The sequence below is a fragment of the Roseibium sp. genome, from assembly GCF_965229775.1.
Lineage (GTDB): Bacteria > Pseudomonadota > Alphaproteobacteria > Rhizobiales > Stappiaceae > Roseibium.
Map to the genome: position 1 here is coordinate 691,092 of NZ_OZ245929.1, position 57,671 is coordinate 748,762.

A 57,671-nucleotide genomic window follows, 5' to 3' on the forward strand; every position below is an offset into this window, starting at 1 on the left:
GGTTATCCCATCGGCTGGATGTTCATTTTCGCACCGCTGTGGCAGCGCGTGGTCGGCAACACCCACTGGTTCATCCCGTCCGCGATCTACGGCTTCGGTCTCTGGGTCTTTGCCATCGGCGGCATCACCTCCCTCGCAGGCCTGCCCTTCTTCCTGAACTTCACCGGCATCGTCTGGGTCGCCCTGATCGGCCACGTCCTTTACGGCATCGTCATGGTCGCCATGCTGCACGTGATCGAAAAACAAAAGAACGCCTGAATAACAAGAAGAGGAAGTCCAAGTATAAGGGCGGCCTACGCCCACCTGAAAAGAACGCGCCACCTCGTGGCGCGCTTTTTCGTTGAGGGCCATGATCCGGGATCGTTCAACGATTGCCGCCATCCTTCGAGACAGCGCTTGCGCGCTTCCTCAGGATGAGGTCAAGGCAAGGCTTGGCGCCCCGTCAGGTGAGCAACGCCAGGAGCAAGCGTATCTCCGTCCTCGATCGTCACCCCGGGCGAACAACGTGAGACCCGGGGCCGGAGAGCCCTATTCCGATAGCAGGGACAAAGCGCAAACCGTCAGACCTCTGCCTCCCCGATCCCGGCTCGCGCGATGCTTGGCCGGGATGACCGGTGTTGCCAGACCCGTGCAGTGAAATCTCCACGTTTCAAACCAGCTTCTGATCTTCATTTGTCATCCCAGCGAAGGCTGGGATCCAGTAACCTCCAGCCTCGCCGACGATGTCCTTTGCCAGCCACACGGAATACTGGGTCCCGGTCTTGCCGCTTGTGCGGCAAACCGGGACGACAATCTCGGAATACCCGCAAAAACTGCACCGCACCTTCACGACCCGAACAAGCCTGCGAGGGCAATTCCCGGCCTTTCAGAAGCCAGCATCTGATCTTTTTTCCTTGTCATCCCTGCGAAAGCAGGGATCCAGTAACCACCACCTAGCCGACAATGTCCTTTGCCAGCCACATTGAATACTGGATCCCGGTCTTGCCGCTTATGCGGCAAACCGGGACGACAATCTCGGAATACCTATTAAACTGCACCGTTCCAAGCACACTCGAAAAACCACCAAACGTCCTCCCCTTCTCTGACGTCACCTCACCACTCACGCCGGCCAGTCGTCCTGGATCAGACAGACGCCCTTGCGCCCGGCGTCCAGCATGGTCTCCGCCGCCGCGTCGTTGTCTGCAAGGCGCGCCAGCGTGACGGTGCCGAGCATCAGGGCAAGCGTCGCAAGTCCCTGGGCCGGGTCGTTCCCGGACGTGAGCTGCGCTGATGTCCTCTGAAGGGCGTCAAATCCTTCTCGGCGGGCATCCGGTGCCCCTCTGTTGAGCTCTCCGGCAAGCGCCGCCAGGGGACATCCGTCTCCCCGGCTGCCCACATGGCAGAGCGACAGGTAGGTGTCGATGTAGTCACGCCGCGCTGCCGCCTTCGCGTCGCTACCGTCGGCGGCCTCCATGTCGGCTAGGACCCCATCCACGGCCGTCCTGAACGCGGCGGCAACGAGTTCGTCCTTCGATTTGAAGTGCCGGTAAAAGCCCCCATGGGTCAGGCCGGCGGCCTGCATGACGTCGGAGACACTGGTCGTCTCGACACCGCGTTCGCGGAAAATCTCGCCGGCTTTCTCCAATATCCTGTTGTGTGACTTACGCTTTTCGGCTTCCGACATTCGCGGCATGGGCGCGGCTCTCCCCGGGGCTTGACATTATAGATTTCATCTATCATCTATATTTTTAGATTACAATTATCATCTATAAAGGACGCCTGATCGTGAAACCCAAGATCCTCGTGACCAGCGCAGCCGGAAAGACCGGCCTGCCAACCGTTCTGCAACTGCGCGAAAGAGGCTATCCGGTGAGGGCGTTTGTCAGGCGGCGCGATAGCCGCTCGGCACAGCTTGAGCGCGCCGGAGCAGACATCTTCGTCGGCAATCAATACGCCCTGACGGATATGCGCGCGGCAATGGACGGTGTGAAGCGTGCCTATCAGTGTGCGCCGACGGCCCCCAACGGTCTGCACTTCAACGCGGTCTTCACGGTCGCCGCGAACGAGGCGAACCTGGAACACGTGGTGACACTCGGGCAATGGCTCAGCTCTGCCGATCACCCGTCGCTCTTCACCAGGGAAGTCTATCTCTCCGACGCGATGATCCGCCTGTCTCCGGCCATGAGCGTGACCTCGGTCGACCCGGGATGGTTTGCCGACAACTACCTGATGGTCATCGGCATGGCCGCGCATCTGGGACTTTTCACCATGCCGCTCGGACCGGGGGACGAAAAGAAAAACGCGCCGCCATCGAACGAGGATATCGCCGGTGTCGCCGTTGCGGCGCTGACCGATCCGGAGACGCACGCGGGCAGAAGCTACCGCCCGACCGGCCCGGAACTGCTGTCGCCGAACGACATTGCCGCAGCCATGGGACGCGCGCTCGGCCGCCGCGTCCGCTATATGGACATCTCCGAGAAGATGATGACCAAGGCCCTGCGCGCCCTGCCCCCGTCAAACTATTCGGAAGCCGCCGTCTCTCAGCTCGCCATTTATGCAGAAGAATACCGGCGCGGCAGTTTTGCGGTCAACGCACCGACCGGCGACGTCCTGCGTCTTACAGGCCGGACTCCCGAGACCTTCGAGACCATCGTGCACCGGACGGTGGCCGCACAGCCGGACCTGAAGCGGAGCCTGCCGGCCTCGGCGCGTGCGCTGGCCGGGTTCGTGAAGATCCTGCTGACCCCTGCCCTTGATCTCGACCGCATCCAGTCGCAGCGCGACTACGTCCGGATTGCAGCCCCGAAATACAGCCAGGATGCGCCGGAGTGGACCGAAACCCATACGCCGGTGGCACCGCTTTCAACACCCGCAAAAGTCGCCTGATTTTCTGAAACCGGAGGAATACGGAACCATGACTGACACCACAGCCTTGCTCACACGGAACGGCCGCTTCGCGGACACGTTTGCAGCCGCAGATCTTCCCGTATTGCCGAAACTCGGCACGCTGATCCTCACCTGCATCGACGCCAGGGTCGATCCGGCCCATGTTCTCGGTCTCGAGCTGGGGGACGCCGTTGTCCTGCGCAACAATGGCGGACGGGTCACGCCGACCGTCATCGATGAAATCGCGACCCTCGCCTTCATGGTGGGCAAAATGACCGGGAACCCCGAGCCTGAATTCAATGTGGTCCTGATGCAGCACACGCAATGCGGCGCCCAGAACTTTGCCAATCCCGGTTTTCAAGAAGCGCTTCGCGGCACATTGGGGATCGACGTCTCCCAGTCCGCGATCCTGGATCAGGAGACGGACCTGAAGCGTGACATCGACCGGTTGAGCGACGCGCCGGTTATACCCGGCGGACTCACGGTCTCCGCACTGCTTTACGACGTAAAGACCGGCCGCGCCCGCGAGATCAGCGCTCCACGAAGGCTTGAAGATCTCCGCGACTGATCCCTGGCGGGATATGCAGTGAACGGACGCTCCTTCGACAGTCGGAAAAGCCTTCATGCTGTTCGATAGCCCCCTTGAAACAGCATCTGCCGAAACACGTGCAGCCACCCCGGCTCATTTAACACCAAGCCGGGGGTGACTTTTGAGAGTGTGTTCCGTGGCACGCAGGCAGCGTCACTCGATCTGCTCGATCGGTTGCCATTCCATTCCGAAGAGATCGCGCACGGCCTCCACTTTCTTGTCGCTTGCCGATGCTCTTTTCAAGACCTCCATGAGACCGTCACGCACGGGGTTGCCATCCAGAGCCCCGAAAGCCACGGCCTGGAGCTTTGGATCGATTTGCTGTTTGGCGCGCATGGCAAAGTCCTTACGCGGCAAGTGCCCGTACTCACTTACAAACTTCTCGATGTCACCCGCCCACCGAATGACGCCGTCAAGCACCTTGTCCTGATACGCTTGAACGAACGCACCGGCTTCAGGCGACAAAAGCGGCAGAACGTCGTCGGTCGCACCTGTCGCGATCCATGCCAGAAGGTTCTTTTCATGCGACAGGCCGGCAAGTGCCTTGTGCCGCAGCGCATAGGCGTCGGTTTTGACCTTTACGCGATGACCGTCTTCAAAAGCTATGACATAGCCCTCGACATCCTCTTCAGCACGCGTTCGCGACCAGAAGGACGCGTAGTCCGTGACACTCTCGAAGGTATTGACGAGCGGAACATGGCACTCCCGTGCAAGTTTCTCCAACTCGGGATGCGGCATGTAGGTTCCCGACCGCATGTCCCGCACGGCAAGGAGCGTCAGTTCCGGCTTTTCGTAAGCAAGAACGACACGGTTTTCCGGCGAGGTATACTCGAATATCGGCGTAAACCCGGCTGCGATCATGTCCCGGCAAAAGTCACGCAATTCCGAAGACGCCTCCTTCCAGGCCTGCTTCGACTGCGCCGACATCCCCATCCGGGTCATAAACACGATTTCACCACCCACGAGCGCCGGATGGACCATGGAACCATCGAGCTTGTCCATAACGACATGGTCCGCATCCCAGGGCTCTTCCTGAGCAAGCCGTTTTTCGCCGAGATTGAAAAACTTATGGAACGGTCGCGCGATCAGTTTTCCATTTCGATCAAATTTCAGGCCGCGGCACTCCCGGGCAATGGCCGTTTCGAATGTGGTGTCGATCGTAAAAACGTAGTTGATGACCGAATAGCCATCGTGAATGGAATGAATGATTCCGCTATCGGGTGCGATAAACGGAAGAACATCGTCCAGCGTGTCGATAACCAGTTCCATTTCAGGCTCCAAAAACAAAAAAAGCCGCCTCAATCGAGACGGCTCGCGCTCACATCTTAAGGTTGCTTAGATCAAATCGATCCGACCTCCGGAGCACAGCCGCCAACGGTCCCACCTTCTCGGTGTGACACGTTCACTGTTTCGCTGAAATTTGACTGACCAAAATTCATGACTGTTCTCCTGCACGCACACAACACCAACCACAACCCAAAGTCAACACATGGGCCTTGCGGTCAAACGCGTTCATATGCCTGAATACGAACAGGGGATGCGAGAAAAAGAAGCCCGCGAAAACGCTCTATTGGCATCCGCCTTCGGCCCAGATCCGGAGCAGCTGCTTGAAGACGCCGCCGAAGGGATGTTCCTTCGTCAGGGCCCGGGTCTGGTCGTTCATGTAGGTCTGGGCCTGGGTGCAAAGATTCGCCTGTTCCCACTGATGGCAGGACGCACATGTCTTGTCTTTCCAGGCCGCCTCGGGCAGTCCTTCGATCGGTGGAAAGCGCGGGCTCGCGGAAATCAGGTCAGAAATGCTGCGCGTCGCGATTTCCGGATCACCGGCCCCGAGCGGCGTGTTGAAGGCGACGACATCCGGGAGCCCGCCATCGGTCTCTCCCGCCGTCACCTCGGGTTCCGGCGCGACCGGAACAACCGGGTCCGAAATCGGATCCGTCCGTGGCTCGTTCTGCTCGATCGTCTGCAGTTCCAGGCGTGCCAGTTCGGAAAAATGTCCGTCCGGAAAGGTATCCAGGTAATTCTTGTAGGCCTCGGCTGTGCCGGCCTGCCGCGCCGCCTCGATAAGCTCACGCTCCGCGTCGCTGGGGTCGACCGAAACCGGCGCCTGTGCGGGCACCTCGGGCTCGCTGGTGGCCGCGGTTTCCTTCATCTCGCTGGAAACGAGGTCCTGCAGCAGCGAACGGGCCTCGCCGGCGAACCGGCTGTCCGGATTGGCGCGCAGGTAGAGCATGACCTGGATCGGGTCCTTGCTCAGTTTCACCGTTTCCCAGAGCTGACGCTCCTGGATCTCCGCAGGTGATGGCATGACGGCCGGCACGAACTGGAAGTTCGCGGTCATCGAGGACGTGTCCCAGGGGGTCTGAACCCCGTTGGTTGCTTCCAGAACATCGAGACGCACATTCTTGAACAGCGTTTCGATGGGAATACCGGGGGTCGACATCCGGCGCGCAAGCGATCCGGTGAAAGGGCTGTTTGCCCCCACTCCGTCAAGGGCGACTTCTCCCGGCCCCGTCGAGTAGGCCAGGAACGTGCCGCGCGGCGCCTTCATCTCCGCAAGGCCGTTCTCGTTGAGATCGGGAATGGCTTCAAAGGGATTGTCGCGGCAGGCATCGAGGATCACGATGTTCGTCTGGTTCCTTGCGGAGAACATCTGCCGCAGCAGTGCCTGTGCCGGAACGGCAACCAGGCTGAGATCGGCGGCATCGGACAGATTGACATCGACCGGGAGCAGAAAGTTTGCACCAAAGGACTGGACGCCGTGCCCTGCGTAGTAGAAGAGGCCCGTTGCGTCGTCGTCCGCATCGCGCAGTTTTCGTCCGAAATCGGCAATCGCGCGCGTCAGCTCGTCACGGGTTGCGTCCGTCACCAGCATGACGTCGAAACCGACCGCCTCCAGGGATTCCGCCATCAGTGCGGCATCGTTCTTCGGGTTGTCGAGCGGCGTCACATGCGTATAGGCCGAATTGCCGACGACCAGCGCCAGCCGCGGATCATCGGTGTCATCATCGTCTGCCCATGCCTGCTGAGCCTGCGAAAACAGGAACAGGACAGGCAGAAGAAACAGCAGGGCCCGGTGCAATCTGGTCTTATTCGACAACGGTAAACTCGATACGGCGGTTGCGGCGCTTGCCGTCAGGTGTGTCGTTGGAGGCAACCGGTCTGGTCTCGCCATATCCGACACTGGAGATGCGCAGTGCGGACACGTTCTTCGCAGAGATATAATCTTCAACCGCCGCGGCACGCCGTTCGGACAAACGTTGGTTTCCGGCAGCACTGCCGTCGCTGTCCGTGTGGCCGCCGACCTCGATCCTGAGATCCGGGCAGCGCTGAATAATGTCAACCAGGCTGTCGAGCAGCGGAGCGCTCCTGGCATCGAGCCGGGCGCTGCCGCTGGCAAAATAGATATTGTCCGTGCGGGAAAGGATTTCGAAACGTCCCTTGCAGGCTTCCTCGTCCAGGTTTCCTTCCGGCTCGATTGCCGTGGCCGCTGCCTCGGTCACCTCGGGCTTCGCTTCCGCAACGACCTGCTCGCCGGCATTCTTGGAGAACAGGAAATCGAAGGTCACGGTCGCCGACGGAACGATGGCGACATTCGCAGCTTCTTCAAGCTTCTTGATGCCGCCGTCCAGATTGAAGTCGCTGGTCGCGATAGAAATCGGTGCCGTGGAGGAAACCGCGACGATGTCCTCACCGACAAGCGTGACTGCGACTTCGGTTTCAAGCGACTTGTTTACACCGTGCAGCTTGAGATCGAAGGTGAGCGGAATGATCTTCCGCCTCAGCTTGGAAAGATCGGCAAGCGCAGCCGGATCAATCTTCGTGGAGATCACGGCTTCCGGAAACTCGAAGGTTTCGAAGAACAGGAAACGCATGCGCACGTTTCTGAGATCGATCTTGGTGTCGACGGAATCAAGGAAGATCCGGATTTCGGCAGCCCCGTCCGGATCGATCTTTCCCTCGAACTGGACGAAGCCGCTGCTCTCGACCTTTGTCAGGTTCTTCACGGACTGGAAGCGAACGGTCGACGCGTCCGGCTGCAATGTCCAGCCCGGTTCAAAAATGCTGCCCTGTGCTGTCACCGCCTGCGAAGAGAACACAAGACAGGCGACACACAGGAATGACAGAACAACCCGCGCAACCGTCATGATCAGGTCCCCTCACTTCAATCTGGCGTCGGCGCTACCCTAATGGCGTATTCGTTACGTTAGTCTTACAGCGGCGTAGGCTCAATGCAATGTTCCGCACAAGTGATCGGCGATCTTATGTGCGGAATCGCGCCAAGGAAGGGGACTTTTCCACTTGCTCACATCAAGCGGTCAGACAGTGCCGCTCTGAGCCTTGTCAAAGATCTCAAGTGCACCGTCTTTCGTGAGGGCGACCGGATTGCCGCCCGCCGTGGGATCGACAATGGCCATCTCCGCGATCAGGTCGCGCTTGCTGTCGTCGACATTGAGACCGGACAGTGTGTGCGGTACGTCAAGGTCGCCGCGCAACTTGAGCACGGCATCGAGCACCCCCTGATAGCCGCCCGGGATCCCGAGGAACCCGGAAAGCCGCTCGAATTTCTGTTCGATCGCCGGCCTGTTGAACTGCAACACGTAGGGCATGAAAACGGCATTGGTCATGCCGTGGTGGGTGTCATAGAGCGCACCGACCGGATGGGACAGAGAATGGATCGCGCCGAGGCCCTTCTGGAACGCGACGGCCCCCATGGCGGCGGCGCTCATCAGATGGCCGCGCGCCTCCAGGTCCGTGCCGTCGGCAGCGACCTTCGGCAGGTTCTCGAACACCAGGCGCATGCCTTCCAGCGCAATGCCTTCCGACATCGGATGGTACATCGGCGCCGAATAGGCTTCCAGGCAATGCGCCAGGGCGTCCATGCCGGTTCCGATCGTGATGAAGCGCGGCATGCCGACCGTGAGCTCCGGATCGCAGATCACGATTTCCGGCAGCATCTTCGGATGGAAAATCACCTTCTTGGTATGAGTTGCCTCGTTGGTGACGACGCCTGCCCGTCCGACTTCGGATCCGGTTCCGGCGGTCGTCGGCACCGCGATGATCGGAGCGATTCCGTCGGCATCCGCCCGGGTCCACCAGTCGCCGACATCCTCGAAATCCCAGATCGGCCGCGTCTGGCCGGACATGAAGGCAATCAGCTTTCCGGCATCGAGACCCGAGCCGCCGCCGAAGGCAATGACCCCGTCATGCCCGCCGGCCTTGAAGGCCGCGACACCGGCGGAGATGTTGCTGTCGACCGGGTTCGGCTTGACGTCGGAGAAGACCGCAGCCGACAGTCCGGCAGCCTTGAGGCTTGCAATGGCGTCGGCGACCATCGGCAGACCGGCAAGGCCCGGGTCGGTCACCAAGAGGGGATTGGTCATGCCGACCGCCTTCACGGCATCCGGCAGTTCCTTGATGCGGCCGGCGCCGAAACGGACGGACGTTGGATAGGACCAGTTGACGTTGGGAAGTGTGCTCATGGCGATCTCGTGTGTTCAAATTGAATGTCGTTCGTCGAAACGGGTGTTCGCGCGCGTGCGCGGGGCGGCTAACGATCCTCCGGTTTATCCTCCCGGCGCAGGCAGGGATCCAGTGCACCTCGGTGCAAGCGTTCACCGGTTCCGGAAACTGGATCCCGGCTGCCCGATGTGGCGCGGCCGGGATGGCAATTCAGAAGGCCGGCAGCGTGTCTGTGCCTTTTCTCCTGGCTCAATGGTCCACGCGGAAGTGGAACGATTTCGGCCGGGTCAGGTTGTGGAAGCCGATCTCGGAAAGCGCGGCACCCTTGCCGGTTTCCTTGACGCCGGTCCAGACAAGCGCCGGATCGAGATAATCGCAGCGGTTCATGAAGACCGTGCCCGTTTCGATCCTGTCGCCGATCTGCGCCGCGGCCTCGACGTCTTCGGTCCAGATCGACGCGGTCAGGCCGTACGGGCTGTCGTTCATGAACTGCAGCGCTTCCTCGTCGTCCTTCACCTTCATGATGCCGACAACCGGTCCGAAACTCTCCTCCCGCATCACCGACATCTGGTGGTTCACGTCGGTCAGGACCTGCGGTGCCAGATACGGCGTGCCGTCCTTGTTCTCCGAAAACGCCGACATGTCGATATGCGCCTTCGCGCCCTTGCGCAGCGCTTCGTCTGTCTGCTCGCGCACCCAGGCCGCGAACCGGGCCTGCGCCATCGGGCCAAGCGTGGTTGCCTCATCCAGCGGGTTGCCCAGCTGATACTGCTTCGTCAGATCGACAAAGCCGTCCACGAACCTGTCGAACTGGCTCTCATGCACGTAGACGCGTTCGATGCCGCAACAGCACTGACCGGCATTGTAGAATGCGCCGTCGACGAGATTGCCGATGGCATAATCCAGATCGGCATCGGCGCGCACATAGGCCGGATCCTTGCCGCCGAGTTCAAGACCGAGCGTTGCGAACGTGCCGGCCAGCGCCTTTTCGATGGCACGGCCACCGGCGACGGATCCGGTGAAATTGACATGATCGATCAGGCCGGAGCCGAGCAGCTTCTCGGTGCCCGAATGCGTCAGCACGATGTTCTGGAATACGCCCTTCGGCAAACCCGCCGTTTCAAAGGCCTGCGCAAGTCGCTCACCCACAAGCAGCGTCTGCGCAGCATGCTTGAGCACCACGGCGTTCCCCGCCATCAGGGCGGGCATAATCGTGTTGATCGCCGTCATGAACGGGTAGTTCCAGGGTGCGATCACCATGACGATGCCGAGCGGCACCCGCCGGAGGTAGCGCTTGAAGCCCGGCTTGTCAGTGCGCTCGATATCGGCCAGCGCATCCGCGGCGATGGAGGCGCAATATTCGGTGCGTTCGACCGTGCCGCCTAGCTCACCGCCATAGCGCACGGGACGGCCCATTTGCCACGCAAGTTCCGGCACGACATCGTCGTTCATCGCCTTCAGTGCTTCCAGCGCCTTCATGCACAAGGCAACGCGCTCGGCAATCGGGGTGGCCGCCCACCCGGCCTGCGCGCTCCTGGCAGCCGACACGATCTTTTCGACCGCAGCCTCGTCCAGCGCAGGACGCTCCGCATAAACCGACCCGTCAACGGGCGAGACCAGTTTGATCACATCTGACATTGTTGCCTCACTACATCCTCTTTGCGAGGTTTCTTCGATTGCGTTGTTCTTGAAGGTGCCCTCATCCTGAGGAGAACCGGAAGGTTCGTCTCGAAGGATGGGCCGCTTGTCCGGAACCTGCCGCCCATCCTTCGAGACAGCGCAAACGCGCTTCCTCAGGATGAAAGGATGGCCGGGGCGCCCTTCGTTTTGCTAGGCCCGTTCGAAACCCCGGGCGATTTCGTAGTCCGTGACCGCCCGGTCGAATTCCTCGATTTCCCATTCTGCTGCACGCGCATAGTGATCGATCACCGCATCGGAAAACGCTTCGCGCAGGAACTTCGACTTGCGAAGCGTGTCGCGCGCATCGCGCAGGGTGTGCGGGATTTCCCTGGCCCTGCGGTTTTCGTAGACATCGCCGGTTGTCGGCGGATCGAGCGGCAGCTTTTCTTCCAGTCCCTTGATGCCGGCGGCAATCAGCGCGGCCAGCGCGAGATAGGGATTGAGGTCCGATCCGCCGATCCGGCATTCCACCCGCAGCGCCTTGGTGCCTTCGCCGCACAAGCGGAAGCCGGCAGTCCGGTTGTCCACCGACCAGACCGTCTTGGTCGGTGCAAAGGTGCCTTTCTGGAACCGCTTGTAGCTATTGATGTAGGGCGCCAGGAAATAGGTGTAGTCCGGCGCATATTTGATCAGGCCGGCAAGGTAATGACGCATCATGTCCGACATGCCGAGCTCCGCCTTGTCGTCGCAGAAGACGTTGTTGCCTTTCTGATCGAACAGCGAATGGTGCACATGCGATGACGAGCCGACCTTGTCGCTGCGCCACTTGGCAAGGAAGGACACCGAGCGCCCCTTCGCCCAGGCGATCTCCTTGACCGCATGTTTTGCGATCGTGTGATACTCGGCCGTATCAAGCGCCGGTGCGTACTTGATATTGAGCTCTTCCTGCCCGGTCTCCGCTTCGCCCTTGGTGTTCTCCACCGGGATGCCCGCGCCGAAGAGACCGTTGCGGACCGGACGCAAGACGTCCTCTTCCTTGGTCGTCTGCAGGATGTGATAGTCCTCGTTATAGCCGGAAATCGGCTCGAGATCGCGGAAGCCCTCCTTGCGGATCTCGTCGAAACTCTTCTCGAACAGGAAGAACTCCAGTTCGGTCGCCATGATCGGCGTCAACCCCATGTCGGCGAGCCGGGCGACCTGCGCCTTGAGCATCGCGCGCGGCGAATGGGGAACGTCCGCGTGAGTGTGATGATCCTGTACGTCGCACATCACCATGGCCGTGGCTTCGAGCCAGGGAACCCTGCGGATGCTGGAAAGGTCCGGCTTCATCACGTAGTCGCCATAGCCACCCGACCAGCTCGTCGCCGCATAGCCTTCGACCGTATACATCTCGATGTCGGTCGCCAGCAGGTAGTTGCAGCAATGGGTCTCGTCATAGGCCGTGTCGACGAAATGCTGCGCGTGGAAGCGCTTGCCCATCAACCGCCCCTGCATATCGACAATACACGCAAGCACCGTATCAATCTCGCCGGATGAGACCAGCGTCTTCAGTGCATCAAAGGTCAGGTTGCCTGGCATTTTAGGGTTTCCGCAGGTTTATGTGAACGGTTCATCGGCACGAAAAGGTACGGCCCCGGAGAAACAGGTCTCCGGAGCCGGATTGGCGAGACTCAACCGAAGTTGTAGGGAGGTCCTGCCTGGTTGATTACCGAGTTGTATTCCTCGAAGATCGAGATGATCTTGGCCTGCAACTCGCCTTCTGCAGCAATCTCTTTCCAGAAATCCTTCGCCGCGTTTTCAACCTCGGCCCATTCGGCAGCCGGAACCGTGCGAAGCTGCAGCTTGTCGCCTGTTGCGCGCAGCCGTGCCTCACCGCCCCAGTACCACTGGTTACGATAGGTGTGACCGGCTTCAGTGGCAGCCATCACGAGTTGTTTCAGGTGATCCGGCAGGTCTGCCCAGCGCTTCTGGTTGACAAACCAGGAACCGATCCAGGCACCCGAAATGTTGTTGGTCAGGAAGTAGTCGGTCACGTCCGCCCAACCGACCGTGTAGTCTTCCGTGATGCCGGACCATGCCATCCCGTCGAGTTCGCCGGTCTGCACCGCAACTTCGGCATCTTCGTAAGGAATGGAGACCGGAACAACACCGAACTTGGACAGGAAACGGCCAGCCGTCGGGAACGTGTAGAGCTTCAGCCCTTCCAGATCCGCGACAGACTTGATTTCCTTCTTGGTGTTGAAGTTGCACGGGTCCTGACCTGCGGCGGAAATCCAGGACACGCCGACCTTTTCGTATTCCGACCGCCAAATGTCCGCAAGACCGTACTGGTTGAACAGCACGGGCACGTCCAGAATGTGCTTGGTCGCGAACGGGAAGTACCCGCCGAACTGACGCAGCGGCGTGGGCGACGCCATGGAATCGTCGTCTGAGTGAACAGCGTCGATGGTGCCGCGCTGGAGAGCCTGGAACAGTTCGCCTGTCGGAACGATCTGGTCAGCATAGAACAGTTCGATCTGCAGCTCGCCGTTGGAGGCGTTGTTGACGTAGTCCACCATCGGCTTCGTCACATGTTCGCCAAGCGCACCGCCGGCATAGGTCTGCAGCCGCCATTTGATCGGCTCCTGCGCCAGCACGGCAGGTGCCGCCAGCGTCGTGGCTCCGGCAGCAGCTGCTGTTCCCAAACCTGCGTTTTTCAGAAAATCACGTCTGTTAGTCATCACATGTTCCCCTTATTAAGTTCACGATCCATGCGGCCGGACCTTTTTCAGGTCCGCTAGAGTCCGCTGCTAAAAATCCGTTTCTTCCGGATCTTATCTTTATTGTCCCGTTTCTCGTTGTCATTTGCCATAGACCAGATTTGGCAGCCAAAGCGCGATTTGCGGGAAAAGCATGACCAGTGCCAGCGCCAGAACCATCACCAGGACGAAAGGTGTGATCGAGCCGTAGATGTCGCGAAGGGTGATGTCCTTTGGCGCCATCGCCCGCATGAGAAAGAGATTGTAGCCGAAGGGCGGCGTCATGTAGGCGATCTGGGTCGTGATCGTGTAGAGCACACCATACCAGATAAGGATGTCTCCGCGCGGCATGCCGAGATCCAGAGATCCAACAAGCGGAACATAGAGCGGCGCCACGATCACCAGCATCGCCGTGTCGTCCAAAAAGGTTCCCATGACAAGGAACGACAACTGCATCAGGATCAGGATCATCCAGGGCGACAGGCCGAGCTGTTCGGTAAAGAGGTTCTCGATCGCCTTGACCGCACCTAGCCCGTCGAAGACAGCGCCGAAACCGAGAGCCGCCAGGATGATCCACATGAACATGCAGGAAATGCCGAGCGTGTTCCTGAGACACAGGATCAGGATGTCCCACGTCATCCGCCGCTTGACGATCGAAGCGAGCAAGGCCGTCAGCGCGCCGACCGCCGAGGCTTCCACAAGGCTGGTTTTACCCATCACGAATGGCACCATCATGACCGCAAAGATGAAGAGCGGCAGCAGACCGGCGAGCAGAAGGACGTACTTGTTTTCCTGTGATGCATCGCGATCTTCGTCCGAAATCGCAGGCCCGAGCTCGGGCTGGATCCGGCATCTGATTGCGATGTAGACAACGAACAGCGCGGCCATCATCAGGCCCGGAACCGCACCTGCAAGCCAGAGCTGGCCGACAGGCGCCCGCGCGATCATGGCGTAAAGCACCAGGACGACTGACGGTGGCACAAGGATCCCGAGCGATGACCCGGCCTGGATCACGCCCGTGACCATGCGCTTGTCGTATTTCCGTTTGAGCAGTTCCGGCAGCGCGATCGTCGCGCCGATGGCCATCCCGGCAACGGAGAGGCCGTTCATGGCCGAGATCAGCACCATCAGCAGGATCGTTCCGATCGCCAGCCCCCCGTTGATCGGCCCCATCCAGACATGGAACATCTTGTAGAGATCGTCCGCGATCTTTGTTTCCGACAGGACATACCCCATGAAGATGAACATCGGCAGGGTCAGCAGCGGATACCACTTCATCAGCTTCATCGCCGCGGAAAAGGGAATGTCGCCGCCGCCGGTGCCCCAGAGCAGAATTGCAGCAATGGACGCGATCCCGCCGATCGCACCGAACACCCGCTGACCTGTCAACAGCATCAGCATCATCGACGAGAACATCAGAAGGGCGATCATCTCATACGACATCAGATCGTCTCCCCCTTGATGCGGGCAATATCCTTGAGGAATTCCGCAAATACCTGGAGTAGCATCAGGAAGAACCCGAGGATCATGATCAGCTTGACCGGCCAAATGTAAGGCCGCCACGCGGTCGGGCTCCGTTCAACGAAACCGAGCACTTCGTTTGCGGCGGACGGACCGCCCGTCAAAAAGGCCAGGATCAGATCTTTGTAGAACGTGAACGGCTCCTGGGTGAAATGTCCCAGCGAATACGCGAAGGAATTCAGCGCGCCATACATGAGGACACCGAGATAGAAGAGCAGCAGCAGCACCGTAAAGGCATCGAACCAGGCCTTTTTCTTATCGCTCCACTCGGCATACAAAAGATCCATCCGGACATTCGATCCCAGCTGGATCGAGTACGGACCGCCGAGAACGTAATAGGCGACCATCGCAAACTGGGCGACTTCAAGTGTCCAGAGCGAGGGTGAGAAGAAGGTTTTCGACATGGACGACCAGAGCAGGATGCCGGCCATGACGAAAACACCCCACATGATCACCTTGCCGAGACCGCGATTGAAGCCGTCGACGATGCGGACATAGACGCGTGCCGCCTTAAGCATCGGCACCTCCTGCAGCAAGCGGCCCGTCTGCAGGCGAGCCGGCATGCACCGCCTCGGCCAGCAGAGGCGCCAGAAGGTCTGCCCAGTGCGTTTCCTGATCCGGTGTGGTGATCTCGTCGTTCCGGATCTCGATCATCAGGCAGGGAAGCTGCCGGTCTTCGCCATGCCGGTGGATCGTGTAATAGACGCCGTCGGAAGGCGCGTAAGGCTCGTTGTCGCCCACTGTCAGGTCGCCAAGGGTTTCGAGGCCGGCAAGAACAGGTTCTGCAAGACTGCGGTCCCTGTCCGAGATCAGTCCGATTTCCCAGGGCCGGCTCCGGCCCTTGTAGACGGGCGTGAAGGAATGAACCGAGACCACGGCGGTAGCGAGCCCGCGTTCCCGCCGCGCCTCGATGACCTCGTCGATCGCCCTGTGAAACGGGCGGTGAACGAGATCGAGCCGGAAGGATTTCTCGTCTTCGGGCAGATCCCTGTTTCCGGAGATCTCCGTGGTCTCGCTCAAGCTCGGTATGAGATCGTCCCGGTCCTCGTCCCGGTTGCAATCGATGATCAGCCGAGAAATCGTGGTGTGCACCAGCGGCGAGTCGAGCCGGTCCGCAAGCCCCTTCGCGACACCCAGCGCGCCCGGATCCCACGAAATATGGGCGGATTTCTCCGTTTCGGTGACGCCGAGGCATTGATCATAGGGCGGCGGAAAATAGTTCGAGGCATGGTCGCAGACGAAAACGAACGCGCCTTCGCCGGCGGCGTTCTCGATCGCCACGGCCCCTGATGTCACGCCGTTCGCAGGGCTTTCACCCATTCCCCGTTCCCCTTGAAAATCCACGACCGTGATTTTGTAATGTTTATTACAGGATTGCCGCTTGATCCGAATTCTGTAATATTTGATACGAAGATTGGTGCCGCTGTCAAATGAAAATAACGATCCGCGGACAAAAGCAGGCCACACCTATGGAACGCCCACTCCTGGAAGACATTCGAGACCGTCTCGACGAATTCACGGCCACGGAAAAAAAGGCCGCGCACGCGCTGATGGCAAACTATCCCGTCCAGGGCCTGGGGACCGTTGCCCAGTTCGCGGAAGCCGCCGGCGTCAGTTCGCCGACCATTCTCCGTTTCATCGGCCGTCTCGGATTTCCGGGTTTCTCGGAGTTCCAGAAGAAGCTCAGAAGCGAGCTGGAAAGCCAGCTGAACTCGCCGCTCGCCCGCAGCGCCACGCTCGAGGCGGAACAGGGCGGCGACCCCCACGTCTCACAGCTGCTGGAAAATGTCAGGGAAACCTTCGAGAACCTCCCCAAGGGCGAGCTGGACGGACTGATCCGGCTCCTGTCGGACGAAAAACGCACGTTGCACCTGATCGGCGGCCGGTTTACCGACGGGCTCGCCCGTTACACGGCGGCGCATCTGAGGATCGTGCGCTCGGGCGTCAATCACATCGCCGGTCAGCAGGGCAACTGGCTGGATCAGCTGCTGGGGATGGGACCTCGGGACGTGGTCCTGATTTTCGACATCCGCCGCTACCAGACCGAGATCATCCAGTTTGCCGAGGCCGCCGCTAGGCAAGGAGCGACCGTTGCCCTGGTGACGGACAGCTGGATGTCGCCCGTCGGCCGTATCGCCAGCTTCGTGCTGCCCGCGCGGGTTGCCGTGCCCTCCCCCTGGGATTCCTCCCTTGCCCTCATGGCGATATCCGAAATCCTGATCGCTGGTGTTACCCGCGAAAACCAGCAGCGCGCACAGGAACGCATGCGGGCATTGGAAAGTTTGAGAAACGAGATCGATCCGACAACGGAAAGCCGCTCGTCCGGACCGGATATCTGACGCACCGCGCGGATGCCATAGTCGGAAAACGCTTCGTCCGGCATCGGTTTTTCACAACATTCGACAAGCCGCGGCGGCCTTTCAGGCGAGACTCATCTATACTTGGCAAGCGCCTGGCGATCGACGCCGGCCGCGACATCGAACCGCCGCTTCGACGCTCCCCGGATCTGGATGCGGCAGGAAGGGGCTGGAGCGATTTCTGTGAATGACACGCCGAATCACCCTGTCTTCAGACCGGGCATCCGGTCGACGCCCCGGGCTTTTATCCTGAGCGGGCGAAATTTATTGGTCCAGGAAAAACAGCACCCTGTGAAAGGCCGGTACTTCACGTTGCCCGGTGGAAAGCAGGAACCGGGCGAGGACCTCGTTGCCGCTCTGAAACGGGAATGCCGCGAAGAAATCGGTGCCGACATTTCCGTCTCGAAACTGGTGCATGTCGCTGAAGTCTATCGGGAAAAGTCCGGTGGTGCGGTATGCCAGCATCAACTCGATTTCATCTTCGCATGCAGTGTCCCCGACACCTACACGCCCCGGCTCGGTCCCGAACCCGATCCGCACCAGGTCGCCACATGCTGGATTACCGGTGAGGACGCCCGGCATCTGCGTCCGCTTTATGTCACAAAACTGTTTTCACTTGGCTGTAGGCGGAACGCCGAAGTCTATCTCGGATCATTCAATGACTAACATTCCAAAGACCATCCGGGAAAATCTCCATTTTCTGTGCTCGGAGATCGATGGCCAGTTGCTTCAGCTCGAAGCCTTCTTCAAAACGCCGACCATTGCGCATGCCAGGCGCATTCTGGATCGCGCCGGCTACGCCCATAATCTGAAGTCGCGCATTCATGCCGCCTGCATCCAGCATCTGGCGAACACCAATACGGGGAACCGCAAGCACCTGACGCTGCGCAGCGTGGAATTCATCGCGACCGATCTCCTCAGAATTGCCAATCTTGCCCGGTTGTCCCTTCGGCACGTCGAACGGATCGACACATTTGAAACGCTTGAGCCTGCCCGCTATCCGGCAGTGATCCGGCTCGTCCGCAGAGGCGTGTGCAAGATCGAAGAGGCATTTTTGGGCAACGACACCGAACAGGCAATCGAGATCGGCGAGCTGCAGAAGAAGATCGAGGCCGAGTACAGGAAACTGTTCAAGATCTACACGCGCGGCATGCGCGACCCGAAGCTGCGGCCCGCGGATATCGCAAACAGCCTCCTGGTGGCGAACGAGTTCCAGAGAATGGGCGAATCCCTCAAGACGATCGGCGAGGCGGTGATTTCCGCCAATATCGGGCAGGCCGTCAATCTGGAACGTTATTTTGCGCTGCAAAGCCTCATGTCGGATCTCGACACCAACGGTGCCGGGCTGAAAGTCGAAACGATAGCCGAAACCCGGTCGGGCAGTTCCATTTCCGCGATCAAGGACAGGAAAACGGAAACCGTCGCCGCCGTTTTCAAGGACGGCGAAAAAAACAAGCTCAAGGAAGAACGCGAAGGCGTGAAAAGCTGGCACGCGATCTATCCCGGTCTTGCTCCCAAGATCCTGTCCTATGAAAAACGCGACCAGTCCGCTGCTCTGTTGATCGAACATCTTCCGGGCATGACCTTCGAGCACATCGTCCTGAATGAACCCGCCGATCATTGTGAAAAGGCGCTGGCCTGCCTTTCCCGGACGCTGAAGGATGTCTGGAAACAGACCAGGACCAAAGAGCCCGCAGAACTCGGCAGCATGCAGCAATTGGCCAGACGCCTGGAAGAGGTTCGCCGGGTCCATCCGGAATTCAGGGACACGTCCATTCGCTTTGCAGGCCAGAAACTGAACTCTCTGGACAGCATTATCCGGGAAGCAACCCGGCGGGAAGCAGCGGTCTCCTCACCCTTTTCGGTCTATATCCACGGCGATTTCAATGTCGACAACATCATCTACGATCGGGACGAGAATCGCGTCCACTTCATCGACCTGCACCGGTCGCGCTACATGGACTACGTCCAGGACGTCTCGGTTTTCATGGTGTCGAATTACCGGCTTCAGGTCGTCGACCGCGAAACCCGCCAGCGCATCATGCTGGCATCGCTGACCCTCTACAAGGCGGCCAAGGCCTTCGCCCGCAAGCAGGGTGACGAGACATTCGAATTTCGCCTTTCGCTCGGGCTGTCGCGTTCCTTTGCCAGCTCCACCCGCTTCATTTTCGACAAGCAGCTCGCGCGGCGCATGTGGCTGAAAGCCCGGTATCTGATCGAACGCACCATCGCATGCCCCCCCGGTGAGGAAGCCAGGTTCCGGCTTCCCGTGAAGGAGATCTTCATTGACTGACCTGAAAATCGGCGTCATCGGAATCCCCGGCAAGTGGTCGACCGAAGTGCTCGCGGATGCACTGGAGCAACGGACCAGCTTCCGGGCCGTGATCGGCATGGCGGACGTCGCGCTTAATCTTGAGACACGGACCCTGAGAGCCGGAAACCGGAACCTCTGCGATCTTGATGGACTGGTGATCAAGAAGATCAGCGAGGAATACAGCCCGGCGACGCTCGACCGGCTCGAAATGCTCCGTGTTGCCGAAAGCGCGGGTGTCAGGATTTTCTCAAGGACGTCCGCGATCCTCGGGCTGGTCAATCGCCTGAGCTGCACGGTCACCCTGTCGAGCGCAGGCATCCCGATGCCGGCCACCTGCGTGACGGAAAACGAGGCGGAAGCGCTCGCGGCGGTAGAGCGCTACGGCAGCGCCGTGTGCAAACCGTTGTTCTCGACCAAGGCACGCGGCATGACGCTGCTCGACGCCGCGGCGGGAACGCCTGCGCTCAAGGAAGGCATTGCCGCCTTCAAGGCCGACAATCCGGTCATGTATCTCCAGCAGAAGGTGAACCTGTCCGGGCGGGACCTCGGCATGGTGTTTCTGGGCGGCCGATACCTCGGCACCTATGCCAGGGTCGCGCAGACGGACAGCTGGAACACGACCATCCATCACGGCGGAAAATACGAACCCTTCGACGCGGACAAAGACCTGATCGACCTTGCCCGGCGGGCCCAGGCACCTTTCGGCCTGGATTTCACGACCGTCGACATCGGCCTGACGGACACGGGGCCGATCGTCTTCGAAGTCTCTGCATTCGGCGGCTTCAGGGGGGCACTTGAAGGCGCATCGATCGATGCGGCGGGCCTCTATGCCGATCATATCATCGCAAAGGTGCGCGGATGAGAGAACTTTCGGTCCAGGACGTCATTGATGCGCTCGATCCGGTGCGCGCGACCAGGTCGTCCGATCCCGTGTGCCTCAGCGTCGGCGGCTATGTGATCGAAGTCCGGTGCACCTCGCCTGCACTCCTTGCCGAACTGCTCCGCTACTTTCAGCATGTCATCTCCGCGCCGGTGGAGCCGGATCTGACGGTCCATGTACTCGGCGAGGTGGAACTCCCGTTCGATATCGACTTTGCCGACTGGATGCGGGAGCCCGGAAAGACCGGCCGTAAGGACGCGATTGCCGACCTTGCCGGCGGGCGGATGGTCCTGAAAATCCGCACCGGCGTGCAGTTTCTGCAGTCGTCCGGCTGGGCCGTCGCCTTCGGACCGACCGAAGACCATCCCAACCAGGTCATCAACTTCATCAACACGCAGATCCTCAACAGGTTTCAGCGCGACGACTGGGTTGCCTGCCACGCTGCAGCCGTCCGGACGGCAGCCCGGGGCCTTGCCATTTCCGGTCTCTCAGGCGGCGGCAAGTCGACGGCAATGCTGCGCCTGATGGAAGTCGCAGGCACACGGTATGTGACCAACGACCGGCTGCTTGTGCGCAAGACGGGCACCGGCACGCAAGCCCTCGGCATCCCGAAGCTGCCGCGGATCAATCCGGGAACGATCGTCACAAATTCCCGCCTGGCCGGCCTGATCGACGAGGAGCGGGAAGAAGAGCTCAGGAACATGGAGCGGGACGAGCTCTGGCATCTTGAAGAGAAGTACGACCTCTTCATCGATGACATCTATGGTCCGGGACGCATTTCCCACGAAGCGCAGCTCACCGATTTCTGGGTCCTGAACTGGACACGTGACAGCCGCGCGCCGACCGCGGTGACAAAAGTCGATCTCCGGGAACGAACGGATCTTCTACCCGCCATCATGAAAAGCCCGGGACCGTTCTACCAGACGAAGGAAGGCCCGTTCTGGACGGACAGAACGCCCTTGGATGCAGACGCTTATCTTACCGCGCTGGAAGAGATCCAGGCGTGGGAAATAACGGGTCAGATCGATTTCGACGCGCTTTTCGACGCCGGAACGGCCCTACTGGGTGACACGCGATGAGCGCCCGGTTTGCCATCCTGCTGCGCCACGGCGCCTATCATCAAAAGCCAGGCGCTCCGAGCGCCCTGCAGCCATATGGCCTGACGGCGTCCGGGCAGGAACAGGCAAGGGCAGCCGCCGTTGACGTCCTGGATCTGGCTAAGACCGGAGGCTGGCAGATCGATCCGGAGATCGTCTGCTCGCGTCAGCAACGGGCGTGGCAGACGGCGGCAACGCTGGCAGCCGAACTGACCGCACGAAGCGGTGCACCAGTCCACGTTATCGAGGACGAAGCGCTCGCCGAGCGCAGCGTCGGTGCGTTTGCCAACCTGACAACTGCCGAAATCGAGGACATTCTTGCGCGGGACCCCAGATATGCAAGACCGCCGAAAAACTGGAAGTCCGACAGCCATTACAAGCTCCCGGCCCAGGGTGCGGAAAGCCTGATGGAGGCAGGCGCGCGTGTCGCCGATTGTCTCTCGTCCCACATGGACAGGCTGTCCGATGCCGAGGGCCCGATGGCCCGGATCTTCGTCGGCCATGGCGCCTCGCTGCGGCATGCCGCACATCACCTTGGCATCCTTGGCCTTGAAGACATCTGCCGCCTCAGCATGCATCACGCCAGGCCCGTGGTGCTGAAACGCGCACGGGACGGAACCTGGCATCACCACTGCGGCAGCTGGAAACAACGCCAGCCTCTCGAAACATCACTCGACTGACGAACCCCGGATATGACCAACAGTCCATTGATACCTCTTCTTCCGCCGATCGATCCCGCCGCTGCCGATGATCTCGGCATACCGGAAAGTTTTGTACCGTGGCCTCTGAACGCGGAGCCGGACACCATGATTGCGGAACCCCCGGCACCGGATCTCTTCACGAGCCTGTCCAGGGTGAATGCGCTTGGTCCCTGGGGCTGGCCGGACAGGCCGGTCGTCTTCATTTCGGACCTGCACGCCGACGCGGAAAGCCTGCTACGGTCCCTCGTCGCAGCGCGCGTGATCCTGCGCACAGGTCAAGGCCTGACCGACTATAAGCTGACCACCTTCGGCAAGAGCTGTCAGATCATCATTGGCGGGGACTGCCTCGACAAGGGCCCGAGCAATCTCGATTTGCTGGACTGCCTCGCGGCGCTGATGCAGGCCGGACCGGACATCGTTCTGCTTGCGGGCAATCACGATCTCCGCCTTTATCTCGGGCTGCAATCTCTGACCGTCAAACGGGGGTCGCTCAACGCACACATGTTCGTGCGCATGGGAAAGAAGGTGTTGCCGCTTCTGCGCGAGGTCTTCGACAGGCATGTCGATTGGGATCGGGAAAAGCGGGAGATGCCGGACGAGGAGACGTGTCTTCGCCTGATGATCCCGGGCAGGAAATGGACACGGACCTTCCCGAAAATGGCCGCACGGCACCTGAACGAATCGGCGGTCCGCAAGGAAATGCGCCGCCTGAAGAAAAAGACAGAGAAGTTTGCCGATCACGCGAGGGAAGCTGGCATGTCGGTCCGTCAGCTCTATGCCGCGGCACTGGCATGCCGCGACCTCTTCGTTGAACCCGCCGGTCGCTACGCGTGGTTCTTCAAGAGCATGAAGGCCGTTCACCAGAGCGGATCCCTGCTCTTCGTTCACGCCGGAGTGGACGACAGTATGGCTGCCCTGATTTCAGCAAAGGGCATCGCGCATGTGAACAGGCGCTTTCGCAAGGAAAGCAGAAAGGATCCCTTCGTTTTCTATTCCGGAACGGTCGCCAACCTGATGCGCACCAAATACCGGGATGTCGATCACCCGCTGACGGAACGGGGTGTTGAAGACCTGCATCTGGCCGGGATCAAGATGCTGGTCCACGGACACGTCAACCGGCATCGGGGCCAGGAACTCAAGACCAAGCACGGGCTGCTGCATCTGGAAGCCGACATTACACTTGACCGGCATTCCAGAAGGTCGGAAGGTCTGGACGGTATCGGAACGGGAGCGACGATCATTCATCCGGACGGCAACATCATCGGCATCAGCCGCGACTACCCGCACGCCAAGCTGTTCGATCCGCATCGGTTCCTCAAGCAACACGGACTGACCTGATGATGGAACGCAAGGGCCGGTTCCGGCATCAATCCCTGCAGGACAAGAAGTCCATTCTGAAAATGCTGGACGCGCTGAAACGCGGGATCTCCAAGGGTGAGATCGAGTTTGGCGACGATACCGGCGACATCACCCTGGAGCCGCATGGTCTGATGAATCTCAGGGTCACCGCCACCAACGAGGACGGACAGTCCCGGCTCGACATGCGCATCAGCTGGACAAATGACAGCCAGGAAAACAAGGATGTCGGCAAGCTGAAGGTGAAGGGCGGGTAGGTTCACCCGCCCGACATTTCCTACCTCAAGGGGCGCTGGCCGAAAGACGGCGTCTCTCTGTCCATGCGGTCCAGATTGATGATGGTCGACAGCATGATCCGGTCCTGGCTCCAGTCCGCCGGCTTCTGGATGGACAGGGCGGACAGGAACACGATCGCGACCATCGGCAGGACGGCAAGCCAGACAAAACCCCAATGCGGACGCATCCGATCTTTTTCCAGAAGGGCTTCGACCCGTCGGCGGAGCTTTTGCGCGGGCGACCGGCGCAGGAACCGGTCCTGCACTTCGATCAGCGCAACGGCCGCGACATTGCCGACCTTGTCCTTGGCGGCAAGGCTCTGCCGGCGTCTAAGCCCGGCCTGTGCCGCCCGCAGCAGGCACATGCAATAGGATCTCAGATCGACGTCCGACGCGTCGGTCACCTTCTGGTCGCAGGCAAGCTCGCGCAGGCGCTCGACCTCGGACTTCCAGATATAGAAGAACGGGTTCCAGAAGAAGAACGGCCGCAGGAATTCCAGACCGATTTCCCAGCTGACGTCACCCTGGCGCAGGTGCTGGAATTCGTGCTTCAGGACGAATTTCAGGTCACTCGGTTTTGCCAGCAGTTCCGACGGGATCACCACGTAGTTGCGTGTCAGCCCTCTTGCTGAAAACGGCACAAGCGCATGATCGGACAAGAGCAGGTGCAGACGCCCGGACCGTCGCCATGAGTGACATCCGGACAGCATCCGTTTGAGACGTACGACGTTGAGGCCCAGCCGCGCCGCGAAAAACGCGAAACCCGCCAGCAGGAAAACGCCGACTGCCATGCCGAAACCGGGTGCGAAGGACACGATGCCTTCCGTCACACGGCTTCGAAGACCGAGCAGCGATTGAAAGTCCTCCGCGGGAATGGCGATGCCGCCGCGCAGATATTGCGAGACGGCATAGTCGGCAAGATTGAGCGACCCCGCCACCGGGACGACCTTTGCGACCTGCATGTATTGATAAACCGCCACCGCAAGCGGCGACAGCACCATGACCGCGAAGAGGCCGTTCAGGATGGCCAGCTGATAGTTGAAGGCCAGTTTTCTTCCGAACCGGTTCAACGTCAGTTTCGCGGCGAGCCAGATGATGGCCGTGAGGGCCAGCGTAATATTCAGATCGACGTAAATGTCGAATACCTGGTTAAGTAGCGTCATCTGTCCTCCTCCTGTCCAGTAACGCTCTCATTTCCTCCAGATCGTCGTTCGAGAGTTCGTATTCGTCGACGAGCCTTGCCACGAGGGACGCAGGTGTGCCGTCGAACAGTTTTTCAGACAGATTTCTCAGGGAACGGGACTGGTAGGTGTCCTTGGTCAGCCGGGGGGTATAGATGAATGTTTTGCCTTCTTTCCGGCTGTCCACGAAGCCTTTCTCATCCAGGATCCGCATGATGGTTGCACAGGACGTGTAGGCAAGCTGTCTGTCCGACGGCAGCGATGCGAGGATATCCCGCACGGAGCCTTCGCCGAGCTTCCAGAGTTCGGTCATGAACTCCAGTTCGACTTCGGTCAGAAACTCGTTGCTTTTACGCTTTCTCATTACAGCCCTGTGCCGATTGAGGATTGGATGCGGCTCAGGCCATGCCCCAAAAGATCTTTGCGATGATTTGATTGCATGCCCGGAACCTATTCATGCACGATTGCTTCGAAATTACTATCGCTTTGGCTGTTTCCGCCCGTTTTCTTCTGCTGGCAAAGGCCGCGCCTCCGCCTGCACGTCACACCTTCCAGAAACAGAACGCCCCCCAGCCGATGCTGAGCGCGAGCGGCCACCACAGCGGATGACCCATCAGCCCGAGCCAGGCAAGGAAGATGTAGGCCGTTCCGAGCAGGGTGATGAAGAGACGGTCGCCTCGCGTTGTCGTCAGGCCAAGGACGCCGCGGCGGGCATCGCCGCCGGGGTACTTGATTTCGAGCACGGTCAAAAGACCGATTGCGGAAAATATGCCGACGAACAGCAGCGCCGTCGGCCAGGTCCACGCCATCCAGCCGAGCATCAGACCCTCCCCAGGGCAAAGCCCTTGGCTATGTAGTTGCGAACAAAGTAGATGACGATGGCGCCGGGAATGATAGTCAGGGTCCCGGCGGCCGCCAGCAGCCCGAGTTCATAGCCCGCGGAGGAAGCGGTCCGGGTCATCACGGCGGCAATGGGTTTGGCCTCGACGGCGGTCAGCGTCTTGGACAGCAGCATCTCCACCCATGAGAACATGAAGCAGAAGAAAGCCGCCACACCGACGCCCGACTTGATGGCAGGCAGGAAGATGGTCACGAAGAACCGCGGGAACGAGTACCCGTCCACATAGGCGGTTTCGTCCAGTTCCTTCGGCACGCCGCTCATGAAACCTTCGAGGATCCAGACAGCGAGCGGGATGTTGAACAGGCAGTGCGCGAGCGCAACGGCCAGGTGCGTGTCGAACAGTCCCACCGCCGAGTACAGCTGGAAGAACGGCAGCGCGAACACGGCGGCAGGTGCCATCCTGTTTGTCAGCAGCCAGAAGAAGAGCTGCTTGTCGCCGACGAACGAATACCGGGAAAAGGCATAGGCCGCCGGCAGCGCGACCATCACCGAGATCACGGTGTTCAAGGTCACGTAGATGATCGAGTTGATGTAGCCCCAGTACCAGGTCGGGTCGGTCAGGATCTCGATGTAGTTGGCAAACGTCCAGGTTTGCGGGAACAGCGAGAACCCGGCCAGGATTTCGTTGGTGGTCTTGAAGCTCATCGCGACGAGCCAGTAGATCGGCAGCATCAGGAAGAGAATGTAGAGCGCGGGAACCAGGCTTTTCAGACGCATGATCTGTCTCCTCAGTTCTTGTTATCGTTCAGTGTCATCAGCGTGTAGAACAGCCAGGAGACAAACAGCGTGATGGCAAAGTAGATGAGCGACATGGCAGCTGCCGGTCCGAGGTCGAACTGACCGAGAGCAATCTTCACCAGGTCGATGGAGAGCAACGTGGTGGAATTGCCCGGTCCGCCACCGGTCAGGACGAACGGCTCGGTGTAGATGTTGAAGCTGTCCATGAACCGCAACAGGATCGCGATGGTCAGAACCGTCTTCATCTTCGGCAGCTGGATGAACCGGAAAACCGCCCAGTTGGATGCCCCGTCGATTTCCGCGGCCTGGTAGTAGGCGTTGGGGATCGACACCAGGCCCGCATAGGCAAGCAGCACGACAAGAGACGTCCAGTGCCAGACATCCATGACGATGATGGTGACCCAGGCCGCAAAGGGATCCTGCGTCATGTCGTAGGACAGGCCCAGCGTGTGGTTCATGAAGTAGCCGAGCAGGCCGATATCGGGCAGCGTGAAGATGTTCCACATCGCGCCGACGACGTTCCACGGGATCAGCATGGGCAGAGCCATGGTCACGAGACAGAACGGCACCCATGGACCCTTTTTGGGCATGGAAAGCGCGATTGCGATACCGAGCGGCACCTCGATGATCAGGATCAGGAAGGTGAACAGGAACTGGCGCCCGAGCGCATTGTGAAAGCGCTCCGAGGTCAGCACCTGTTCGAACCAGTCCAGTCCTTGCCAGAAGAACAGGTTGTCGCCAAAGGTTTCCTGGACGGAGTAATTGACCACCGTCATCATCGGAATGAGCGCATTGAACGCGACCAGCAGGAGCACTGGCGTCACGAACCACCAGGCGCGTTGATTCTGGGTTTTCACTGGACACCCTCCCCAGGCGTGCTTGCCAGCCATCCGTCTTTGTAAAGCCGGGTCTGGGATTGCTTGAACGCGAGTTTGATGGAATCGCCGGCATTCGGCGCGTCACCTTCAAGGATCGCGTGAACACGGCTGTCACCGGCCATGGCCTCGACCACCTTGTGGCGGCCGACATCGGCGACCTTGCGCACCTTGGCATCAAGGCCAGATCCGTTGCCGGACACGGAGACGAATTCCGGGCGAATGCCGATTTCGGCCGCGCCGTTTGCGGTTCCTTCCAGCGGTCCCTCGAGGCTGATCAGTTCGTCACCGAAAAACGCCCCTCCGTCACGCACGTCGCACGGCAGCACGTTCATGCCCGGCGAACCGATGAAATGGCCGACAAACGTGTGCGCGGGACGCTCGAACAGTTCGACCGGTGTTCCGATCTGCACGATCTCGCCGTCCTGCATGACGACGACCTGATCGGCAAAGGTCAGGGCCTCGGTCTGGTCGTGGGTGACGTAGATCATGGTCGCCTTGACCCGCTGGTGGAGTTCCTTGAGCTTCGACCGCAGCTTCCACTTCAGATGCGGATCGATCACCGTAAGCGGTTCATCGAACATCACCACGTTGACGTCCTGGCGCACCAGCCCGCGGCCCATGGAGATCTTCTGCTTGTTGTCGGGCGACAGGTTCGCGGCACGCGTGGTCAGCATGTCGGTGACCTCGAGCATCTCTGCGATCGCGGTCACACGCTCCCTGACGGTTGCCTCGTCCCGGCCGCGATTGCGCAGCGGGAATGCCAGATTGTCGTAGACCGTCATCGTGTCGTAGATGACCGGGAACTGGAACACCTGCGCGATGTTGCGCTTCGCCGGCGGCAGCGACGTCACGTCCTGATCGTCGAACAGGATCTTGCCTTCGGACGGCACCAGCAGTCCGGAGATGATGTTCAGGAGCGTGGACTTGCCGCACCCGGAGGGTCCGAGCAGGGCATACGCACCGCCGTCATCCCAGGTCAGGTCGATTTTCTTCAGGGCATAGTCCGCATCACCCGACGGATTGGGGTGATAGCTATGCCGCAGGTTGGAGAGCTTTATTTGTGCCATGGCGTTCTCTCCTCAAGCCACCAGTGCGCCGTCGGGCGCAAAGAAGAAACAGTGGCTCGGGTCCAGGTAGAACGCGTGGACCTCGCCAACGAAATAGGGATGAACGCCCGGCGACAGCGACACCCAGGATTGCCCCTGGAGATCGAAGTGGGCGCTGCTTTCCGAGCCGCTCAGTTCCGTGACCTGGACGTGGCCTTCCAGGCGGACCGAATGCGCGGGGGTTTCCACCGGCATGACATGGTTCGGCCGGATCGCCAGCGTATAGGGTCCGTCCTTGAGAGCAGCGACATTCGCCGGCGCCTGCCAGCGAATGTCTTCCGTCAGCACCACCATGTCGCCCTGTTTGGTGACCGGTGCGGTGTTGATCGGCGGATTTGAAAACACCTTGGCGGCATCGAGGTCCTTTGGCTTCCGATAGATCTCGGAGGTCGGCCCGAACTGGACCACGTTCCCGTCCGTCATCAGGGCGGTCTTGCCGCCCAGCAAAAGCGCCTCTTCGGGTTCGGAGGTCGCGTAGACCACCACCGCGCCGCGGCCTGCAAAGAGATCGGGCAGCTGGTCGCGCAGTTCCTCGCGCAGCTTGTAGTCGAGGTTGGCGAGCGGTTCGTCGAGAAACACCGCGTCGCTTGTCTTGACGATGGCGCGCGCGAGCGCCGTGCGCTGCTGCTGACCACCGGAAAGCTCATGCGGCTTGCGGTTCAGATAGGGTTTCAGCCGGAGCAGATCGGCGGCTTCTTCCACCCGGCCCTGGATTTCCGATTTGGCGACACCGGCCACTTTCAGCGGCGAGGCGATGTTGTCGTAGACCGACATGTGCGGATAGTTGACGAAGAACTGGTGCACAAGGCTGATATTGCGCTTTTGCGCCGACAGCTTCGACACGTCCTTGCCGTTCAGAATGATCTGTCCCGATGCAAGGCCATCCAGTCCGGCCATGAGCTTGATGAGCGATGTTTTGCCGGCGCCGGTCTCACCAAGGAGAACGTTGAATTGGCCGGGCTGAAGCGTCAGGCTCGTGTCCTTGATATGGGTGATACCCTGGACCTGCTTGGTGACGTTTTTGAGTTCAAGAGACATGTATTCTAGCCCGCGTCCGGACAGGGCAGTCCATGGAAGCGTTGTGCTTCGTGCCCGTCACAGTCGGATCGGTGATGGACCGGGGACGAGCCCCGGCCCAGACGAGTCAAGTGTTACACTTTTGCTTATTGACCCCAGCGGGCAACAAGCTCGTCATAGTTGACGGTGACACCCTGCGGCTTCTCGTTTTCGAGCTTGGCCTTCGGGGCACCCGGCTTGGACAGCCAGACCTGCGGGTCCTGCGGCTCGTTGAGACGCGGTCCGCAACCGCCGTAGACGTTGGCGCGCTCGTCGGCCTGCTGCATGCGGGCCATGACGATGTCCATTTCCTCGGCGAGACGATCCATCGCTTCCTGCGGCGTGAAGGCGCCGGAGTTCACGTCACCGATCTGCTGCCACCAGATCTGCGCCAGTTTCGGATAATCCGGAACGTTGACGCCGGTCGGCGACCAGGCCACACGGTCGGGCGAACGGTAGAATTCGACCAGACCACCCAGCTTCGGTGCACGCTCGGTGAAGGATTCGTGGTTGATGGTGCTGTCGCGGATGAACGTCAGACCCACGTGGCTCTTTTTGGTGTCGACGGTCTTGGACACGACGAACTGTGCGTAGAGCCAGGCTGCCTTGGCACGGTCTTCCGGGGTGGACTTCAGGATGGTCCAGGAACCCACGTCCTGGTAACCGACCTTCTGGCCTTCTTCCCAGTAAGGACCATGCGGGCTCGGCGCCATGCGCCACAGCGGCGTGCCTTCATCGTCAACCGTGTTGTTGCCTTCCGACTTCGGCTTCACCATGTCGGCTGTGAACGCGGTGTACCAGAAGATCTGCTGGGCAACGTTGCCCTGGCTGAGCGCCGGCAGGGACTGGTAGAAGTCGAAGCTGGCAGCACCCGGAGGCGCATAGTTGCGCAGCCACTCGTCCCACTTGCGGATCGCGTAGACGGCCGCAGGGCCGTTGGCAGCACCACCGCGCGACACGGACGCACCGACAGGATTACAGGTGTCCGCTTCCATGCGGATACCCCATTCATCGACCGGGATACCGTTCGGCTCACCCTTGTCGCCCGCGCCGGCCATGGAAAGCCAGGCATCGGTCATGCGCCAGCCGAGGTCCGGAGCGCGCTTGCCGTAATCCATGTGACCATAGATCGTGACGCCGTCGATTTCCTTGACATCCTTGGAGAAGAACTCCGCGATGTCCTCATAGGCCGACCAGTTGACCGGCACACCGAGATCGTAGCCGTACTTGTCCTTGAAGGCCGTCTTGAGGTCTTCGCGGTCGAACCAGTCTTTGCGGAACCAGTAGAGGTTCGCGAACTGCTGGTCGGGCAGCTGGTAGAGATCGCCGTCGGGACCCGTGGTGAACTGGGTTCCCATGAAATCCTCGAGGTCGAGCCCGGGGTTGGTCACGTCCTTGCCGTCGCCGGCCATCCAGTCAGTCAGGTTATAGGCGAGCTGCAGGCGGGAGTGGGTTCCGATCAGGTCGGAATCGTTGACATAGGCGTCATAGAGGTTCCGGCCGGTCTGCATCTGGGTCTGAACGGCCTGAACGACCTCACCCTCACCAAGGATCTGGTGATTGACCTTGATGCCGGTGATTTCCTCGAATGCCTTTGCGAGAACTTCCGACTCGTAAGAGTGCGTCGGAATGCCTTCGGACAGGACGTTGATTTCCATGCCGTTGAACGGTTCGGCCGCCTTGATGAACCACTGCATCTCGGCAAGCTGCTCGTCCTTGTTCAGAACGGACGGCTGGAATTCCTGGTCGATCCACTTCTGTGCCGCTGCTTCATCGGCATAAGCAGATCCTGCTCCCGCAAGTACAGCACCGGCTGCAACTGCGGAGAGTAGATACTTGCGCATCTTCATCTCCTCCCATGTGAGTATGAAAGCCGTTTGTAACCGGCTCGTCATACTTGGTCACACCGTTGCCACGATGTCAAACTAAATATTTAGTAGGTATTTTTTTCGGGGGCGTAAAAAAATAAGATATTGAATCTAATAATTTATTTTGGACGAAATTCTTGCCCACAAAGTGCGATTCAACAGGTGTTTCAAGCCGCCGATCAACGCAGTGTGGCACAATTTTGACATTTCACATAGCGCAAATTTCGATTTCGCTTCTTTCGCTTCAGCATCGAAATAGCTTCATTCAAGCTTCATTTTGCAGTGCAAACGAAAAAAGCGAACCGGATTTCGCAACGCGGTATGCCGTTTGGATCGGCGCCTGGCGAAACCGGCGATACATTTCGATGGACACGGACGGCACAGTCGGCAGACCGGTCATCGGAGTAAAAGGTCTGCGAAGTGACGGGCCTTTCAGAGCACGGTCCTGACGTGCCAGAGCTCGGGAAAAAGTTCGACCTCGAGCATGCGTTTCAGATAGGAGACGCCGCCCGTACCACCCGTTCCGCGCTTGAAGCCGATCACCCGCTCGACGGTTGTTACGTGATTGAAACGCCAACGCCGGAAATAGTCCTCCAGGTCGACCAGCTTTTCACCGACCTCATAAAGGGCCCAGTACCGGGATGGATCCCGGTAGACGGTTTGCCAAAGCTCTTTAACCGGTTCGACGGCCGCATGCGGCGCAGACGACGGCACACTGAGGCACTCTTCCGGCAGCGTGAAGCCCTGGCGGCAGGCGAATTTCAGAACAACCTGGTAGAGGGTCGGTTTCGCAAGTTCGCTTTCCAGCAGAGCGGTCCCGTCCGGATCATGGGCATGCGGCTTGGTCATTGCGATGTTGCGGTTGCCCAGGACATATTCGATCAGCCTGTACTGGAGCGACTGAAAGCCGGAAGACTGGCCGAGCGCATCGCGGAACCGGGTGTAGTCGCTCGGCGTCATGGTCCGCAGCACGTCCCAGGCCGAATTGAGCTGTTCCATGATCCGGCTGACCCTGGCCAGCAGCTTCATCGCCTCCGGCATCCGGTCATTGTCGATTGCATCGCGCGCTGCATGAAGTTCATGCAGCATGAGCTTCATCCAGAGTTCCGAGGTCTGGTGCTGAATGATGAACAGCAGCTCGTCCGGCGCATCGGAGAGTGCCTTTTGCGCCGTCAGAATTTTTGAAAGGCCGAGATAGTCGCCATAGGACATCTTGTCGGCGAAGGCCATTTCAGCGCCGTCATCCGCCGGATTGTAGGCCGTGTTGGGTTCTTTTTTGTCGGTCATCGGGACATCTCGCTCAAGACAGCGCCGGGGATTCGCGCCAGCCGGCCAGAACGTGTCGGTCAAACGCAAACGCGGCCGGGTGGAAAACTCATAGCGGCAAGAGAGCTATCACGAAAGGGTGCACCGGTTTTCCGGCCGGAGGCAGGCCGTCGCAACCATATGTCTGTGTTGGCAAAGAAACACGTGGTGCGGTGCGTCAAAGTATGAAACGCTACACCCCGTTTTTCCAGCCCACGGTGATCACGGCCTCCAATGTCCATAAGAGCAAGTATCTATCATCTCACGCACTACCGCTACGACCGCCCGGTTACGCTCGGGCCGCAGATCATCAGGTTGAGACCGGCCCCGCACAGCCGGACACGTGTCCTTTCGCACTCACTGAAGGTTTCGCCCGGCGGCCATTTCGTCAATCATCAGCAAGACCCCTACGGCAACTGGCTCGCCCGGTTCGTCTTTCCCGAGCCGGTGCGTGAGTTCAAGATCGAGGTCGATCTCACCGCGGACATGTCCGTCTACAATCCCTTCGACTTCTTCGTCGAAGAAACTGCGGAATATTGGCCGTTCGAATATCCGGAGGAGCTCCGCGACGATCTCTTGATCTACCGGCGTGTCGAAACACCGGGACCGCATCTCCAGCAGTTCCTGGACGCCGTTCCGAGGGAAAAACAGAAGACCATCGATTTCATCGTTGCCCTCAATGCGCGCGTGTCCGGCGAAGTCGGCTATGTCATCCGCATGGAACCGGGCGTGCAGACGCCGGAAGAAACCTTCGAAAGGGGAACCGGCTCCTGCCGTGATTCGAGCTGGCTGCTCGTGCAGGCCCTCAGGCATCTCGGCTTCGCCGCGCGCTTCGTGTCCGGTTACCTGATCCAGCTGAAACCGGACCTGGAAGCCCTTGACGGACCTTCGGGCACGGATCATGATTTTACCGATCTGCATGCCTGGGCGGAAGTCTACCTTCCCGGCGCGGGCTGGATCGGGCTCGACCCGACCTCGGGGCTCCTTACCGGTGAGAGCCACATTCCGCTGGCGGCGACACCGCACTACAGCAACGCGGCCCCCATCGTGGGCATGGCGAGTGCGGCCGATGTCGACTTTTCCTTCGACATGCAGGTCTCCAGGATTGCCGAGCACCCGCGTATCACCAAGCCGTTTTCCGAAGAGGCGTGGACGGATCTCAACCGGCTCGGAGAGGAGGTCGACCGGATCCTGAAGCAGGAAGACGTTCGGCTGACCATGGGCGGCGAACCCACATTCGTTTCCATTGACGACTTCGAAGCTGCGGAGTGGAACACCGACGCCGTGGGGCCGACGAAGCGGGACCTGGCCGACAAGCTGATCCGCCGCCTCCGCTCGCGGTTCGCGCCGGGCGGCTTTCTGCATTATGGCCAGGGCAAGTGGTATCCGGGTGAAACGCTGCCGCGCTGGACGTTTTCGCTCTACTGGCGGCAGGATGAAAAACCGATCTGGTCCGATCCCGCGCTGATCGCCGCCGAAGGCACGGAGACCGGCGCCGATGCCGGTCAGGCCGAAGCTCTCCTGCAGCAAATTGCCGAGCGCCTGGAACTCGAACCGGACTACGTCGTACCAGCATACGAGGACCCGTCGGTCTGGCTGATCAAGGAAGCCAATCTTCCCGAGAATGTGACACCGGACAATTCGGCGCTGGAAGACGCCGAGGCAAGGCACCGCATTGCGCGCGTCTTTGATCGCGGCCTGACGAAACCGGCGGGCTACATTTTGCCCGTGCAGCGCTGGCAATCGAAATCGACCGGAAAAAGGTGGCGGTCCGAGCACTGGAAGCTGCGCCGCGATGCGCTGTTCCTCGTGCCCGGCGACAGCCCGGTCGGCTATCGCCTGCCTCTGGAATCCCTGCCCTATGTCCCGCCGGCCCAGTACCCTTATACGAATATCGCCGATCCGACCGTTCCCCGCGAACCGCTTCCGGAATTTTCAGCCGAGCCGCGTCCGGCAAGACGGCAGGGTGTCGCCAGTTTCACCGCCGGCGGACCGACGCAGGACAGGCGCGAGCAAGGTCAGGGCGAAGGTGAGCTCGGCGACGCGGACGTCAGGACGGCCCTGTCCGTCGAACCGCGTGACGGGCGGCTTTGCGTGTTCATGCCGCCGGTCGAGCGCCTCGAGGACTATCTGGAGCTGATCGCCGTTGCCGAAGCGGCGGCGGCGGATTTGAATCTCCCTGTGCACATCGAGGGCTATCCGCCCCCGCCCGACCCGCGCATGAACGTCATCCGTGTGGCGCCGGACCCCGGTGTCATCGAGGTCAACATCCATCCGGCCGGCAGCTGGAAAGACTGCGTCGACATCACCGAAGGCGTCTACGAGGAAGCCAGGCAAAGCCGTCTCGGCGCCGACAAGTTCATGATTGACGGCAAGCACACCGGAACTGGCGGCGGCAACCACGTCGTTATCGGGGGAGCGACACCGCTCGACAGCCCGTTCCTGAGGCGCCCGGACCTGCTCAGGAGCCTCGTGCTCCACTGGCAGCGCCATCCGAGCCTATCCTATCTCTTCTCGGGTCTCTTCATCGGCCCGACGTCCCAGGCCCCGCGCGTTGATGAAGCCCGCCACGACGGGCTTTACGAACTGGAGGTTGCCCTTTCCCAGATCCACCGTCCCGGCGAGGGTGCCGCTCCGTTCCCGTGGCTGCTCGACCGGCTGTTGCGCAATCTCCTGGTCGATGTCACCGGCAACACGCACCGGGCGGAAATCTGCATCGACAAGCTCTATTCCCCGGACGGTCCGACGGGCCGCCTCGGTCTTGTCGAGTTCAGGGGTTTTGAAATGCCGCCGGACCCGCGCATGAGCCTTGCGCAACAACTGCTTCTGCGCGCGCTCGTCGCCCGGCTCTGGCAACATCCGCTTTCGGGCAATCTCACACGCTGGGGCACGACGCTGCACGACCGTTTCATGCTGCCGCATTTCGTCTGGGCGGATTTCATGGACGTGCTCCGCGACCTGGAGCATCACGGCTTTTCTATGCGACCGGAATGGTTCGAGGCCCAATGCGAATTCCGTTTTCCCTTCTGCGGGGAAATCGAGGTCGAAGGTGTCCACCTGGAACTGCGTCAGGCCCTGGAGCCCTGGCACGTGCTTGGCGAAACCGGCGCAATCGGAGGCACTGTCCGCTACACAGACAGCTCCACAGAGCGGCTTCAGGTCAAGCTGTCGGCCGCCGATCAGGAACGCTACGCCGTGACCTGCAATCGCCGGATGATCCCGCTCAGGAAAACGGAGACCAACGGCATTGCGGTTGGCGGCGTCCGCTACAAGGCCTGGCAGCCGTCCATGGCGCTCCATCCTGTTCATCCGGTGGATGCGCCGCTGACATTCGATATTTTCGATCGTTGGAGCGGCCGTGCCATCGGCGGCTGCGTCTATCACGTGGCGCACCCGGGAGGGCGCAACTACGACACATTCCCCGTCAACGGCAACGAAGCCGAAGCCCGGCGGCTGTCGCGCTTCGAGCCGCACGGCCACACGCCCGGGCTCTACACGCCGCAGACCGAGCACCCGCACCCGGAGTTTCCATTGACCTTGGACCTCAGACGCCCTGTGGGTGTATAAGGCTCTTTCGGCTTTGAAAGACCCGGCACGGGAATCATGGAATGAGTTTGGACGAAACGGCAGAAAGCGGCGGTCAGGGATACGGTTTGTTGAAATCCTACCGGCCGTTTCCGGGCGTTTCGGACGAACTGCTCGATCCGGCCGGCAACGTCCGTCCCGTGTGGCGGCCGTTTCTGGACCACCTGTCCTCGCTCAGCATCGAAGACATCAACGACCGGTTCGCGCGCGGCAACCAGTATCTCAACGACGCCGGCGTTTACTTCCGCCAATATGGCCAGGACGGCGCCATGGAGCGGGAATGGCCGCTCAGCCACATTCCCGTCGTCATTGGCGAAGGGGACTGGCAGGCGATCGCGGACGGGCTGGTGCAGCGGGCGGAGCTCCTGGAAAAAGTGGTGGGGGACATCTACGGCGAGAACCGCCTCGTGTCCGACGGCTATCTGCCGGCCAGCCTGATCGCCGAAAGCCCCGAATGGCAGCGTCCTCTGGTCGGCGTCACACCAAGGTCTGGCTACTTCCTGCATTTCCTTGCCTTTGAAATCGGCCGGGGTCCGGACGGGACCTGGTGGGTGCTGTCCGACAGGGCGCAGGCGCCGTCCGGTGCCGGCTTCGCCCTGGAGAACCGGGTGGCGACGGGACGCATCTTCAACGAGTTCTTCGCCAGGGCCAACGTCCACCGGCTCGCCGGCTTCTTCCGCCGGTTTCGCGACCATCTTCTGGATCTGCGCGGTGAGCAGGACAGCCGCGTCTCCATCCTGACCCCGGGCCCTCTCAACGACACCTATTTCGAGCATGCCTATATCGCCCGCTATCTGGGCTTCATGTTGCTCGAAGGAGAGGATCTGACGGTCGAAAACGGTCGTTTGATGGTGCGGACGGTGGCGGGTCTGAAGCCGATCAGCGTCCTGTGGCGGCGGCTCGATTCGGCCTGGACCGACCCGGTGGAGTTGAACGAGGAGTCGCATATCGGAACACCCGGCATGGTGGAAGCGGTCCGCGAGGGGACCGTCACGATGGTCAACGCGCTCGGCACAGGCATCCTGGAAACCCGGGCGCTGCTCGCTTTCCTGCCGCGCATTTGCGAGCACTTGCTCGGAACGTCCCTGAAGCTGCCCAACGTCGCCACCTGGTGGTGCGGCGAAGAGGCGACCCGCGCCTATGTCAAGGACAACGCCGCGGCGATGATGTTCAGTCCGGCGCTGTCGACTGCGCTGCCCTTCACGTCCGGACATACCGATTTCATCGGCAAGGATTCCGACAAGTTCCACAAGGGCATTCTGGAAAACTGGATCGACACCGAAAAGGGCCGGCTCGTCGCGCAGGAAGCCGTGACCCTGTCGACCACCCCTGCCTACCACGAAGGTTCGCTTGTGCCGCGCCCGATGAGCCTGCGCGTCTTCCTCGCACGCACGCATAACGGCTGGGAAGTCATGTCCGGCGGATTCGCGCGGATCGGCAAGGAGCCGAGTGCAAGCGCGATCGCCATGCAGTCCGGAGGGTCGGCCGCCGATGTCTGGATCGTCGGCACGCGGAAGCTGGCGATGGACACCCTGCTGCATCAGAGCGAGTCACCCTTCTTCAAGTCTCAATCGGGAGCCCTGCCCTCGCGCGCCGCGGACAATCTCTTCTGGCTTGGCCGTTATGTCGAGCGCGCAGAGGGCGCCGTGCGTCTCCTGCGGGCCTATCACGCCCGGCTGCTGGAGACAGCGGACCCCGAAGCGCCGCTGGTCGCCCGCACCGCGGAATATCTCGACGACATCGGCGTCGCTCCGGAAAGTCCGATCCCCGAAGGCCTCTGTTCCATGCTGCAATCGGCCGTGAACAGCGCCGGCAAGGTCCGTGACCGTTTTTCCGTCGACGGCTGGCTGGCACTCAATGACCTTGCCCAGACGGCGAACGGAGCACGGCGTGTCATGAAGGACGATGCGGACGTTCCCCAGGCGATGAGCCTGCTGCTCCGCAAGATCACCGGCTTTTCGGGACTGGTTCACGAAAACATGTACCGCTTCACCGGCTGGCGTTTCCTCAGCATCGGCCGCGCGCTGGAGCGGGCCAACAGGATGGCGGATCTGCTTTCCGTGTTCACCGGACCGGATGCGCCCGACGGTGCGCTGGAACTTCTTCTGGAAGTCGGGGACAGCGCCATGTCCATGAGCCGGCGCTACGCGGTGTCGCTGAGCCACGCGACGGTGCTTGATCTGCTTGCCATGGACCCGAAGAACCCGCGTTCGGTGATGTATCAGCTCACCGACATGAAAGAGCACATCGATGTCTTGCCGGGAGCATCGGAAAACGGCTATTTGTCCGACCTCGCCCGCGCGGTTCTGCAGATCCACACCAGCCTTGCCGTCGCCACCCCCGAGACGCTGACCCAGGACGCCCTGGGAGAGCTCAGGGACCAGATTGCATTCCTGTCGGTCGAGCTATCAGATGCCTATATCCGCTAGGGTCCGCCGGAGCGGACAGGATCAAATGCGGGAGGAGATGCCGTGCTCTACGACGTGAACCTCGAAATCACCTATGACTATGCCAGCCCCGCGAATTCGGGCCGGCATTCGCTGCGCCTCGTGCCCGCATCGATCCCCGGTGAGCAACGACTCGTGTCGTCAAGCGTCAGGCTCTCGCCCGGACCGACGGAACGGCGCAACAGGACGGATTTTTTCGGCAATGCCGTCACCGATGTGGTCTTCCGACGCGCCCACAGCGAACTCGCCTTCAGGCTGACGGCCCGGATCGACCGCACGTCCGTGCCGCACGAACTCGACATCTCTCCTCCCCTGTCCCTTCTGAAAAGGGAACTGGCCGGCCTCCAGTCCCTCGGGCCCGACGAACCGGTTCATTTTCTGACCGCGTCGCCGCGCCTGCCTCTGGCACCGGCCTTTGCGGTCTACGCGCAGGAACACACCAGCCCGGAGATGAGCGCGGTGGCCGCGGTCGAGGCGATCGGCAGGGCCTTGAATCAGGACATGGATTTCGATGCGGATGCCACCACGGTCGACACGCCGGCGATCGATGCATTCGAGCGCCGGCACGGCGTGTGCCAGGACTTCTCGCATATCATGATCGCCTGCCTCAGAAGCATCGGCATCCCTGCCGGATATGTCAGCGGCTTCCTCAGAACGATCCCGCCGGAAGGCCAGCAGCGCCTGGAGGGCGCCGATGCCATGCATGCCTGGGTGCGCGCCTGGTGCGGCATTGAGAGCGGCTGGATCGAGTATGATCCGACCAATGCGCTGCGTGTCGGCCAGGACCACATTGTCGTGGCCCGCGGCCGGGATTACGGCGATACCGCGCCCGTGAAAGGCGTCCTGCGCACCGCCGGCACCCAGACCACGGGTCACAAGGTCGACGTCATTCCGAGGTAGCGCCGGTCAGCAAAACGAACAGCCATGAACCGGAATTTTGTCCTCCCGGTTTGCCGCGCAGGCGGCAAGACCGGGATCCAGCATTCCCTTTGGCCGGAGGTCAAAAAAGAACAAGAAGACAAATGGTTACCGGTTTCCGGCCTTCCACCGCGCTTCTGCCGGAATGACATGTTCATTGATAGTCAATCGCCTCACGAGATCGACTTTTCCGGTCATGCCATAGCTTGACCATGGCATCCATGCCGTTTCGCCTGCAATCGCACGGCCTCGTATCGCCGCGAAGCAAGGGCATGCATTGCCAGATTAAATCTGGCAATGACACAGAAGAGCGAAAGGCAAACGCCGCAATCTGAGCAGCGCGCAGAGCTGGCAGGCAAGCGCCGAAGCGAACGTCCCCTCTCCCGTTGGGAGAGGGTCAGGGTGAGGGATCAGACGCTTGCGTGTCACACCGGGGTTTGTCCCCTCACCCGGCGCAGTCGCGCCGACCTCTCCCAATGGGAGAGGTAACCACTTCCGAGGAGCGCGCAGAGCTGATGCGCACGCGCCGAAGCGAGCATCCCCTCTCCCGTTGGGAGAGGGTCAGGGTGAGGGATCAGACGCTTGCGTGTCTCACCGGGGTTTGTCCCCTCACCCGGCGCAGTCGCGCCGACCTTTCCCAGTGGGAGAGGTAACCGTCACCCGGCGATCAATGAGCCCGTTCGACCCTAGGCGCAGACCGGAGAGCACTCTGCAAGTCCGGTTACCGGATCGCCTTGTCGTCGCCGTCGAAGAAGTGCATCCGTGTCTCGTCGAACGTCAACCCGATCCGCGCGCCCTCCTCGATTGAATCGCTGCCGCTGATCCTGACGAGAATGGTTTCAAGACCGTCCAGCGCCACATAGAGGAAGATGTCGGCGCCGAGATATTCGGCGACCTCGACCGTTCCGCTGCAATGGCCTTCGCCTTCACCCACGATCGTCATGTGTTCGGGCCGGATGCCGAGCTTGTGCGGCTTCTGTGGCTGATCCGCATGCGGATAGTGGCCGCCGCCATGCCCCTGGAGCGAGAACTGGTCCCCCTCGACGGAACAGGGCAGCACGTTCATTTTCGGCGATCCGATGAACTGCGCGACGAAGAGATTGTCGGGCCGTTCGTAGAGTTCGCGCGGGGATCCGACCTGCTCGATCCGTCCGGCCTGCAGCACCACGATCTTGTCGGCAAGCGTCATCGCCTCGACCTGGTCGTGGGTCACGTAGATCATGGTGGTCCCGAGGCTCTTGTGCAGCCGCGCGACTTCGAATCGCATCTCCACGCGGAGCGCTGCGTCGAGGTTCGAAAGCGGTTCATCGAACAGGAACGCGCTCGGCTCGCGCACGATCGCGCGCCCGATGGCCACACGCTGGCGCTGGCCGCCCGACAGGGCCTTCGGCCTGCGGTCCAGGTAGTCGTCCAGCTTAAGAACTTCTGCCGCCGCGTTCACCTTACTCTCGATTTCAGGCTTGGGAACGCCCGCGGTCTTCAGTCCGAACCCGACATTCTCGCGCACGGACATGTGCGGATAGAGCGCGTAGGACTGGAACACCATCGACAGGCCGCGGCCGGAAGGCGGCAGCGCAGTTACGTCCTTGGCATCGATCTCAATCGAGCCGCGGCTTGTCTCCTCCAGCCCCGAAATCAATCGCAGCAGGGTCGATTTTCCGCATCCGGAAGGTCCGACGAAGATGACGAATTCACCGTCCTGAATATCCAGGTCGATGCCCTTGATCACCTGGAGTTCGCCGAACCATTTCTCGACTTTGTTGAGCTGTATTGCTCCCATGTCCTCAGTCCTCCGGCTTTCTACGCTGCTTGTTTCACATGTGTTGGGGATGCCCAGGTCAGCCAGATGGCTGCGGTCCACGAGAAGGTGCCGCCGCCTGCACCTGCCGCGGTCTCCGGGCTGAAATATTCGGCGAAACCGCTGGTCTCGACCAGCTGCGCCGTATCGCTTCTCAGTTTCTCGGCGCGAACGGTGTCGCCCGCCTCCGCAAAGCCCCGGGCGATCATGTAATTGACCATCGCCCAGACGGGACCGCGCCAGTAACGGAGCGGTTCGAAGCTGCGGTGGTCCGGATCATAGGACGGCATCGTGTAGCGCACCTTGGCGGCGATGCGGTCGAAGTGACCTTGCAGCGAGGTCAGCGTCTTCTCGTCCGCCAGTCCTGCATAGGGGGCCAGGAACGACATGCTCGAAATACCGTCCGTGTGTTTTCCGGATCTGCGGTCAAACGCGACATGCGCCTTCAGGTCGTCGCTCCAGAGATTTTTCGCCCCCTTTTCCATGAGCGCGATCCAGCCCCTGATCTCGTCTGCTTCCGCTGTCTTGCCGAGCTTGTCTGCGAGAACGAGAAGGTCCCGCGACGCCCGCAGGAAAATGAACGTGACCCCCGGATCGGCAACGAAGAACGGGCAGGTCCTGGCGACTTCCGCCGGATCCCATCCAACACTCCGGCATGCTGCCATGATGCTGAGATACCGGTCGTAGTCTTCCTTGTGCGGCCGCATCGCCGGGTCGACATGCGAGGTGTCCTTGCGCTCGTAAGGTTCGATATCCTTGACCTCGACGGCCCGGAGCGCGTCATCCCAGTCGGGCAGATTGTCCCGCCCCGATTCCCAGGGATGGATGATGGCCAGCACGCCGAGATTGTCCGGGTCCCTGTAGGCCAGATACCAGCGGTGCCAGTTCATCAGCTGCGGGAACAGCGCACCGGCCCGTTCGAGCGCGCGGCCGCTCGTGTCGGTGTCGACAAGATCCCGGATGACCGTCGCGGCCACGGGTGGCTGGGAATGGCCGGAGCTCGGGATCGGACCGCCATCCGTTCCCCAGACCTTCGGCCCCGGAAAATAACTCGGGTCGTCCTTTCTGAAGAGGATGTGCGGCACCATGCCGTCCCGCCACTGCCCCTCGAACAGCATTTCGATCTCCCGCCAGGCACGATCCTGGTCGAAGGTTGCAAAGCCGAGCGCGACAAACACCGAATCCCAGTTCCACTGGTAGGGATAGAGCCCTTTTGTCGGCACCGTGTACCCACCCTGATCGTTCTCGATCAGGATGGTTCTGGCTGTGTTATCCAAGTCTGCGTTTGACACAGAAGTCTCCTTGGCCGTTGTGGCCGTTTCATGCGTTGCCCTAGCCCTTGACGCTGCCGGCCGTCAGGCCCTGTACAAGGAAGCGTTCGAACCAGAGGAAAATGACGAGGACGGGCACGGTCGCAATCACCGCGCCCGCCATGAGATGCTGACGAGGCACCTCGGAGGAATTCAGGGAAACGACACCGCGCGACAGCGTGAAGATGTCCGGATTGTCGAGGAACATGAAGGCGAACAGGAACTCGTTCCAGGCGATCATGAAGACATAGAGCGACACCGATGCGAGCGCCGGAAGCGACAGGGGCAGCGTTATCTTCAGGATAACGCCGATGCGCGTCAGGCCGTCCATCAGCCCGGCTTCTTCCAGTTCGGAGGGGATGCCACGGAAATAGCCCTGCAGCATGTAGAGCGCGACCGGTATCGTTGTTGCCGGATAGACGATCAGCAGCCCCGTCAGCGTGTTGCGCAGTCCGAGCTGCGAGAACACGGCATAGAGCGGGATCACCAGCACGATCGCGGGCACCATGTAGATCAGGAGAACCGATCGCGACAGGAACGCCTGCCCCGGAAAGCGCAGCCGTGAGACCGCGTATGCCCCGGGCACGGAGAACAACAGCGTCAGGACGACGGTGGCAACACTGACATAGGCTGAAACCATCAGGTAGCGCCCGAAGTTGAACTGGGTGAACAGTTCGACATAGGAGCGGAACAGCCCGTCCAGCCCTTGCGATAGATCGATGGACAGGTCCAGCGGGTTTGCCAGGAGGGTCTGCTGGCTCTTCAGCGACGTCATCACCATGACGTAGAACGGCAGCGCCACGATGATCGTGAAGATCACGAAGCCGACACCCTTGGCGATGCGGATGTAGATCACCTCGCGCTCGTAGCGGCTCATGGCGCCGAGCCGGGCACCGTTGAGGCATACGGTGGTTGCCCAGGTGGCACCCAGAACGGTCACGATGAGTGCCAGCCCCTGCCAGACCGGCACGGTGCCGAGCGACAGGTTGAAGGGCGCCGCGAACGAGCCGATCATCAGGAGCACGAACATGGTGATCGCGGCAAGCGCCCAGGCGGGCAGACCGCCCTCGGCCCCGGAGGATTGCCGCCACACGAAGACGAGTGCGCTGACGAGCCCGGCAATGCCGGCGGCCGTTGCCTGCGGCAGGGCCACTTCGCCCGTGATCAGCGTCAGCGTTACGGCGACGACGACGATTGAGGTCACGCCCCAGACAAGGCCGGTGACGGCTGCAAGCAGGATGCTTCCCGGTCTCATAGCCCTTCCTCCTTCGGTGAGAAGCGGATGAACAGGGTGGCGAACGTGACCAGCACGACGAAGACGACCACCGCGACCGCGGCACCGGCTCCGAGATTGGAAAGCGCAAAACCCTGTTCATAGACGTCGACGGTGAGCGTCCGTGTCCCGGCATTGCCGCCGGTCAGCAGGAAGATGTCGTCGAACTTGTTGAACGTCCAGATGAACCTGAGCAGGAACAGAACCGACAGGATGCCCATGAGCTGGGGCAGCGACAGGTACCAGAACTGCTGCAGCGGTGTCGCCCCGTCCATTTCCGCGGCTTCATACATGTCCGTGTTGATGGATTGCATGCGTGCCAGGATGAACAGGAACGAGAGTGGGAAATACCGCCAGGCCTCGAACGCGATGACGGTCGTCAGCGCCAGCGGAAACTCCATCGGTATCCCGAACAGGGAGTATTCGATGGCCCGCTGCCCGAAGAAGTTGATCGGGTCGGACACGACGCCCATTTTCGTCAGGAGTGCATTGACCGTGCCCGAAAACGGATCGAACAGCACGACCCAGGTGAAGGCGACCGCAATCACCGGCGAGACATAGGGGAACAGGAACAGCCCGCGCACGATGCCGCGTCCCTTGAAGACCGTGTTGAGCAATTGCGCGGCAAAGAGGCCGAGAACCAGCGCCCCGCCCGTTCCGAAGATCGTATAGTAGAAGGTGACCCTGAGAACCGACCAGAACTCGTCCGCGCTGAAGATCCTCTGAAAGTTCTCCAGGGTGAAATCGAAACTCGTCAGGATATTGTTTGCGTCGCCCGTGATGACCGGCTCGCTGGCGCGTTCCGGCCTGTTGGCCGAAAGAAAGGCGTCGGTCACCGTGCCTTCGATCCTGAGCCGCTCGCGCCAACCCGGCTCCACCGTGCCGATGGTGCAGGTCAGTGCACTGCCGTTCAGCGCGCAGACGTCCGGCAGCGCCGTGACGTCGAAGCCTGCCGGGATGGCATCGGTCAGGACGACATCGCGGACCTCCTCTTCCTGCGAGGAGTTGCGCAGGCGGTACTCGAGCTGGGCGCTGTCACCCGCCGCCTCGGGACCTCCGCGCACACGTTCGTTGACCAGCACGGTCGGCGGACGCAGATCCGCAAGCTGCACGGGTTTCACGCTGATCCAGAAGTTGGCCAGGAGCGGCCCAGCGACGATCATCAGAATGATGGCGAATGTCGGCGCGAGCATGAGATATGCGAGCCACATCTCGCGGCGCTGCATGGGTCCGACCCCTTTGGGCGGGCCGAGGGACTCCGAATTTTGGTTTTGTGCGCTCATGGTTCCAGCTCTGTGTTTCGGCCCTTTGGCAGCGTCTCTGTCGAGGTGCGAAAGGACAAGCGGTCCCTACCCTCCCGCGGAACGTGCGGGAAGAAGCGGTTGGTGGGGACCGGGCGCTCTGCGAACCTGCGTCCGGTCCTGATGTCCTGGAGGGGTGGGTTCCACCGGTCGGCCGATGGAACCACGTGCGTCAGTCTTTACTGAACTTTGGCCAGTTCTTCGTTGAGCTTTGCAACCGTTGCCGCTGCATCGCGCTCGTCGTCGATATATTCACGCACCAGACGGTTGATCACCTGGCTGTTGATGATCTTGGAGGCAAGCGACAGCTGGCCTTCCGTCACGCCCCAGCGGCTGGCGGTATCCAGGCCGGCAACGATCGTGTTGATCGTGTCGGGGTCATAGAGATCGGTCAGCGGTGCCTTGCGGTCGACACCGACCGGCAGTTTCGACCATCCGTCAACGAAGGCGGTCGGGTTGTCGGCGTTGCCGCGGCGGATCGGGAACTTGCCTTCCGGCGCGATCGACAGGGTCGACATGTAGCCGTCGTCCATGGAGAATTCGACGAACTGCATGGCCGCTTCCGTGTCGGCGTCGTTGGTGATGCCGAAGTAGCGCACGTCACCCCAGGCAGCGCCGTCCGGGTTCGACGGACCGCTCAGGGTGGTCACGACACCGGTCTTGGACGCGAGTTCCTTGGAGGTCGGGTCGTCTGTGATCGTCGGGGGTGCACTGTCACGCAGACCTGCAAGCTCGTCCAGAATGAACGGCGACCAGATGATCATCGCTGCTTTGCCGGCAAAATAAAGTTCGCGCGACTGCTTCCAGAAGAGGTCGCCCGGAGGAGACGCCTTGGCGATGGCCTTGTAGAATTCCAGGGCCTCGATGGTTTTCTTTTCATCAAGCGCCTTGAAGCCTTCACCATCGACCGGCGTGATGCCGTTGGCCAGAAGCACGTGCTCAAGCACCTGGCTCATGAAGTTCTCATCGATCTTCGTCGCAGCGACGAATGCGAACATTTCCGGCGGATTGTGCAGCTTTTCAACAGCGGCCAGGATATTCGCGTAGCTGTCCGGCGCGGCCAGCCCGTTCTCGTCGAACAGGTCTTTCCGGTAGACGACCATCTGCGTCCAGCCATCGACCGGAACGGAAGCGATACCGCCGTCAACGGCAGCCATCGCGACAGCACCCGGCGCGAACGTGTCCTTGCCGAGATTGTCGACGACTTCCGTGGCGGCTTCCGTATCCAGGATACCGGCTTCGGCCCATGGCAGCGCGTACTGCAGCGTGTGATAGATCACGTCCGGCAGATCGCCGGCAGCAAATGCGGCGGTTGCGCGCGTGCCGAGATCCGACTCGGACACCGGAATGACCTCGACCTCGATGCCAGTCTTGTCCTTGAAGGCGGCTGCCATTTCTTCTTGTTTTGCCAGGCGCTCCGGCTGCTCTTCCGTTGTCCAGAAACGCAGCGTGTCTGCCTGTGCCGTGGTCAGACCGAGTGCGAGTACGCCCGCAATGGTCGAGGCCAGGAATTTACTCCTCCCAAGCATTTCATTCTCCCTTACTGCCGGAAAGTGGCTGTTCGTTCAGCCGGTCACGGAGCACGCCTGCCAGCGCCTCCGACGTCATGGTCGGCGCGCCGTCCGAGGCGCGCCGGATGAGTTTTGCCTTGGCCAGCGCCTGCAATTCATGCGGCGCCTTGCCGTCGAGAACATCGATGAGCATGCGGGCCACGCGTCCGCCTGCTTCCTGTGCACTCTGTGTGAAAGTCGTCAGCGGCGGGTCGACATATTCGCCCGCCGGCAGGCCGTCATACCCAATCACCGTCACGTCTGCGCCCGGCGTCAGCCCAAGCGTTCTGCAGCACTGAATGGCGCCGATCGCCAGCGCATCCGTGGCGCACAGGATGGCCGTCGGGGGTGCCTTTGCCGACAGCAGAGCCCTGGCACCCGCAATGCCGCCCTTTTCGCCGACCGGCTGCAGGGTTTCCAGTTCGCTGTCATGGGCAACGCCCAGCGCTTCGAGGCCCTGCCGGTATCCTTCCAGCCGCTGCCGTGCGAAATTCAGCTCCAGCGGCCCGCCGATGAAACCGATCCGCTCGTGGCCGAGGCTGTAAAGGTGCCGTGCACCCGTTGCAAAGGTCTCTTCGTTGTCGATGTCGAACCAGGCATAGCCGGACGGATCGCGCGTGCGCCCGTGCGCCACGAAGGGAAAGTTCTGTTCCTGAAGATAGGCGATGCGCGGATCTTCGACCTCCGTCCGCGTGACGATGAAGCCGTCGACCTTGCGCCGCGCGATCAGCCGCTTGAGCGTTGCAGTGACGTGATCGCGCGAATGGGCGGTGGTCACCAGAAGATCGAGCCCCAGTTCATCGAGCGCGCGCGCGATGCCGTCGATGAATTCCGCCAGAAACGGATCCGCACCATTGCCGTGGCCGACCGGAATGATGATACCGAGCGTGTCCTGCCGCCCGCGCTTCAGGTTCCGCGCCGTCGCCGAAGGCTGATAGCCGAGATCCTGAACCGCTTTCAGGATGCGTTTGCGGGTGTCAGCGGAAATATCGGTGTAGTTGTTGAGGACGCGCGAAACGGTTCCCTTGGCAACGCCGACATGGCGGGCCACGTCGTCAATTGTCACGGAACCACGAAGTCGCGACATCATTCCTCCCACGGGGCACCCGGCCCCAGACTTATTCGCCGCCAATTGCGAATGGCGCGATTTATTAACGGAAAGTGTTCCAAAACCGGTTTCGGAAGTCAACAAAATCGGTTTCGGAAACAGAAAAGATTTATTTCGCAATGCGGGAACACGTTGGCGTTAAAGCAAAACACCGCTCAAATTGGTTTCGGAGAAGGTACGGCCTGCCACGCAACGCCCCTGCGTAATCAGGCGTTCCAGTACACGGGAGGCCTGTTTACGGCCCCGTCATCCCGGGGAAGACCGGGCGCGTTGTGCCAGGACATAGACGGTTTCCACGGTGTCATCCCGGACCTGGTCCGGGAGCCAATCCACGGTGCCACAAGATGGACCGGCGACTGCCTGGCTTGGGAGGCCGCCGTGCGCATAGCAATCAAGCCTGTGGAAACGAATGGATCCCGGATCTCCGCTACGCTGCGTCCGGGATGGCGAACGAGCGTGCAGATGCAATCCCCCGCCGCCGTCATTGCCAGACGTGATCGGGCAATTCGTGCCCTGGTACCGCCACATGGAAAACAATTGCAAAACGGAAGCCAAACGGCATGGATGCCACGGCATAACCAGTTTATGCGCGAAATGTGTCTCATACGGCGAGCCCGCAAACATAGATTTGTCATCCCTGCTGAAGCGCAGCGGAAGGCAGGGAACCAGTAACCTCTTGTCGCTCCTCCTACTTCCAACTTCAGCCACACGGCGTACTGGCTCCCGGTCTTGCCGCTTGCGCGGCAAACCGGGACGACAAGTCCGGGAGCCAATCCACGGTGCCACAAGATGGACCGGCGACTGCCTGGCTTGGGAGGCCGCCGTGCGCATAGCAATCAAGCCTGTGGAAACGCGTGGATCCCGGATCTCCGCTCCGCTGCGTCCGGGATGACACGGAAAGAGATTGGCCGCGCCGACGCAGCGCCCACACCCTCTAGAAGCACGAGAGCGCCGTATTGACCGATCGACGTCAGAGCAGATCCGTGCGACCGCTCCTTCGAGACAGGCCTGCGGCCTTCCTCAGGATGAGGCCGGCTTTGCAAGGAGGCTATCTGGTTCAGCTTGGCGTTTGGACAGCCGCACTGACTACGTCAGTCTCTCGACCGTCACCCCGGACAAGCGTCAGCGCAGATCCGGGGTCGGTGAGGCAGAAGTCTTTATGTTTAAGTGATCTCCGCACCGCTGCGCCTTGCCTCTCCGGCCCCGGGTCTCACTTTGCTCGCCCGGGGTGACGAAGGAGAGTGTGACGGTTCCCCATCGTCATTCCGGACAAGTGCAGCGCAAGCTGCACGCCGATCCGGAAACCAGATGAATTTCGCGCCGAAGGCGCGTCATTGCTCAATCCGGGTGTCAGAGCAAACCTACTCCTCAGGCAGCTCACCTTCCGGCGGCTGCCAGAGTTCGACCCCATTGCCTTCCGGGTCGAGAAAGCGGAAGAAGCGGCCGTATTCCTCGTCGTCGTAGCCGAGTTCGGTCACGCCATCGGCACGCAGGCTCGTCATCAGGGCGTCGATATCATTGACGCGCAGATTGATCATGAACCGGTTCTCGGCGGGCCCGAAATAGGACGTGTCCTCCTTGAACGCAGCAAACACGGAGGGGCCCGCATTCTGGTGCAGCCAGGTCCCCATGTTGATGTCGAAGTGTTTCTTGTAGAACGCGGCCTGCCGGTCCGGATCTTTGCTCTTGAAGAAGACCCCTCCGATGCCGTCGATTTTCGCTGATTGAACCATCTCCGATCCTCCTTCTGTCCTCACGCCAGGGAGACCAGGGCCTCACAGAGCGGTGCCGGGTCGTAGAAGGGTGCCGATGTCTTGCTGACCAGGTCAAGTCTGAGCACCGAAATGCCCCGTGCGCGGACCTCCGCCGTTTCGCTGTCAGGTACGCTGCTGTCGACGATCACGAAATTGAGCAGCTTGTGCGCAGGGCACTCCGCACCGGCATCCCGGTGAAGATAGCTCAGAAGCGTGTGCACCTTGTCGGCGAGGGTCAGGTTAGCCGTTTCCGGGTCCCTGCCGAGGCTTGGCACATAGACTTTCGGAACCGTGCGTGACGCCACCGCCCTGCCGACACCCCTGGGCAGGAGATTGGCTACAAGGCTGGTGTAAAAGCTCCCCGGCGCGAAGCAGATCAGATCCGCGGACTGCACGAGCGTGCGGTTGCGATCCGGAAAACGGCTTTCTGCCGGTGATCTGTCGGTAAGCCCGTGGTTCAGGAACAGATCCCGGATCGGAGACGTCAGTTCCGCGTGTTCCTTGCCTGTCATCAGGTGCTGCCCGATGACGGTGTTTCCGTTGGCGAGATCAGCGCCGAGATGCAGATTGTCGTCGGTGACCGCGCGCACCGTCCCCTGCACGCCCACAAGCTTGGACACGAGGAAGATGATCGGCTCCAGGTGCTGGTTCTGGTTGAGATAACCACCCGCCAGAATGAGATTGCCGATGCTTGCCCCGCGCAGGTCGAACGTCTTCGGACAGGCGGCGCGGAACATGCCCAGCTGGTTCTGGATCAGCGTGCGCATCGGCTGTTCGATGGCCTCTACCAGCGTGTGCGTTCCACCGATCATGCTGTCCAGTTCACCCTGCAGATCGGCGTCATTGGCCGACTTGGCGAACCGGTGCGTGAACAGGCGGAAAACGTCCGGGTGACCGAGCACGGTCTCGTCGGCAAGCGCCATCATCCGGCTTCTGAGGTCGCCGATGGCCGGCATGTCGAAGGCAACGCGCAGCCCTTGCGAACTGCCGCCGGAGTCGAACGGTGTCACCAGGTGGATGGAATTGTGCGTGTAGCGTTTCAAGCATTGCGAAACGCCGTTCAGCGCGGAACCGCCACTGAAAAACAGAAGACGCGGTCCGAGCTTCGGGTTGGACAGAAACCGTTCGATACGAAACGGGTCCGGCATGCGCACGGCGCGCGTGATGGTCACTTCGGACATTTCAGGGTCAGGCCTCAGCGTCGGATCATGTCATTCCCCAATCCATATCGCACGGAAATCGTTCACATTTGTCAATGTCGGCCCGGTAACAACCTGGTCGCCGATCTTTTCGAAGAAGCTGTGAGCGTCGTTGTCCGCCAGTGCATCCGAAGCGGAAACGCCGCGCGCAGCAGCCTTTGCCAGCGTGTCCGGCCCGATAACGGCGCCGGCAACCTCTGCGGCCCCGTCAACGCCATCCGTATCGCAGGCGATCGCGTGAATGCCGGATGCCCCTTGAAGCGCGAGCGCCAGGGCAAGCGCATATTCCGCATTCGGTCCACCGACGCCTTTGCCGTTGCGGGTTACCGTCAGCTCGCCGCCCGACAGAAGCAGCAATGGCCGGCCGGAGCCCTGGCGCTGCTTGTGATGCTCCAGCGCAAGTTGCGCATGAGCACGTGCAACCTCCCTGGCTTCCCCTTCGAGCGCGTCCCCGAGAATTTCAACGTCGCAGCCGAGCCCCTCGGCAAGGTCCTTCGCCGACTCAAGGGACTGGGACGGCGCGGCAAAGATCGTGTTCGTCACACGGGACAGCCTGTCATGGTCCGGAAGCAAAACGCCGGACGCTCCGGACAGAACCGCTGTAACGGAAGAGGGCACATCGATCTGCCAGCGCTCCAGGATCGCCGCTGCGTCCGCGGACGAACTGTCATCGCCGACTGTCGGCCCCGAGCCGATCTCTGCGGGATCGTCGCCGGGCACGTCCGACAGCAACAGCGCCAGCATTTTCGCCGGATGGGCCGATGCCGCGAGCTGGCCGCCCTTGACCGCGCTCAGGTGCTTGCGCACCTTGTTCATCTGGCCGATCGGCGCGCCGGAACTCAACAGCGCCTGGTTGACCTCTTGCTTTTCGGAAAGGCTGATGTCACCCGCCGGGGCGGTCAGCAGGGCGGAGGCGCCGCCCGATATCAGCGCCAGCACGAAGTCGTCTTCGCCCAGCCCCTGAACAAGGTCGAGCATGCGGCGCGTTGCGGTGAGACCCGCTTCGTCCGGCACCGGGTGGGCCGCCTCGACAATCTCGATGCCCTGGCACGGACGTCCATACCCATATCGTGTGATGACAAGACCGCTGCACGGACCCCATGCCGCCTCGACGGCCTCGGCCATGCGCGCCGACGCCTTGCCGGCCCCGATCACGGTGACCCGCCCTTCCGGCTTATCAGGCAGGAAGGCGGCAAGGCTTTTCATCGGATCGGCCACCTCGACAGCCCGCTGGAACAGATTGCGCAGGATATCTTCCGGCTGCTCACTCATCAGGAATGCACCTCTCAGGTTTCGCACGGTTAGGGTACGGACCCATAAATGAAGTCAATTTGGTTTGGATCGTTTTGACCAATTGCGAGGAGCGAAAGCGCAGGAAATGTGGTTCATTTTCAAGCCTTTCGCGACGCAGCAGATGGTCAAAACGGCCAAATCCGAAGGACGGCAAAATGGCTGTTCCTCGCAGCGTCACCGTGCTTGACCGGGCAAAAAGCCCGCTCTGCACACGCTTCCTCGCGCGGTTTTGCCATTTCTGCCGCCAAATCGGCTTCATTTATGGGTCCGTACCCTAGAGACCTGTTTTGGGACAATTTTCAAGGCTGATTTAGCGTCAATTTGTTCCGGTCAGCGTCAAAGACGGCATATTCGTGCATTTTCGCACCGGCCCGTTTCAGGAATCGGGATTGCCAAGCCGGGTGTCCGACCACACCTTTGACCGGAAAGGAGTGCCCTAATGTCAGACACATCCATCGCCGCCCTCAGGGACGCGATCAGAAATCCGGACAATTCCGACCACATGATGGTCATCAAGACGGCCCCACGGCGCATGCGCGTTTATGCAGGCGACACCCTGCTCGCCGACAGTACCAGCGCGCTCAGGGTGATGGAACTGGGCAAGTCGGTGTATGACCCGGTCGTCTATTTCCCGGCGGAAGATATCGTTGCATCTCTGGACCCGGTGCAAAAATCCACCCATTGCCCGATCAAGGGCGATGCCAGCTATGTGTCGCTGGCCGGCGAGGAAATCGGCTGGGTTTACCAGGACCCGATCCCGATGACCCGGCAACTCAGGGGGCATCACGCCTTTTGGCCATCGAAAACCCGGCTGGTCGAGGGCGAATAAGCCCGTACCCTAGGGTACGGTCCCATAAATGAAGCCGATTGGCGGCAGAAATGGCAAAATCTTGCGAGGAAGCGTGCGCAGAGCGGGCTTTATGCCCGGTCAAGCGCGATGACGCTGCGAGGTGAAGCCATTTTGCCGTCCTTCGGATTTGGCTGTTTTGGCCATCTGCCACGTCGCGAAAGGCTTGAAAATGAACCACATTTCCTGCACTTTCGCTTCTCGCAGTTGGTCAAAACGATCCAAACCAAATTGACTTCATTTATGAGTCCGTACCCTAGTCTTTTCCCACATCCTCGACATAGACCAGTGCCCGGCCCTGGCAGATCCGGGTTCCGTCCGGTGTGGAGCACACGGTCTCAAGATCGACCAGGTGCTTTTCGGGGCGCAGCCGGGACACCGTGACCGAAGCCGTGAGCGCTTGGCCGACCGGTGCGGGTGCGAGAAACTCGAGGCTCTGTTTCAGATAATTGGTTCCCCGGCCCGGCAGCTCCACACCAAGCAGGTAGGAAAACAGCCCGCCGATCAACGGCCCGGGAACCGATGTCGGTACGCTTGCCAGATCCCCCGCCAGCACGGCAAAATCACGCATGTCCTCGTCGGTATAGGTGCGCGTGATCTCTTTTTTCGCTCCGATTTCCAGCATCAGGCCGGCTCCCCGATCTTGCAGGTTCCCGAAAGCGTCACGGCGCGGTCGGCGGTCCTGCTGATTTCGATCAGCACCAGACCCGGTTGATCAGGGTCCTCGGCAAAGGAAAGCGCCAGTTCCTCGCCGGCATAGGACGGATTGGGAAACATCAGGGTTTGCACCTCGTGTCGCCGGCCGGGGTAGAGTGTTTCCAGGCAGGCGAAAGCGCGGGTGTAGAGCAGCATGCCATGTGACACCGTGCGGCCGAACCGCGTGCGTGCCGAGAACACGGGATCGACATGGATCGGATTGTCATCACCGGACAGTCTCGCAAAGGCATCGAAATCGCCTTGGGTCGGTGTCCAGGTGAAAACGGTGGCAGATGGTTTTTCAAAGGCAAGGGTCATCGCTCACACATCCTCCTGAATGGACGTCGCTGAATGTGCCTCCTTCAGGACATTCTTCCGGACCTTGCCCGCCGCCGTGCGCGGCAGGTCTTCCGTGACGGTAAAGCTCTTCGGGATCTTGTAGGGCGCCAGCTGCGCCCGGCACCAGTCCGCCAGCCCGCCGGTATCCAGGATCTCACCGGGACGCGGCACCAGGAACGCGGCTCCGACTTCCCCCCACCTGTCATCCGGAACACCAATGACGACCGCTTCCAGGATCGCCGGGTGGCCGTCAAGCACCTTTTCCACTTCGGCCGGATAGACGTTCTCGCCGCCGGAGATGTACATGTCCTTGATCCGGTCGACGATGTAATAGTAGCCGTCCGCATCCCGCCGGGCGATGTCGCCGGATTTCAGCCAGCCGTCCTCGGTGAATGTTTCGGAAGTTGCCCGCCTGTTGTCCATATATCCGGGCGTGATGTTCGGGCCGCGGAACTGGACCTCCCCCTCGCCCGCGCCTTCAACGATGCGTCCGTCGGACGCCGCCAGCCGGACATCCGTCAGGATCTGCGGCTTTCCGACCGACCCGATTTTGGCGGCTGCATGCCCCGTGTCCATCAGGAACACGGTGGGCCCGGTTTCGGTCATGCCCATGCCGTTGCAGATCGTCACCCCGCGCGCCTGGAAATCGACAAGCAGGTGTTTCGGGACGGGCGCCCCGCCGCAGCCGAGCGAACGGACCCGCGAGAAGTTGGTGTCCCCGATCTTCGGTGACAGGGCAAGCGCCTGATAGATCGCCGGCACACCGAAGAAACAGGTGACCTGGCCATCGTCGATCAGGTCGAGGACCTGGTCCGGATCGAACTTGCGCAGGAGGGTTGAAGACCCCCCATTCAAGAAGATCGGCAGGGTCGGCAGGTTGATCCCGGCGGTATGAAACAGCGGCAGGAAGTTGACACCCTTTTCGCCAACGCCGAGGCCGGTTGCCTGGCAATAATTGATCATGTTGGCGTAGGCCATGCCCGCCGTTTGAATGACCGCCTTCGGAAGACCCGTCGTTCCGGAGGTAAAAAGCAGATACCAGGGAGCACTCGCGTCGATCTGCCCATTGCCGACGGGCGACGGATCGACCGCATCCAGAAGATCATCCAGTGCGCTCGCACCTCCAGCCGCAGCCCCCATCGGCAGCAGATCGATCCCGCTGTTTCCCGCAAGCCCGCGCGCCGTTTCCATGTGGGCCTCGTCGGCAAACATCACGCGGGCGTGCGAAGCTTCGAGGATCGGCCCGAGTTCGGCAACCGGTTGCCGCCAGTTGAGCGGCACCAGCAGAATTCCGGTCTTCTGTGCCGCGAACAGCAACACGAAGAAATCCGGATGATTGAGGCAGAGCACGGCAAAGCGGTCGCCCTGCCGCAATCCGGCGCCGAGCAGGAAATTGCCCAGGCGGTTCGCCCGCTCGTTGATGTTCCGGAACGAATAGAACCGGCCGCTGTCCAAGTCAAAGAAGGCGACGGCATCGGGTGCCAGCTCGGCCCGCTTTGCGGCCATGTCGGTCAGAAACTCCATGTGTCCTCCTGGCACGTGGTGTTCGGATCAGGTGAAATCATCATGCACGCCGTTGCAGGAATGCTTTCATGCCGGCGAGCGTGTCCGGCTGAACGATCAGCTCCAGAAACCTTGCCTTTTCCTGGTCAAGCCGCGCCCGGACCGTGTCAAGCCGCGCGGCATCCCAGACATTTGCCCGGGTGACGGCATGCGTTGACGCGGACCCCGCTGTCAGGCCGTTCAGCCAGCCTTCGACAACGGCTTTGAGCTCCGGTTGCGGGCAGACGGACGAAACCAGGCCCAGCGCGTGCGCCTCGGCAGCAGTCACCCGTTCGTTCAGGTACTGGATCTGGAGCGTTTTCGCGGTGCCGATCCGGTCCGGCAACAGCGCCGTCCAGCCGCCGTCGGGCGCGAACCCGACGGATGAATAATAGGGCTGGATGAAGGAATGCTCTGCCATCGCCGCCATGTCGGCTGCAAGAACGAGACCCGTCGCCCCGCCGGTCACCGGGCCGTTGACCGCAGCCAGAACGGGCGCGGGAAAGGAAAGCAGCTTCAAGACAACCTCGTGCAGACCGCCGACAAGTTTGTCGGCATAGTCCAGAAGCGCTTGTCGTGAGCCGGCATGTGCGAGAAAGCCCGCAAGGTCACCACCGGTCGAGAAGCTGGCACCATTGCCCGTGAGAACGAGCGCAGCAGGTTTTATTTCGGCTGCACGATCGAGAGCTGCCTCAAGCTCGGCAACCAGTTCCGGAACGAGCGCATTGTGACGGCCAGGGCGATTCAGGCGGACCCAGACCGCGCCGCCGCCTTCTTCAAGGACGACCTGTCCGGTTCTGGCGGTCACGGCTTGAGCCCGTTCGCGATCAGGTCATAGGCAGTGTCGACAAGGTCGGGTATGGGCGTCTTGTTCCCGAACACGACAATTTGTTCGCCAAGCGCACGCGCGATGCCCATGAGCGCCCAGGCGCGTGTGTCGGGATCTCCTTCCGAAATCTGACCGGCTTCGGCAGCCTCCTTCAGGCCGCTGCGGTATCCGTCTGCAAAAGCGCCGTAATACTCCCGGTAAGCGTCCGGATCGACGAACTGGGCTTCCTGGACGATACGGTAAAGGTCGGGATGCGCCTGAACGAATTCGAGAAAGGCCGTCAGGCCGGCCTGCTCCGCTTGCAGCCTGTTCGAGATCGCCTGTGTCGCGTCGGAAATCGTGTGGCGCACAAGCCGGCCCATTTCCAGAACCAGCTCCGAAAAGACCTCTTCCTTGGTCTTGAAATAAATATAGAACGTGCCTTGGGCGACCCCCGCTTCACTGGTAATCTGCCCGATGGACGCATCGTTGTAGCCCCGGGCGCCGATCACGCGCTCCGCGGCGGACAGTATGGCCTTCTTCGTCGCTTCGCCGCGCGCCGTCTTCGGTTGGTTGAAAGGCGTCCGTTGGGACATGGCTGCATTGCCGGCCGGATTTGTCACACCCGCGCTCCTGAAAAATGAAACATGAATCAGTATTCATGTTTCGAACGCGAAAGCAACTGTCTTCTTGCCGTACACGAAGCGTCCGCGTTTCTGTTCGGGACGGCGAGGATATGGTCTCGTGACGTGATGTTCTATGACTTTTGGACGCATCACCCCTGTTTGACCTTGATCAAGGCGATTTGCCTGATTATGCAGTTTAGAATATCTTAAAGGTGCCCGGAAACGCCATGCGTTAGGGGAACTGACGCTCAACCGCCGTGACGCGAAAAAACGGCTGGGGAATGATTGAGAGGCGCGCGCTGGCCGAAGCGGGCGGAGCAGAGGACCGGTATTATGGACGTGAACGCCTATCTTGAAGAGCGCCTTGGCAAACTTCATGACAATGGGAACTACCGGGTCTTCGCCGATCTCGAACGCCAGTCCGGAAATTTTCCGCGTGCGACACGCTACCGTGAGGACGGGTCCACA

Annotated in this window: 51 protein-coding genes (2 of these 51 cut by a window edge); 16 read left to right on the forward strand and 35 right to left on the reverse strand. The window is 60.9% G+C overall.

All coding sequences use genetic code 11. From position 1 onward, the window contains the following. Positions 1-258, forward strand: partial view of a hypothetical protein gene (locus tag ACO07N_RS02970; protein ID WP_421979601.1) — the 3' portion only. Its footprint begins 255 nt before the window's first position; the window shows 258 of its 513 coding nt (coding positions 256-513); its start codon lies off the left edge, out of view; it ends in the stop codon at positions 256-258. A gap of 841 nt (positions 259-1,099) precedes the next feature. Here the strand turns inward: ACO07N_RS02970 and ACO07N_RS02975 are convergent. Beyond that, complete coding sequence (locus ACO07N_RS02975) at positions 1,100-1,672, reverse strand: TetR/AcrR family transcriptional regulator (RefSeq protein ID WP_421979602.1); 573 nt, start codon at positions 1,670-1,672, stop codon at positions 1,100-1,102. Between the two features lie 92 nt (positions 1,673-1,764). Here ACO07N_RS02975 and ACO07N_RS02980 point away from each other — a divergent pair, with 92 nt between their 5' ends. Beyond that, entirely contained in the window at positions 1,765-2,865 is a 1,101-nt protein-coding gene (locus ACO07N_RS02980; protein ID WP_421979603.1) for an NmrA family NAD(P)-binding protein, read from the forward strand. A 28-nt stretch (positions 2,866-2,893) separates the two neighbouring features. Next, positions 2,894-3,433 carry a carbonic anhydrase gene (locus ACO07N_RS02985; RefSeq protein WP_421979604.1) on the forward strand — a complete coding sequence of 180 codons (540 nt, stop codon included), beginning with the start codon at positions 2,894-2,896 and terminating at the stop codon, positions 3,431-3,433. A 174-nt stretch (positions 3,434-3,607) separates the two neighbouring features. Here the strand turns inward: ACO07N_RS02985 and ACO07N_RS02990 are convergent, their stop codons facing one another. The 10 genes from ACO07N_RS02990 to ACO07N_RS03035 form a co-directional block, all read right to left on the reverse strand. Next, positions 3,608-4,723, reverse strand: a complete 1,116-nt coding sequence (locus ACO07N_RS02990) for an RNA ligase (RefSeq protein ID WP_421979605.1) — start codon at positions 4,721-4,723, stop codon at positions 3,608-3,610. Between the two features lie 298 nt (positions 4,724-5,021). Beyond that, positions 5,022-6,554 carry a caspase family protein gene (locus ACO07N_RS02995; protein ID WP_421979606.1) on the reverse strand — a complete coding sequence of 511 codons (1,533 nt, stop codon included), beginning with the start codon at positions 6,552-6,554 and terminating at the stop codon, positions 5,022-5,024. Next, positions 6,544-7,602, reverse strand: coding sequence for an OmpA family protein (locus ACO07N_RS03000; protein ID WP_421979607.1), 1,059 nt, complete (start codon positions 7,600-7,602; stop codon positions 6,544-6,546). Before ACO07N_RS03000 ends, ACO07N_RS02995 begins: the two co-directional genes overlap by 11 nt. Before the next feature lie 171 nt (positions 7,603-7,773). Beyond that, entirely contained in the window at positions 7,774-8,937 is a 1,164-nt protein-coding gene (locus ACO07N_RS03005) for an iron-containing alcohol dehydrogenase (protein ID WP_421979608.1), read from the reverse strand. A gap of 229 nt (positions 8,938-9,166) precedes the next feature. Further along, entirely contained in the window at positions 9,167-10,555 is a 1,389-nt protein-coding gene (locus ACO07N_RS03010) for an aldehyde dehydrogenase family protein (RefSeq protein WP_421979609.1), read from the reverse strand. Positions 10,556-10,747: 192 nt separating this feature from the next. After that, on the reverse strand, positions 10,748-12,115 hold the full coding sequence (locus ACO07N_RS03015) for a glutamine synthetase family protein (RefSeq protein WP_421979610.1): 1,368 nt from the start codon (positions 12,113-12,115) through the stop codon (positions 10,748-10,750). A gap of 92 nt (positions 12,116-12,207) precedes the next feature. Next, positions 12,208-13,257, reverse strand: a complete 1,050-nt coding sequence (locus ACO07N_RS03020; protein ID WP_421979611.1) for a TRAP transporter substrate-binding protein — start codon at positions 13,255-13,257, stop codon at positions 12,208-12,210. Between the two features lie 120 nt (positions 13,258-13,377). After that, positions 13,378-14,718: a TRAP transporter large permease gene (locus ACO07N_RS03025; protein ID WP_421979612.1), complete on the reverse strand. Its 1,341-nt coding sequence runs from the start codon at positions 14,716-14,718 to the stop codon at positions 13,378-13,380. Continuing rightward, complete coding sequence (locus tag ACO07N_RS03030) at positions 14,718-15,314, reverse strand: TRAP transporter small permease subunit (RefSeq protein ID WP_421979613.1); 597 nt, start codon at positions 15,312-15,314, stop codon at positions 14,718-14,720. Before ACO07N_RS03030 ends, ACO07N_RS03025 begins: the two co-directional genes overlap by 1 nt. Next, positions 15,307-16,116 carry an N-formylglutamate amidohydrolase gene (locus ACO07N_RS03035; protein WP_421979614.1) on the reverse strand — a complete coding sequence of 270 codons (810 nt, stop codon included), beginning with the start codon at positions 16,114-16,116 and terminating at the stop codon, positions 15,307-15,309. The genes ACO07N_RS03030 and ACO07N_RS03035 overlap by 8 nt, the downstream gene beginning before the upstream one ends. A gap of 149 nt (positions 16,117-16,265) precedes the next feature. Between ACO07N_RS03035 and ACO07N_RS03040 the strand changes: the two genes are divergently transcribed. The 8 genes from ACO07N_RS03040 (at position 16,266) to ACO07N_RS03075 (ending at position 23,758) form a co-directional block, all read left to right on the forward strand. Next, entirely contained in the window at positions 16,266-17,135 is an 870-nt protein-coding gene (locus ACO07N_RS03040; RefSeq protein WP_421979615.1) for a MurR/RpiR family transcriptional regulator, read from the forward strand. Between the two features lie 171 nt (positions 17,136-17,306). Continuing rightward, a complete protein-coding gene (locus ACO07N_RS03045) occupies positions 17,307-17,819 on the forward strand; it encodes an NUDIX domain-containing protein (RefSeq protein WP_421984371.1) in 513 nt (170 codons plus the stop codon). After that, positions 17,812-19,446: a phosphotransferase gene (locus ACO07N_RS03050; RefSeq protein WP_421979616.1), complete on the forward strand. Its 1,635-nt coding sequence runs from the start codon at positions 17,812-17,814 to the stop codon at positions 19,444-19,446. Before ACO07N_RS03045 ends, ACO07N_RS03050 begins: the two co-directional genes overlap by 8 nt. After that, a complete protein-coding gene (locus ACO07N_RS03055) occupies positions 19,439-20,329 on the forward strand; it encodes a GAK system ATP-grasp enzyme (RefSeq protein WP_421979617.1) in 891 nt (296 codons plus the stop codon). The genes ACO07N_RS03050 and ACO07N_RS03055 overlap by 8 nt, the downstream gene beginning before the upstream one ends. Further along, positions 20,326-21,426: an HprK-related kinase B gene (locus tag ACO07N_RS03060; protein WP_421979618.1), complete on the forward strand. Its 1,101-nt coding sequence runs from the start codon at positions 20,326-20,328 to the stop codon at positions 21,424-21,426. The genes ACO07N_RS03055 and ACO07N_RS03060 overlap by 4 nt, the downstream gene beginning before the upstream one ends. After that, complete coding sequence (locus ACO07N_RS03065; protein ID WP_421979619.1) at positions 21,423-22,124, forward strand: histidine phosphatase family protein; 702 nt, start codon at positions 21,423-21,425, stop codon at positions 22,122-22,124. The genes ACO07N_RS03060 and ACO07N_RS03065 overlap by 4 nt, the downstream gene beginning before the upstream one ends. 12 nt (positions 22,125-22,136) lie before the next feature. Further along, positions 22,137-23,483 carry a metallophosphoesterase gene (locus tag ACO07N_RS03070; RefSeq protein ID WP_421979620.1) on the forward strand — a complete coding sequence of 449 codons (1,347 nt, stop codon included), beginning with the start codon at positions 22,137-22,139 and terminating at the stop codon, positions 23,481-23,483. Beyond that, complete coding sequence (locus ACO07N_RS03075) at positions 23,483-23,758, forward strand: amphi-Trp domain-containing protein (RefSeq protein WP_421979621.1); 276 nt, start codon at positions 23,483-23,485, stop codon at positions 23,756-23,758. Before ACO07N_RS03070 ends, ACO07N_RS03075 begins: the two co-directional genes overlap by 1 nt. A gap of 20 nt (positions 23,759-23,778) precedes the next feature. Here the strand turns inward: ACO07N_RS03075 and ACO07N_RS03080 are convergent, their stop codons facing one another. The 9 genes from ACO07N_RS03080 to kynA all read right to left on the reverse strand — a co-directional run bounded on the left by ACO07N_RS03080 (position 23,779) and on the right by kynA (position 32,791). Then, positions 23,779-24,939, reverse strand: coding sequence for a M56 family metallopeptidase (locus ACO07N_RS03080; protein ID WP_421979622.1), 1,161 nt, complete (start codon positions 24,937-24,939; stop codon positions 23,779-23,781). Then, positions 24,926-25,321, reverse strand: coding sequence for a BlaI/MecI/CopY family transcriptional regulator (locus tag ACO07N_RS03085; RefSeq protein ID WP_306144869.1), 396 nt, complete (start codon positions 25,319-25,321; stop codon positions 24,926-24,928). The genes ACO07N_RS03080 and ACO07N_RS03085 overlap by 14 nt, the downstream gene beginning before the upstream one ends. 178 nt (positions 25,322-25,499) lie before the next feature. After that, positions 25,500-25,778 carry a DUF2160 domain-containing protein gene (locus tag ACO07N_RS03090; RefSeq protein WP_319383954.1) on the reverse strand — a complete coding sequence of 93 codons (279 nt, stop codon included), beginning with the start codon at positions 25,776-25,778 and terminating at the stop codon, positions 25,500-25,502. Continuing rightward, positions 25,778-26,575, reverse strand: a complete 798-nt coding sequence (locus ACO07N_RS03095) for a carbohydrate ABC transporter permease (RefSeq protein WP_353993269.1) — start codon at positions 26,573-26,575, stop codon at positions 25,778-25,780. The genes ACO07N_RS03090 and ACO07N_RS03095 overlap by 1 nt, the downstream gene beginning before the upstream one ends. An 11-nt stretch (positions 26,576-26,586) precedes the next feature. Further along, positions 26,587-27,453: a carbohydrate ABC transporter permease gene (locus ACO07N_RS03100; RefSeq protein ID WP_306144866.1), complete on the reverse strand. Its 867-nt coding sequence runs from the start codon at positions 27,451-27,453 to the stop codon at positions 26,587-26,589. Then, positions 27,450-28,541 (reverse strand): ABC transporter ATP-binding protein, encoded by a 1,092-nt coding sequence (locus ACO07N_RS03105; protein ID WP_421979623.1) that lies wholly within the window; start codon positions 28,539-28,541, stop codon positions 27,450-27,452. The genes ACO07N_RS03100 and ACO07N_RS03105 overlap by 4 nt, the downstream gene beginning before the upstream one ends. A 12-nt stretch (positions 28,542-28,553) precedes the next feature. Next, positions 28,554-29,618 carry an ABC transporter ATP-binding protein gene (locus ACO07N_RS03110; protein ID WP_421979624.1) on the reverse strand — a complete coding sequence of 355 codons (1,065 nt, stop codon included), beginning with the start codon at positions 29,616-29,618 and terminating at the stop codon, positions 28,554-28,556. Positions 29,619-29,743: 125 nt separating this feature from the next. Beyond that, positions 29,744-31,480, reverse strand: a complete 1,737-nt coding sequence (locus ACO07N_RS03115; protein ID WP_421979625.1) for an ABC transporter substrate-binding protein — start codon at positions 31,478-31,480, stop codon at positions 29,744-29,746. Positions 31,481-31,936: 456 nt separating this feature from the next. Next, positions 31,937-32,791 (reverse strand): tryptophan 2,3-dioxygenase, encoded by an 855-nt coding sequence (kynA, locus tag ACO07N_RS03120; protein WP_421979626.1) that lies wholly within the window; start codon positions 32,789-32,791, stop codon positions 31,937-31,939. A 252-nt stretch (positions 32,792-33,043) separates the two neighbouring features. Between kynA and ACO07N_RS03125 the strand changes: the two genes are divergently transcribed. Genes ACO07N_RS03125 through ACO07N_RS03135 form a run of 3 tightly spaced genes read left to right on the forward strand, consistent with a single transcriptional unit; the run spans position 33,044 to position 39,741 of the window. Continuing rightward, a complete protein-coding gene (locus ACO07N_RS03125) occupies positions 33,044-36,376 on the forward strand; it encodes a DUF2126 domain-containing protein (RefSeq protein ID WP_421979627.1) in 3,333 nt (1,110 codons plus the stop codon). Positions 36,377-36,417: 41 nt separating this feature from the next. Beyond that, entirely contained in the window at positions 36,418-38,823 is a 2,406-nt protein-coding gene (locus ACO07N_RS03130; RefSeq protein ID WP_421979628.1) for a circularly permuted type 2 ATP-grasp protein, read from the forward strand. Positions 38,824-38,865: 42 nt separating this feature from the next. Next, positions 38,866-39,741, forward strand: coding sequence for a transglutaminase family protein (locus ACO07N_RS03135; protein ID WP_421979629.1), 876 nt, complete (start codon positions 38,866-38,868; stop codon positions 39,739-39,741). 739 nt (positions 39,742-40,480) lie between these two features. Here ACO07N_RS03135 and ACO07N_RS03140 read toward each other — a convergent pair. From ACO07N_RS03140 to ACO07N_RS03185, 10 genes are all read right to left on the reverse strand, one after another. Continuing rightward, a complete protein-coding gene (locus ACO07N_RS03140; protein WP_421979630.1) occupies positions 40,481-41,539 on the reverse strand; it encodes an ABC transporter ATP-binding protein in 1,059 nt (352 codons plus the stop codon). A 20-nt stretch (positions 41,540-41,559) separates the two neighbouring features. Continuing rightward, positions 41,560-42,849, reverse strand: a complete 1,290-nt coding sequence (locus ACO07N_RS03145; RefSeq protein ID WP_421979631.1) for an MGH1-like glycoside hydrolase domain-containing protein — start codon at positions 42,847-42,849, stop codon at positions 41,560-41,562. Positions 42,850-42,889: 40 nt separating this feature from the next. Next, complete coding sequence (locus ACO07N_RS03150) at positions 42,890-44,122, reverse strand: carbohydrate ABC transporter permease (protein ID WP_421979632.1); 1,233 nt, start codon at positions 44,120-44,122, stop codon at positions 42,890-42,892. After that, positions 44,119-45,366: an ABC transporter permease subunit gene (locus tag ACO07N_RS03155; RefSeq protein ID WP_421979633.1), complete on the reverse strand. Its 1,248-nt coding sequence runs from the start codon at positions 45,364-45,366 to the stop codon at positions 44,119-44,121. The genes ACO07N_RS03150 and ACO07N_RS03155 overlap by 4 nt, the downstream gene beginning before the upstream one ends. Positions 45,367-45,620: 254 nt before the next feature. Continuing rightward, positions 45,621-46,970: an ABC transporter substrate-binding protein gene (locus tag ACO07N_RS03160; RefSeq protein ID WP_421979634.1), complete on the reverse strand. Its 1,350-nt coding sequence runs from the start codon at positions 46,968-46,970 to the stop codon at positions 45,621-45,623. Position 46,971: 1 nt separating this feature from the next. After that, the gene (locus ACO07N_RS03165; protein WP_421979635.1) at positions 46,972-48,078 is read right to left on the reverse strand and encodes a LacI family DNA-binding transcriptional regulator; all 1,107 of its coding nucleotides are present in this window, start codon (positions 48,076-48,078) and stop codon (positions 46,972-46,974) included. A gap of 1,382 nt (positions 48,079-49,460) precedes the next feature. Then, positions 49,461-49,832, reverse strand: coding sequence for a VOC family protein (locus ACO07N_RS03170; protein ID WP_421979636.1), 372 nt, complete (start codon positions 49,830-49,832; stop codon positions 49,461-49,463). Positions 49,833-49,852: 20 nt separating this feature from the next. Beyond that, positions 49,853-51,034 (reverse strand): GAK system CofD-like protein, encoded by a 1,182-nt coding sequence (locus tag ACO07N_RS03175; RefSeq protein WP_421979637.1) that lies wholly within the window; start codon positions 51,032-51,034, stop codon positions 49,853-49,855. A gap of 30 nt (positions 51,035-51,064) precedes the next feature. Beyond that, a complete protein-coding gene (locus tag ACO07N_RS03180) occupies positions 51,065-52,324 on the reverse strand; it encodes a glycerate kinase type-2 family protein (RefSeq protein WP_421979638.1) in 1,260 nt (419 codons plus the stop codon). Next, complete coding sequence (locus ACO07N_RS03185; RefSeq protein ID WP_421979639.1) at positions 52,317-52,604, reverse strand: hypothetical protein; 288 nt, start codon at positions 52,602-52,604, stop codon at positions 52,317-52,319. Before ACO07N_RS03185 ends, ACO07N_RS03180 begins: the two co-directional genes overlap by 8 nt. 180 nt (positions 52,605-52,784) lie before the next feature. Between ACO07N_RS03185 and ACO07N_RS03190 the strand changes: the two genes are divergently transcribed. Next, positions 52,785-53,174: a DUF427 domain-containing protein gene (locus tag ACO07N_RS03190; protein ID WP_421979640.1), complete on the forward strand. Its 390-nt coding sequence runs from the start codon at positions 52,785-52,787 to the stop codon at positions 53,172-53,174. Positions 53,175-53,448: 274 nt separating this feature from the next. On the opposite strand, the gene ACO07N_RS03195 is transcribed toward ACO07N_RS03190, so the two are convergent. Genes ACO07N_RS03195 through ACO07N_RS03215 form a run of 5 tightly spaced genes read right to left on the reverse strand, consistent with a single transcriptional unit; the run spans position 53,449 to position 57,200 of the window. Beyond that, on the reverse strand, positions 53,449-53,817 hold the full coding sequence (locus ACO07N_RS03195) for a phosphate acetyltransferase (protein WP_421979641.1): 369 nt from the start codon (positions 53,815-53,817) through the stop codon (positions 53,449-53,451). Further along, positions 53,817-54,206 (reverse strand): MaoC family dehydratase, encoded by a 390-nt coding sequence (locus ACO07N_RS03200; protein ID WP_421979642.1) that lies wholly within the window; start codon positions 54,204-54,206, stop codon positions 53,817-53,819. The genes ACO07N_RS03195 and ACO07N_RS03200 overlap by 1 nt, the downstream gene beginning before the upstream one ends. A 3-nt stretch (positions 54,207-54,209) precedes the next feature. Next, complete coding sequence (locus ACO07N_RS03205; RefSeq protein WP_421979643.1) at positions 54,210-55,751, reverse strand: AMP-binding protein; 1,542 nt, start codon at positions 55,749-55,751, stop codon at positions 54,210-54,212. 40 nt (positions 55,752-55,791) lie between these two features. Further along, on the reverse strand, positions 55,792-56,577 hold the full coding sequence (locus tag ACO07N_RS03210) for an enoyl-CoA hydratase/isomerase family protein (protein ID WP_421979644.1): 786 nt from the start codon (positions 56,575-56,577) through the stop codon (positions 55,792-55,794). Further along, entirely contained in the window at positions 56,574-57,200 is a 627-nt protein-coding gene (locus tag ACO07N_RS03215; protein WP_421979645.1) for a TetR/AcrR family transcriptional regulator, read from the reverse strand. Before ACO07N_RS03215 ends, ACO07N_RS03210 begins: the two co-directional genes overlap by 4 nt. Before the next feature lie 336 nt (positions 57,201-57,536). On the opposite strand from ACO07N_RS03215, the gene hemA reads away from it, so the two are divergent. After that, positions 57,537-57,671, forward strand: the start of a protein-coding gene (gene hemA, locus ACO07N_RS03220) for a 5-aminolevulinate synthase (RefSeq protein WP_421979646.1). Its footprint extends 1,083 nt past the window's final position; only the first 135 of its 1,218 coding nucleotides appear in the window; it begins with the start codon at positions 57,537-57,539; its stop codon lies off the right edge, out of view.

What these genes read in the sequence shown, in the direction of transcription:
- ACO07N_RS02975 (WP_421979602.1), bottom strand. Translation starts at nt 1,672, where the DNA reads ATGCCGCGAATGTCGGAAGCCGAAAAGCGTAAGTCACACAACAGGATA.
- ACO07N_RS02985 (WP_421979604.1), top strand. Translation starts at nt 2,894, where the DNA reads ATGACTGACACCACAGCCTTGCTCACACGGAACGGCCGCTTCGCGGAC.
- ACO07N_RS02990 (WP_421979605.1), bottom strand. Translation starts at nt 4,723, where the DNA reads ATGGAACTGGTTATCGACACGCTGGACGATGTTCTTCCGTTTATCGCA.
- ACO07N_RS03000 (WP_421979607.1), bottom strand. Translation starts at nt 7,602, where the DNA reads ATGACGGTTGCGCGGGTTGTTCTGTCATTCCTGTGTGTCGCCTGTCTT.
- ACO07N_RS03005 (WP_421979608.1), bottom strand. Translation starts at nt 8,937, where the DNA reads ATGAGCACACTTCCCAACGTCAACTGGTCCTATCCAACGTCCGTCCGT.
- ACO07N_RS03010 (WP_421979609.1), bottom strand. Translation starts at nt 10,555, where the DNA reads ATGTCAGATGTGATCAAACTGGTCTCGCCCGTTGACGGGTCGGTTTAT.
- ACO07N_RS03015 (WP_421979610.1), bottom strand. Translation starts at nt 12,115, where the DNA reads ATGCCAGGCAACCTGACCTTTGATGCACTGAAGACGCTGGTCTCATCC.
- ACO07N_RS03020 (WP_421979611.1), bottom strand. Translation starts at nt 13,257, where the DNA reads ATGACTAACAGACGTGATTTTCTGAAAAACGCAGGTTTGGGAACAGCA.
- ACO07N_RS03025 (WP_421979612.1), bottom strand. Translation starts at nt 14,718, where the DNA reads ATGTCGTATGAGATGATCGCCCTTCTGATGTTCTCGTCGATGATGCTG.
- ACO07N_RS03030 (WP_421979613.1), bottom strand. Translation starts at nt 15,314, where the DNA reads ATGCTTAAGGCGGCACGCGTCTATGTCCGCATCGTCGACGGCTTCAAT.
- ACO07N_RS03035 (WP_421979614.1), bottom strand. Translation starts at nt 16,116, where the DNA reads ATGGGTGAAAGCCCTGCGAACGGCGTGACATCAGGGGCCGTGGCGATC.
- ACO07N_RS03040 (WP_421979615.1), top strand. Translation starts at nt 16,266, where the DNA reads ATGGAACGCCCACTCCTGGAAGACATTCGAGACCGTCTCGACGAATTC.
- ACO07N_RS03045 (WP_421984371.1), top strand. Translation starts at nt 17,307, where the DNA reads ATGCGGCAGGAAGGGGCTGGAGCGATTTCTGTGAATGACACGCCGAAT.
- ACO07N_RS03050 (WP_421979616.1), top strand. Translation starts at nt 17,812, where the DNA reads ATGACTAACATTCCAAAGACCATCCGGGAAAATCTCCATTTTCTGTGC.
- ACO07N_RS03060 (WP_421979618.1), top strand. Translation starts at nt 20,326, where the DNA reads ATGAGAGAACTTTCGGTCCAGGACGTCATTGATGCGCTCGATCCGGTG.
- ACO07N_RS03065 (WP_421979619.1), top strand. Translation starts at nt 21,423, where the DNA reads ATGAGCGCCCGGTTTGCCATCCTGCTGCGCCACGGCGCCTATCATCAA.
- ACO07N_RS03070 (WP_421979620.1), top strand. Translation starts at nt 22,137, where the DNA reads ATGACCAACAGTCCATTGATACCTCTTCTTCCGCCGATCGATCCCGCC.
- ACO07N_RS03075 (WP_421979621.1), top strand. Translation starts at nt 23,483, where the DNA reads ATGATGGAACGCAAGGGCCGGTTCCGGCATCAATCCCTGCAGGACAAG.
- ACO07N_RS03080 (WP_421979622.1), bottom strand. Translation starts at nt 24,939, where the DNA reads ATGACGCTACTTAACCAGGTATTCGACATTTACGTCGATCTGAATATT.
- ACO07N_RS03085 (WP_306144869.1), bottom strand. Translation starts at nt 25,321, where the DNA reads ATGAGAAAGCGTAAAAGCAACGAGTTTCTGACCGAAGTCGAACTGGAG.
- ACO07N_RS03090 (WP_319383954.1), bottom strand. Translation starts at nt 25,778, where the DNA reads ATGCTCGGCTGGATGGCGTGGACCTGGCCGACGGCGCTGCTGTTCGTC.
- ACO07N_RS03095 (WP_353993269.1), bottom strand. Translation starts at nt 26,575, where the DNA reads ATGCGTCTGAAAAGCCTGGTTCCCGCGCTCTACATTCTCTTCCTGATG.
- ACO07N_RS03105 (WP_421979623.1), bottom strand. Translation starts at nt 28,541, where the DNA reads ATGGCACAAATAAAGCTCTCCAACCTGCGGCATAGCTATCACCCCAAT.
- ACO07N_RS03110 (WP_421979624.1), bottom strand. Translation starts at nt 29,618, where the DNA reads ATGTCTCTTGAACTCAAAAACGTCACCAAGCAGGTCCAGGGTATCACC.
- ACO07N_RS03115 (WP_421979625.1), bottom strand. Translation starts at nt 31,480, where the DNA reads ATGCGCAAGTATCTACTCTCCGCAGTTGCAGCCGGTGCTGTACTTGCG.
- kynA (WP_421979626.1), bottom strand. Translation starts at nt 32,791, where the DNA reads ATGACCGACAAAAAAGAACCCAACACGGCCTACAATCCGGCGGATGAC.
- ACO07N_RS03125 (WP_421979627.1), top strand. Translation starts at nt 33,044, where the DNA reads ATGTCCATAAGAGCAAGTATCTATCATCTCACGCACTACCGCTACGAC.
- ACO07N_RS03130 (WP_421979628.1), top strand. Translation starts at nt 36,418, where the DNA reads ATGAGTTTGGACGAAACGGCAGAAAGCGGCGGTCAGGGATACGGTTTG.
- ACO07N_RS03140 (WP_421979630.1), bottom strand. Translation starts at nt 41,539, where the DNA reads ATGGGAGCAATACAGCTCAACAAAGTCGAGAAATGGTTCGGCGAACTC.
- ACO07N_RS03150 (WP_421979632.1), bottom strand. Translation starts at nt 44,122, where the DNA reads ATGAGACCGGGAAGCATCCTGCTTGCAGCCGTCACCGGCCTTGTCTGG.
- ACO07N_RS03155 (WP_421979633.1), bottom strand. Translation starts at nt 45,366, where the DNA reads ATGCAGCGCCGCGAGATGTGGCTCGCATATCTCATGCTCGCGCCGACA.
- ACO07N_RS03160 (WP_421979634.1), bottom strand. Translation starts at nt 46,970, where the DNA reads ATGCTTGGGAGGAGTAAATTCCTGGCCTCGACCATTGCGGGCGTACTC.
- ACO07N_RS03165 (WP_421979635.1), bottom strand. Translation starts at nt 48,078, where the DNA reads ATGTCGCGACTTCGTGGTTCCGTGACAATTGACGACGTGGCCCGCCAT.
- ACO07N_RS03170 (WP_421979636.1), bottom strand. Translation starts at nt 49,832, where the DNA reads ATGGTTCAATCAGCGAAAATCGACGGCATCGGAGGGGTCTTCTTCAAG.
- ACO07N_RS03175 (WP_421979637.1), bottom strand. Translation starts at nt 51,034, where the DNA reads ATGTCCGAAGTGACCATCACGCGCGCCGTGCGCATGCCGGACCCGTTT.
- ACO07N_RS03180 (WP_421979638.1), bottom strand. Translation starts at nt 52,324, where the DNA reads ATGAGTGAGCAGCCGGAAGATATCCTGCGCAATCTGTTCCAGCGGGCT.
- ACO07N_RS03185 (WP_421979639.1), bottom strand. Translation starts at nt 52,604, where the DNA reads ATGAAGCCGATTTGGCGGCAGAAATGGCAAAACCGCGCGAGGAAGCGT.
- ACO07N_RS03190 (WP_421979640.1), top strand. Translation starts at nt 52,785, where the DNA reads ATGTCAGACACATCCATCGCCGCCCTCAGGGACGCGATCAGAAATCCG.
- ACO07N_RS03195 (WP_421979641.1), bottom strand. Translation starts at nt 53,817, where the DNA reads ATGCTGGAAATCGGAGCGAAAAAAGAGATCACGCGCACCTATACCGAC.
- ACO07N_RS03200 (WP_421979642.1), bottom strand. Translation starts at nt 54,206, where the DNA reads ATGACCCTTGCCTTTGAAAAACCATCTGCCACCGTTTTCACCTGGACA.
- ACO07N_RS03205 (WP_421979643.1), bottom strand. Translation starts at nt 55,751, where the DNA reads ATGGAGTTTCTGACCGACATGGCCGCAAAGCGGGCCGAGCTGGCACCC.